This window comes from Nonomuraea sp. NPDC023979 (assembly GCF_040639085.1).
GTDB classification, from domain to species: Bacteria; Actinomycetota; Actinomycetes; order Streptosporangiales; family Streptosporangiaceae; genus Nonomuraea; species Nonomuraea ceibae.
The window spans coordinates 113,797-168,308 of the sequence record NZ_JBEZZG010000018.1 but is presented as its reverse complement, the minus strand read 5'-3'; the positions used below and the strand labels follow the sequence as shown (position 1 = coordinate 168,308).

59 protein-coding genes and 1 riboswitch (2 of these 60 only partly in view) are annotated in these 54,512 nt (G+C 72.4%); of the genes, 32 read left to right on the top strand and 27 right to left on the bottom strand.

The annotated features are described in order from the left end of the window. The 9 genes from hemG to AB0G11_RS28605 form a co-directional block, all read left to right on the top strand. Positions 1-535, top strand: partial view of a protoporphyrinogen oxidase gene (hemG, locus tag AB0G11_RS28645; RefSeq protein WP_219518727.1) — the end only. 869 nt of this gene lie to the left of the window's left edge; only the last 535 of its 1,404 coding nucleotides appear in the window; its start codon lies off the left edge, out of view; it ends in the stop codon at positions 533-535. Between the two features lie 5 nt (positions 536-540). Beyond that, positions 541-1,242, top strand: a complete 702-nt coding sequence (gene hemQ / locus AB0G11_RS28640; protein WP_219518729.1) for a hydrogen peroxide-dependent heme synthase — start codon at positions 541-543, stop codon at positions 1,240-1,242. Between the two features lie 103 nt (positions 1,243-1,345). Then, positions 1,346-1,726 carry a hypothetical protein gene (locus AB0G11_RS28635; protein WP_357589554.1) on the top strand — a complete coding sequence of 127 codons (381 nt, stop codon included), beginning with the start codon at positions 1,346-1,348 and terminating at the stop codon, positions 1,724-1,726. Beyond that, positions 1,677-2,105 carry a hypothetical protein gene (locus AB0G11_RS28630; protein WP_357589552.1) on the top strand — a complete coding sequence of 143 codons (429 nt, stop codon included), beginning with the start codon at positions 1,677-1,679 and terminating at the stop codon, positions 2,103-2,105. Before AB0G11_RS28635 ends, AB0G11_RS28630 begins: the two co-directional genes overlap by 50 nt. Before the next feature lie 309 nt (positions 2,106-2,414). Continuing rightward, positions 2,415-2,816: a peptide-methionine (R)-S-oxide reductase MsrB gene (gene msrB, locus AB0G11_RS28625; RefSeq protein ID WP_219518735.1), complete on the top strand. Its 402-nt coding sequence runs from the start codon at positions 2,415-2,417 to the stop codon at positions 2,814-2,816. A gap of 208 nt (positions 2,817-3,024) precedes the next feature. Further along, complete coding sequence (gene ligD / locus AB0G11_RS28620) at positions 3,025-4,020, top strand: non-homologous end-joining DNA ligase (RefSeq protein ID WP_219518737.1); 996 nt, start codon at positions 3,025-3,027, stop codon at positions 4,018-4,020. A gap of 210 nt (positions 4,021-4,230) precedes the next feature. Then, the gene (locus tag AB0G11_RS28615) at positions 4,231-4,590 is read left to right on the top strand and encodes an RNHCP domain-containing protein (RefSeq protein ID WP_219518740.1); all 360 of its coding nucleotides are present in this window, start codon (positions 4,231-4,233) and stop codon (positions 4,588-4,590) included. Between the two features lie 11 nt (positions 4,591-4,601). Further along, positions 4,602-5,003 carry an RNHCP domain-containing protein gene (locus tag AB0G11_RS28610; RefSeq protein ID WP_219518742.1) on the top strand — a complete coding sequence of 134 codons (402 nt, stop codon included), beginning with the start codon at positions 4,602-4,604 and terminating at the stop codon, positions 5,001-5,003. A gap of 148 nt (positions 5,004-5,151) precedes the next feature. Continuing rightward, complete coding sequence (locus AB0G11_RS28605) at positions 5,152-6,378, top strand: low temperature requirement protein A (RefSeq protein ID WP_357589550.1); 1,227 nt, start codon at positions 5,152-5,154, stop codon at positions 6,376-6,378. On the opposite strand, the gene AB0G11_RS28600 is transcribed toward AB0G11_RS28605, so the two are convergent. After that, positions 6,344-7,231, bottom strand: coding sequence for a tetratricopeptide repeat protein (locus AB0G11_RS28600; protein ID WP_357589548.1), 888 nt, complete (start codon positions 7,229-7,231; stop codon positions 6,344-6,346). The genes AB0G11_RS28605 and AB0G11_RS28600 overlap by 35 nt on opposite strands. 153 nt (positions 7,232-7,384) lie before the next feature. Here AB0G11_RS28600 and AB0G11_RS28595 point away from each other — a divergent pair, with 153 nt between their 5' ends. From AB0G11_RS28595 to AB0G11_RS28585, 3 genes are all read left to right on the top strand, one after another. Continuing rightward, entirely contained in the window at positions 7,385-7,972 is a 588-nt protein-coding gene (locus AB0G11_RS28595) for a GNAT family N-acetyltransferase (RefSeq protein WP_219518748.1), read from the top strand. 169 nt (positions 7,973-8,141) lie between these two features. Then, a complete protein-coding gene (gene pgeF, locus AB0G11_RS28590) occupies positions 8,142-8,846 on the top strand; it encodes a peptidoglycan editing factor PgeF (protein ID WP_357589546.1) in 705 nt (234 codons plus the stop codon). Between the two features lie 422 nt (positions 8,847-9,268). Further along, a complete protein-coding gene (locus tag AB0G11_RS28585; protein ID WP_357589544.1) occupies positions 9,269-10,489 on the top strand; it encodes a beta-ketoacyl-[acyl-carrier-protein] synthase family protein in 1,221 nt (406 codons plus the stop codon). Here the strand turns inward: AB0G11_RS28585 and AB0G11_RS28580 are convergent. Genes AB0G11_RS28580 through AB0G11_RS28565 form a run of 4 tightly spaced genes read right to left on the bottom strand, consistent with a single transcriptional unit; the run spans position 10,486 to position 14,975 of the window. After that, on the bottom strand, positions 10,486-11,649 hold the full coding sequence (locus AB0G11_RS28580) for an ATP-dependent DNA ligase (RefSeq protein WP_357589542.1): 1,164 nt from the start codon (positions 11,647-11,649) through the stop codon (positions 10,486-10,488). The genes AB0G11_RS28585 and AB0G11_RS28580 overlap by 4 nt on opposite strands. After that, positions 11,646-12,365, bottom strand: a complete 720-nt coding sequence (locus AB0G11_RS28575; RefSeq protein ID WP_219519338.1) for a pyrimidine reductase family protein — start codon at positions 12,363-12,365, stop codon at positions 11,646-11,648. Before AB0G11_RS28575 ends, AB0G11_RS28580 begins: the two co-directional genes overlap by 4 nt. Positions 12,366-12,395: 30 nt before the next feature. Further along, entirely contained in the window at positions 12,396-14,516 is a 2,121-nt protein-coding gene (glgX, locus tag AB0G11_RS28570) for a glycogen debranching protein GlgX (RefSeq protein WP_357589540.1), read from the bottom strand. Between the two features lie 33 nt (positions 14,517-14,549). After that, positions 14,550-14,975, bottom strand: a complete 426-nt coding sequence (locus AB0G11_RS28565) for an OsmC family protein (protein WP_219519331.1) — start codon at positions 14,973-14,975, stop codon at positions 14,550-14,552. Between the two features lie 169 nt (positions 14,976-15,144). Here AB0G11_RS28565 and AB0G11_RS28560 point away from each other — a divergent pair, with 169 nt between their 5' ends. Both AB0G11_RS28560 and AB0G11_RS28555 read left to right on the top strand, forming a co-directional pair. After that, positions 15,145-15,702, top strand: a complete 558-nt coding sequence (locus AB0G11_RS28560; RefSeq protein WP_219519328.1) for a sigma-70 family RNA polymerase sigma factor — start codon at positions 15,145-15,147, stop codon at positions 15,700-15,702. Next, complete coding sequence (locus tag AB0G11_RS28555) at positions 15,702-16,595, top strand: maleylpyruvate isomerase family mycothiol-dependent enzyme (protein ID WP_246647068.1); 894 nt, start codon at positions 15,702-15,704, stop codon at positions 16,593-16,595. Before AB0G11_RS28560 ends, AB0G11_RS28555 begins: the two co-directional genes overlap by 1 nt. A 40-nt stretch (positions 16,596-16,635) precedes the next feature. Here AB0G11_RS28555 and AB0G11_RS28550 read toward each other — a convergent pair whose 3' ends face one another. Next, positions 16,636-17,979, bottom strand: coding sequence for an ankyrin repeat domain-containing protein (locus AB0G11_RS28550; RefSeq protein ID WP_357589538.1), 1,344 nt, complete (start codon positions 17,977-17,979; stop codon positions 16,636-16,638). 154 nt (positions 17,980-18,133) lie between these two features. Between AB0G11_RS28550 and AB0G11_RS28545 the strand changes: the two genes are divergently transcribed. Continuing rightward, a complete protein-coding gene (locus AB0G11_RS28545) occupies positions 18,134-18,796 on the top strand; it encodes a DUF1707 domain-containing protein (protein WP_357589536.1) in 663 nt (220 codons plus the stop codon). Between the two features lie 85 nt (positions 18,797-18,881). On the opposite strand, the gene AB0G11_RS28540 is transcribed toward AB0G11_RS28545, so the two are convergent. From AB0G11_RS28540 to AB0G11_RS28520, 5 genes are all read right to left on the bottom strand, one after another. Then, a complete protein-coding gene (locus AB0G11_RS28540) occupies positions 18,882-19,769 on the bottom strand; it encodes a CbiX/SirB N-terminal domain-containing protein (RefSeq protein WP_357589534.1) in 888 nt (295 codons plus the stop codon). A 23-nt stretch (positions 19,770-19,792) separates the two neighbouring features. After that, complete coding sequence (locus AB0G11_RS28535; protein ID WP_219519602.1) at positions 19,793-20,521, bottom strand: phosphoadenylyl-sulfate reductase; 729 nt, start codon at positions 20,519-20,521, stop codon at positions 19,793-19,795. Continuing rightward, complete coding sequence (locus AB0G11_RS28530; protein WP_219519600.1) at positions 20,518-20,661, bottom strand: Insertion element protein; 144 nt, start codon at positions 20,659-20,661, stop codon at positions 20,518-20,520. The genes AB0G11_RS28535 and AB0G11_RS28530 overlap by 4 nt, the downstream gene beginning before the upstream one ends. Beyond that, positions 20,658-22,331, bottom strand: a complete 1,674-nt coding sequence (locus AB0G11_RS28525) for a nitrite/sulfite reductase (protein WP_219519598.1) — start codon at positions 22,329-22,331, stop codon at positions 20,658-20,660. The genes AB0G11_RS28530 and AB0G11_RS28525 overlap by 4 nt, the downstream gene beginning before the upstream one ends. A 103-nt stretch (positions 22,332-22,434) precedes the next feature. Continuing rightward, positions 22,435-22,518, bottom strand: coding sequence for a putative leader peptide (locus AB0G11_RS28520; RefSeq protein WP_311132608.1), 84 nt, complete (start codon positions 22,516-22,518; stop codon positions 22,435-22,437). Positions 22,519-22,594: 76 nt separating this feature from the next. On the opposite strand from AB0G11_RS28520, the gene AB0G11_RS28515 reads away from it, so the two are divergent. Beyond that, entirely contained in the window at positions 22,595-22,948 is a 354-nt protein-coding gene (locus tag AB0G11_RS28515; protein WP_246647105.1) for a glutaredoxin domain-containing protein, read from the top strand. On the opposite strand, the gene AB0G11_RS28510 is transcribed toward AB0G11_RS28515, so the two are convergent. Continuing rightward, positions 22,945-23,073: a hypothetical protein gene (locus AB0G11_RS28510; RefSeq protein WP_281427552.1), complete on the bottom strand. Its 129-nt coding sequence runs from the start codon at positions 23,071-23,073 to the stop codon at positions 22,945-22,947. The genes AB0G11_RS28515 and AB0G11_RS28510 overlap by 4 nt on opposite strands. A gap of 61 nt (positions 23,074-23,134) precedes the next feature. Here AB0G11_RS28510 and AB0G11_RS28505 point away from each other — a divergent pair, with 61 nt between their 5' ends. The 4 genes from AB0G11_RS28505 to glyA all read left to right on the top strand — a co-directional run bounded on the left by AB0G11_RS28505 (position 23,135) and on the right by glyA (position 27,415). Further along, positions 23,135-23,509, top strand: coding sequence for a YccF domain-containing protein (locus tag AB0G11_RS28505; protein WP_219519595.1), 375 nt, complete (start codon positions 23,135-23,137; stop codon positions 23,507-23,509). Between the two features lie 60 nt (positions 23,510-23,569). Continuing rightward, positions 23,570-24,502: a YihY/virulence factor BrkB family protein gene (locus AB0G11_RS28500; RefSeq protein WP_219519592.1), complete on the top strand. Its 933-nt coding sequence runs from the start codon at positions 23,570-23,572 to the stop codon at positions 24,500-24,502. Positions 24,503-24,527: 25 nt separating this feature from the next. After that, on the top strand, positions 24,528-26,033 hold the full coding sequence (locus AB0G11_RS28495; RefSeq protein WP_357589532.1) for a serine/threonine-protein kinase: 1,506 nt from the start codon (positions 24,528-24,530) through the stop codon (positions 26,031-26,033). A 23-nt stretch (positions 26,034-26,056) separates the two neighbouring features. Continuing rightward, positions 26,057-26,139: riboswitch (ZMP/ZTP riboswitch) on the top strand. A gap of 25 nt (positions 26,140-26,164) precedes the next feature. Then, complete coding sequence (gene glyA / locus AB0G11_RS28490; RefSeq protein WP_219519586.1) at positions 26,165-27,415, top strand: serine hydroxymethyltransferase; 1,251 nt, start codon at positions 26,165-26,167, stop codon at positions 27,413-27,415. 273 nt (positions 27,416-27,688) lie between these two features. On the opposite strand, the gene AB0G11_RS28485 is transcribed toward glyA, so the two are convergent. Both AB0G11_RS28485 and AB0G11_RS28480 read right to left on the bottom strand, forming a co-directional pair. Next, positions 27,689-28,405 (bottom strand): zf-HC2 domain-containing protein, encoded by a 717-nt coding sequence (locus AB0G11_RS28485; RefSeq protein ID WP_357589530.1) that lies wholly within the window; start codon positions 28,403-28,405, stop codon positions 27,689-27,691. After that, entirely contained in the window at positions 28,402-28,941 is a 540-nt protein-coding gene (locus tag AB0G11_RS28480; protein ID WP_357589528.1) for a sigma-70 family RNA polymerase sigma factor, read from the bottom strand. Before AB0G11_RS28480 ends, AB0G11_RS28485 begins: the two co-directional genes overlap by 4 nt. A gap of 298 nt (positions 28,942-29,239) precedes the next feature. On the opposite strand from AB0G11_RS28480, the gene rsgA reads away from it, so the two are divergent. Both rsgA and AB0G11_RS28470 read left to right on the top strand, forming a co-directional pair. After that, positions 29,240-30,337, top strand: coding sequence for a ribosome small subunit-dependent GTPase A (gene rsgA / locus AB0G11_RS28475; protein WP_357589526.1), 1,098 nt, complete (start codon positions 29,240-29,242; stop codon positions 30,335-30,337). Between the two features lie 351 nt (positions 30,338-30,688). Then, positions 30,689-31,309 carry a phosphoribosyltransferase family protein gene (locus AB0G11_RS28470; protein WP_246645136.1) on the top strand — a complete coding sequence of 207 codons (621 nt, stop codon included), beginning with the start codon at positions 30,689-30,691 and terminating at the stop codon, positions 31,307-31,309. 8 nt (positions 31,310-31,317) lie between these two features. On the opposite strand, the gene AB0G11_RS28465 is transcribed toward AB0G11_RS28470, so the two are convergent. Then, on the bottom strand, positions 31,318-31,791 hold the full coding sequence (locus AB0G11_RS28465; RefSeq protein ID WP_219506741.1) for an ATP-binding protein: 474 nt from the start codon (positions 31,789-31,791) through the stop codon (positions 31,318-31,320). 208 nt (positions 31,792-31,999) lie between these two features. Here AB0G11_RS28465 and AB0G11_RS28460 point away from each other — a divergent pair, with 208 nt between their 5' ends. Together AB0G11_RS28460 and AB0G11_RS28455 are read left to right on the top strand one after the other, a co-directional pair. Next, on the top strand, positions 32,000-32,830 hold the full coding sequence (locus AB0G11_RS28460; RefSeq protein ID WP_357589524.1) for a helix-turn-helix transcriptional regulator: 831 nt from the start codon (positions 32,000-32,002) through the stop codon (positions 32,828-32,830). A gap of 125 nt (positions 32,831-32,955) precedes the next feature. Further along, positions 32,956-33,189, top strand: a complete 234-nt coding sequence (locus AB0G11_RS28455) for a DUF397 domain-containing protein (protein ID WP_219506737.1) — start codon at positions 32,956-32,958, stop codon at positions 33,187-33,189. A gap of 195 nt (positions 33,190-33,384) precedes the next feature. Here the strand turns inward: AB0G11_RS28455 and AB0G11_RS28450 are convergent, their stop codons facing one another. The 4 genes from AB0G11_RS28450 to AB0G11_RS28435 form a co-directional block, all read right to left on the bottom strand. After that, positions 33,385-33,696: a WhiB family transcriptional regulator gene (locus AB0G11_RS28450; protein WP_125634885.1), complete on the bottom strand. Its 312-nt coding sequence runs from the start codon at positions 33,694-33,696 to the stop codon at positions 33,385-33,387. Between the two features lie 101 nt (positions 33,697-33,797). Next, positions 33,798-34,712 carry a sucrase ferredoxin gene (locus tag AB0G11_RS28445; RefSeq protein WP_219506735.1) on the bottom strand — a complete coding sequence of 305 codons (915 nt, stop codon included), beginning with the start codon at positions 34,710-34,712 and terminating at the stop codon, positions 33,798-33,800. Between the two features lie 53 nt (positions 34,713-34,765). Next, complete coding sequence (locus tag AB0G11_RS28440) at positions 34,766-36,295, bottom strand: glycerol-3-phosphate dehydrogenase/oxidase (RefSeq protein ID WP_357589522.1); 1,530 nt, start codon at positions 36,293-36,295, stop codon at positions 34,766-34,768. After that, complete coding sequence (locus tag AB0G11_RS28435; protein ID WP_357589520.1) at positions 36,288-36,797, bottom strand: helix-turn-helix domain-containing protein; 510 nt, start codon at positions 36,795-36,797, stop codon at positions 36,288-36,290. Before AB0G11_RS28435 ends, AB0G11_RS28440 begins: the two co-directional genes overlap by 8 nt. 31 nt (positions 36,798-36,828) lie before the next feature. On the opposite strand from AB0G11_RS28435, the gene AB0G11_RS28430 reads away from it, so the two are divergent. Continuing rightward, on the top strand, positions 36,829-38,403 hold the full coding sequence (locus AB0G11_RS28430) for an FAD-binding oxidoreductase (protein WP_357589566.1): 1,575 nt from the start codon (positions 36,829-36,831) through the stop codon (positions 38,401-38,403). On the opposite strand, the gene AB0G11_RS28425 is transcribed toward AB0G11_RS28430, so the two are convergent. Then, a complete protein-coding gene (locus AB0G11_RS28425; RefSeq protein WP_357589518.1) occupies positions 38,400-38,807 on the bottom strand; it encodes a hypothetical protein in 408 nt (135 codons plus the stop codon). The genes AB0G11_RS28430 and AB0G11_RS28425 overlap by 4 nt on opposite strands. A 132-nt stretch (positions 38,808-38,939) precedes the next feature. Here AB0G11_RS28425 and AB0G11_RS28420 point away from each other — a divergent pair, with 132 nt between their 5' ends. Further along, complete coding sequence (locus tag AB0G11_RS28420; RefSeq protein WP_357589516.1) at positions 38,940-40,424, top strand: metallophosphoesterase; 1,485 nt, start codon at positions 38,940-38,942, stop codon at positions 40,422-40,424. Positions 40,425-40,454: 30 nt separating this feature from the next. Next, positions 40,455-42,008, top strand: a complete 1,554-nt coding sequence (locus AB0G11_RS28415) for a bifunctional 3'-5' exonuclease/DNA polymerase (RefSeq protein WP_357589564.1) — start codon at positions 40,455-40,457, stop codon at positions 42,006-42,008. A gap of 18 nt (positions 42,009-42,026) precedes the next feature. On the opposite strand, the gene AB0G11_RS28410 is transcribed toward AB0G11_RS28415, so the two are convergent. The 3 genes from AB0G11_RS28410 to AB0G11_RS28400 form a co-directional block, all read right to left on the bottom strand. Continuing rightward, positions 42,027-42,233 carry a transposase gene (locus AB0G11_RS28410; RefSeq protein WP_357589562.1) on the bottom strand — a complete coding sequence of 69 codons (207 nt, stop codon included), beginning with the start codon at positions 42,231-42,233 and terminating at the stop codon, positions 42,027-42,029. 197 nt (positions 42,234-42,430) lie between these two features. Continuing rightward, positions 42,431-43,036 carry a hypothetical protein gene (locus AB0G11_RS28405; RefSeq protein WP_357589514.1) on the bottom strand — a complete coding sequence of 202 codons (606 nt, stop codon included), beginning with the start codon at positions 43,034-43,036 and terminating at the stop codon, positions 42,431-42,433. An 832-nt stretch (positions 43,037-43,868) separates the two neighbouring features. Then, positions 43,869-44,828, bottom strand: coding sequence for a hypothetical protein (locus AB0G11_RS28400; RefSeq protein ID WP_357589512.1), 960 nt, complete (start codon positions 44,826-44,828; stop codon positions 43,869-43,871). 458 nt (positions 44,829-45,286) lie between these two features. On the opposite strand from AB0G11_RS28400, the gene AB0G11_RS28395 reads away from it, so the two are divergent. From AB0G11_RS28395 to AB0G11_RS28375, 5 genes are all read left to right on the top strand, one after another. Beyond that, the gene (locus AB0G11_RS28395; RefSeq protein ID WP_357589510.1) at positions 45,287-46,858 is read left to right on the top strand and encodes an FAD-dependent monooxygenase; all 1,572 of its coding nucleotides are present in this window, start codon (positions 45,287-45,289) and stop codon (positions 46,856-46,858) included. A 529-nt stretch (positions 46,859-47,387) separates the two neighbouring features. Then, positions 47,388-48,812 (top strand): hypothetical protein, encoded by a 1,425-nt coding sequence (locus AB0G11_RS28390; RefSeq protein ID WP_357589508.1) that lies wholly within the window; start codon positions 47,388-47,390, stop codon positions 48,810-48,812. A gap of 231 nt (positions 48,813-49,043) precedes the next feature. After that, on the top strand, positions 49,044-49,379 hold the full coding sequence (locus tag AB0G11_RS28385; RefSeq protein WP_357589506.1) for a hypothetical protein: 336 nt from the start codon (positions 49,044-49,046) through the stop codon (positions 49,377-49,379). Continuing rightward, on the top strand, positions 49,349-49,846 hold the full coding sequence (locus tag AB0G11_RS28380; protein WP_357589504.1) for a hypothetical protein: 498 nt from the start codon (positions 49,349-49,351) through the stop codon (positions 49,844-49,846). The genes AB0G11_RS28385 and AB0G11_RS28380 overlap by 31 nt, the downstream gene beginning before the upstream one ends. A 493-nt stretch (positions 49,847-50,339) precedes the next feature. After that, complete coding sequence (locus tag AB0G11_RS28375) at positions 50,340-50,648, top strand: hypothetical protein (RefSeq protein ID WP_357589502.1); 309 nt, start codon at positions 50,340-50,342, stop codon at positions 50,646-50,648. On the opposite strand, the gene AB0G11_RS28370 is transcribed toward AB0G11_RS28375, so the two are convergent. From AB0G11_RS28370 to AB0G11_RS28355, 4 genes are all read right to left on the bottom strand, one after another. After that, a complete protein-coding gene (locus AB0G11_RS28370; protein WP_357589500.1) occupies positions 50,645-51,559 on the bottom strand; it encodes an IS5 family transposase in 915 nt (304 codons plus the stop codon). The two genes, AB0G11_RS28375 and AB0G11_RS28370, sit on opposite strands and share 4 nt — an antisense overlap. Positions 51,560-51,665: 106 nt before the next feature. Next, a complete protein-coding gene (locus AB0G11_RS28365) occupies positions 51,666-52,949 on the bottom strand; it encodes an MFS transporter (protein ID WP_357589498.1) in 1,284 nt (427 codons plus the stop codon). A gap of 63 nt (positions 52,950-53,012) precedes the next feature. Continuing rightward, positions 53,013-53,825: an MOSC N-terminal beta barrel domain-containing protein gene (locus AB0G11_RS28360; protein ID WP_357589496.1), complete on the bottom strand. Its 813-nt coding sequence runs from the start codon at positions 53,823-53,825 to the stop codon at positions 53,013-53,015. A gap of 23 nt (positions 53,826-53,848) precedes the next feature. Next, a protein-coding gene (locus AB0G11_RS28355) for a serine/threonine-protein kinase (RefSeq protein WP_357589494.1) crosses the window boundary here: on the bottom strand, positions 53,849-54,512 show its end. Its footprint extends 1,562 nt past the window's final position; only the last 664 of its 2,226 coding nucleotides appear in the window; its start codon lies beyond the right edge, outside the window; the stop codon is at positions 53,849-53,851.

The window sequence follows — 54,512 nt, the reverse complement described above, 5'->3', positions numbered from 1 at the left end:
CGAGGTGCCCAAGGCGGCGAGCGAGCTGGCCAGGATCGAGTACGCCAGCATGGCCGTAGTCACCCTCGCCTACCCGGTGTCCGCCTTCCCCGAGCCGCCCTCGACCAGCGGCTACCTCGTCCCGCCCGTCGACGGCCGGGCCGTCAAGGCCGTCACGTTCAGCTCCGTCAAGTGGCCGCACCTCGCCCGCGACCTGGTGATCCTGCGCTGCTCCATCGGCCGCGTCGGCGAGGAGCACCTGCTCCAGCGCGACGACGAAGACCTGGTCGCGCTCGCCCGCGCGGAGATGGCCGAGGTCATGGGCGTCCGCCAGGAGCCCGCCGACACCCGCGTCACCCGCTGGGGCGGCGGCCTGCCGCAGTACAACGTCGGCCACCTCGACCGGGTCGCCCGCGTCCACGCGGCCGTGGCCGGGCAGCCCTCGCTGGCCGTCTGCGGCGCCGCCTACGACGGGCTCGGCATCCCCGCCTGCGTCGCGACCGCCCGCACGGCGGCCTCCCGGATTCTGGACCACCTGGGCCGAGGAGGAGAATGACAGGCATGACAGAGGGCACGACGCGGCTCAAGGCCCGCGATCTCAATCAGGTGATCCGTTACACGATGTGGTCGGTGTTCAAGGCCGCCGAGCCGGTCCCCGGCAGCCGGGAGAACATCGCCGACGAGGTCGAGGAGCTCCTGGAGCAGGCGGCCGGCAAGGACGTGGTCACCCGCGGCCTCTACGACGTGGCCGGGTTCCGCGCCGACGCCGACTACATGTTCTGGTGGCACGCCCCCACGGCCGAGGACCTCCAGGACGTCTACTCCCGCTTCCGCCGCACCGGCCTGGGCCGCCACAGCACGCCCGTCTGGTCGGCGATGGCGCTGCACCGGCCCGCCGAGTTCAACAAGTCGCACATCCCGGCGTTCCTCGCCGAGGAGGAGCCGCGGGCGTTCGTCAGCGTCTACCCGTTCGTCCGCTCCCTGGAGTGGTATCTGCTGGACGACGCCGAGCGCCGCGCCATGCTCGCCGAGCACGGCCAGATGGCCCGCGGCTACCCCGACGTGCGGGCCAACACGGTGGCGTGCTTCGCGCTCAACGACTACGAGTGGATGCTCGCCTTCGAGGCCGACGAGCTGCACCGCATCGTCGACCTGATGCGTGAGCTGCGCGCCGCCCAGGCCCGCCGCCACACCCGGCTGGAGATCCCCTTCTACACCGGCGTGCGCAAGCCCGTCCAGGAGCTCGTCAACGCCCTTCCCTAGCGAGCCGTCCCGGGCTCCCGGGTTGGCCTGATCGGCTGACGGGACCGCACCCTGTTTGTCACAATCAGGGCAGTTGCCGGGTCCGGCCCCAGGGAGCGCCCACGTGAAGGAGCGCACAGGTCACCACCGCGCCACCGCCGCGCGGCCGTCCCTCTTCGGCCGGACCGGGGCCGCGACGCCACGCGCCCGCCGAGGCCGCCGCCGGCGCCCCTCGCGCAGGCCGTGGAGCCTTGCGGTGGCGGCGCTCGCCGTGCTCACCAGCGTCCTGCTCACCGGCGCCGTGCTCACCGCCCACGGGCCCCTGTCAACGACCGCCCCGGACGACGCGTACGCCCAGCCGCCCGCTCCATCGGAGACGTACCTCCGAGGAGGGACGGGCGCGGAGGGGCCGGGGACCGGCACGGACGGCGGGGACGGGCGCGGGGGGCCAGGCCGTGGCGACCGGCTCCGGCGAGCCCGCAGGTCACCCCGGCGCTCCTGGTGAGGCCGTCCCCGGTGAGGGAGCGGGCGGGACCGTCCACGAGCCGGATGGTGCGGAGGGGGATCCGTCCAGGCACACCGATCATGACGCGGTCACGTACTTCCGGAGCCGGTGGGACGACAGGGCGGCGGGCCACGTGAAGGACATCCGCACCATCGGCGGATATCTCCGCATCTACACCACCCTGCCGGAAACGGCGGGCAACTCCCGGCAGGCCCTCACCCTGTGCGAGCGCGGCCTGAGCTACCTCCAGGACGTGGGCACCGCTGCCCCGGTGGTCTTCGTGCACGCCAGGTTCGGCGAGAACGGCAACCCGGTGCTCGCCAACATCCTCGGCCCCGGCGACACCACCTGCCGCGTCACCCACCCCGCCCCCGGCTGACGGAGGCGAGGGGCAGATGGGGGCCCGTCCCGGAGCCGCCTCGGTGGCGGGACCGGGGGCTCGACGGGACGGGCTTCACGAGATCACCCGCGGGCCGTTCCGGGCGCTGGCGCGCCACCCGGCCGGCCGGGCCGATCGCCGGCGGCGCCAGCACGGGCGTGGGCTGTGCCGCTCGGGCGATCCTGCGTGTGATCTCACCCCATGGAGGAGGCGATGACACCCCCTTGTCGTCAAAGACGCATTTTCGCCCCAGATTGGATGCTTCCCCCTGCGGAGATCTCCTTTTGCCGTATCTCGTACCCTGGACGTATGGACAAGGTGGTCAAGAGCGAGGCCGAGTGGCGGGTCCAGCTCTCTCCCGAGGAGTTCCGCGTGCTCAGGCAGGCGGGCACCGAGGCGCCGTACACCGGCGAGTACGTCGACACGAAGACCGAGGGCGTCTACACGTGCCGCGCCTGCGGGGCCGAGCTGTTCACCTCCGGCACGAAGTTCGAGTCGCACTGCGGCTGGCCCAGCTTCTACGAGCCGTCGGAGAACGACGCCGTCACGCTGATCGAGGACCGCAGCCACGGCATGGTCCGCACGGAGGTGCGCTGCGCCCGCTGCGACTCGCACCTGGGGCACGTGTTCCGCGGCGAGGGCTATCCGACGCCGACCGACGAGCGCTACTGCATCAACTCGGTGTCGCTCCGGCTCGACCCCTCGGAGTGATCGTCCTGCGACTCCGCGTATCGATCGCCGGGCCAGGGTAAACATTTCCCGTGCGTCCTGTGCACTTTCGTCACCGCTGGGTGACGATCGAGACGATCGGCCGTGTCGTCACCCAGCGGTGCGACGTGTGTGCGAAGACCCGGGTGCGGGTGCGGTGAGCCGGCGTCCTTCCGGGGTTCTGTCGGGGGCGCCGGGTAGGTTGTGACGCATGGCATCGCCGTACATCGAGCTTGAGGTGGGGGAGCGGACCGTCAAGGTTACCAACCCCGACAAGGTCTACTTTCCGGAGATCGGCGCGACCAAGCGTGAGCTGGTCGAATACTACGTGAGCGTGGGCGACGGGGTGCTGCGCGCGCTGCGCGACCGGCCGACCAACCTCAAGCGCCACCCCGACGGCGTGCAGAACGACGCCATCTACCAGAAGCGGATGCCGCCCAAGCATCCCGACTGGCTGCGGACGGTCACCGTGACCTTCCCCAGCGGGCGCACCGCCGACTCGCTGCGGGTGACCGAGGTGGCCTCGATCGCCTACTGCGCCAACCTCGGCACCATCGACTTCCACCCGTGGCAGGTGCGCGCGGCCGACGTCGAGCATCCCGACGAGCTGCGCGTCGACCTCGACCCGCAGCCGGGGCTGGAGTTCGGCGCGGTCCGCCGGGCCGCCGCGCTGACCCGCGAGGTGCTCGACGAGCTCGGCATGACCGGGTTCGTCAAGACGTCCGGCAACCGGGGCGCGCACATCGCGGTCCGCATCGAGCCGCGCTGGGACTTCGTCCAGGTGCGCCATGCCGGCATCGCGCTCGCCAGGGCCGTCGAGGCGCGCGATCCGGGCCTGGTGACCACCGCCTGGTGGAAGGAGGAGCGCGGCGACCGCGTCTTCATCGACTTCAACCAGAACGCCCGTGACCGCACCGTCGTCAGCGCCTACTCGGTGCGCGCCCAGCCGCACGCCCCGGTCTCCACGCCGCTCACCTGGGACGAGCTGGCCGACGCCGACCCGCGCGACTTCGACATCCGCACGGTCCCGGCCCGCTTCGCCGAGCTCGGCGACGTGCACGCCGCGATCGACGACCGCGCCCACTCGATCGAGCCGCTGCTGGAGCTCTACGCCAAGGACGAGCGGGGCGACATGCCCTATCCGCCCAACTATCCGAAGATGCCCGGCGAGCCCAAGCGCGTCCAGCCCAGCAAGGCCCGCGAATAATGAATGGCGATCCTCGCATCCCGGGCATTACGCTCGCGGCTGTGTCGAACGACGTCCATACTCCGGCCCTGGGAAGGTGAGTTGATGTTCCGCCCTGCGCCATGCGCGCCTCGTCACTTCGTCATCCGCATCTGCCCCTGACCCGGGGCGAGGCCCGCACGGCGCTTCCTTGCTGCTCGACAAGCACCATTCCGGCAAGGAGAACCCAGGGTGTCCACCAACAAGATCCGTACCGTCACCGACACGTTCGCGTGCGTGCGCTGTGGGCTGACCGTGGCCGCAGCCGGTCCCGACGGGACCCGGCGCAACCACTGTCCGAGCTGCCTGCACTCGCTGCACGTCCTCGACCGTGCCGAGGGCGGCCCGTCCGAGTGCCGGTCGCGCATGACCCCGATCTCGATCGCGGTGCTGCGCAGCGGCGACTGGATGATCATCCACCGCTGCACCCGGTGCGGTGAGCTGACGTCCAACCCGATCTCCGGGGACGACAACCAGCTCATCCTCATGCGCATGGCCGTACGCCCGCTCGCTCAGCCGCCGTTTCCGCTGGAAACGTTCGGCGACCTGTGACGGGAGCGGACATGCCACGCAGGAAACCGGACCCGCGCAGGCCGCAGCGGCGCAAGGACGTCCGTCACGGCGAGCCGGGCGACGCGTTCCGATGCGTCGGCTGCCGCCTCGACGTGCCCGTCCTCGCGCCGGGCACCGCGCACCGCAACCACTGCCCGCACTGTCTGACGAGCCTGCACGTCGACCACCGCGTCCCCGGTGACCGGCGGGCGGGCTGCCGCGGGCGGATGGCGGCGCTGAGCGTGTCCGTGCGGCACGACGGGGAGTGGCTGATCATCCACCACTGCCAGTCGTGCGGCGGGCTCAGCGCCAACCGCATCGCGGGCGACGACAACGCGCTCGCGCTGCTCCGCATCGCGATGCGCCCGCTGTCGGACCGGCGCCTGCCGGTCAACGCGCTGCTCACGCTGTAGCGCGCCGCAGGAAGGCACGGGACCCGTGACGAAGGGTTTCGTGCCTTCCGCCTTTCACGGGCCGCTTCCCCGGGGAGGGAACCTTTCATCGGCCGCTTCACCCGGGAGGGAACCTTTCACCGGCCGCTTCTCCGGGGAGGGAAGGGGCATGAAGGCACGGGAGATCCGCGTCAGGATGCGCCCCCGGGCGGTCGACGAGCCGCACCGCGCGGCGAGCGAGCTGGAGTTGCTGTTCGACCTCACGTTCGTGGTGGCGATCGCGGCCGCCACCGCGCAGTTCGCCCACGCCGTGGCCGACGGCCACGCGCTGCCCGGGCTGGTCCTGTTCCTCCAGGTGTTCTTCGCGATCTGGTGGGCGTGGATGAACTTCACCTGGTTCGCCTCGGCCTACGACACCGACGACGTGCCCTACCGGCTGCTCACGATGGTGCAGATGGGCGGCGTGCTCGTGCTCGCCGCCGGGGTGCCGGCCGCCGCCGACCACGCCGACTTCGGCGCGGTCACGCTCGGCTACTTCATCATGCGCATCGCGCTGGTCGCCCAGTGGGTGCGCGCCGCCGTCGAGGACCCGGCGGGCCGCCGCACCGCGCTGCGCTACGCGGCGGGCATCACGGTCGTGCAGGCGGGGTGGGTGCTGCGTCTCGTCCTCGTGGAGGCGGGCGCGGTGCCGGAGGGGGCGCGGCTGCCGCTGTTCGTCGCGCTGGCCGCCGCCGAGCTGGCCGTGCCGGTCTGGGCCGAACGCGCCGGCCGGACCCACTGGCATCCGCACCACATCGCCGAACGCTACGGGCTGTTCACGATCATCCTGCTCGGTGAGAGCGTCCTGGCCGCGACCCGGGGCGTCGCGGGCGCGCTGGCGGCGGCCCGGACGAGCGCGCCCCTGGTCGTCATGGCCGTCTCGGGGCTCGTGCTGCTGTTCGCGCTGTGGTGGATCTACTTCCTCCTGCCCGCGGGCGAGGGGCTGGAGGAGCGCCCCCATCTGTCCTATCTGTGGGGGTACGGGCATTACGGCGTGTTCGCCGCGCTGGCCGCGCTCGGCGCCGGGCTGGAGGTGGCCGCCGAGCAGACCGGGCACGACGTCACCGCCACGCCCCCGGCCATCGGCTACGCCGTCGCGATCCCGGCCGCGGTGTTCCTCGTCCTGTTCCGGCTGATCCACGGGACCGTCGTGCGCGCCCGCGTCACCCATCCGGCCGTGGTGCTCGCGTACGCCCTGGTCATCCTGCTCCTGCCGCTCGCGGCGCCCCGGGCGGGGGTGTCGGCCGTGGTCGCGGGGATCGCGGCCGCCTGCGTGCTGCTGATCGTCACCGTCGTCGCGATCGGCCGCCGGCCCCCGGCGGTCAGTCGCCGAACTCCAGATGCAGGGCGCGGGTGAAGTCGGCGACGGCCTCCTCGTGCCGGTCGAGGTCCTGAAGGATCTCGCCGCGCACCCGGTAGGCCCAGATGTACTCCTCGTCCAGCTCGACGGCCCGGTTCAGGTCCTTCAGCGCCGCCTCGTTGTCGCCCAGCTCGCTCAGCACCGCGCCCCGGCTGCCCAGCGCCCGGTCGTTGTCGGGGTCGAGCTCGACGGCCCGGTTGAGGTCGGCCAGCGCCTCCTCGTAACGGTCGATCATGCGCAGCGCCTCGCCGCGCCTGCTCAGCGCCCGGACGTAGTCGGGGTCGGCCTCCAGGGCGCGGCCGTAGTCGGAGATGGCCTCGGCATACAGGCCCATCCGCTGGTAGAGGTCGCCGCGGGCCAGCCACGAGTAGGCCAGCTCCTCGTTCAGCGCGATGATCTTGGCGTGCTCGTCCAGCGCCTCGTCGAACCGGTCCAGGTCGGCCAGCGCGTCGGCCTTGGCCTCCAGGATCCACAGCGACTCGGGCGAGAGCGTCAGCGCGTGCTCGAAGTCGGCCATGGCCTCCTCCATCCGGCCCATCGACGCGTACGCCTGGCCTCGCGAGCCCAGCGCGTAGGAGCTGTCGGGCTCCAGCCGCAGCGCCTCGTCGAAGTCGGCCACCGCCGCCTCGAACCGCTCGACGATCCGGTGGCTCTCCCCGCGCAGCCGCCAGGCCCGCGCGTTGCCGGGCACGAGCGCGATCGACTCGGTCAGGTCCGCGATCGCCGCGTCGTGCCGCCCCAGCGCGATGTACGACTCGGCGCGGCTGCGCAGCACCGAGGCCCGCGACTGGGCCGCCGCCTCGGACAACCCCGTCAGCTCCGGCAGCTCCGGCATGATCCCCTCGCTCATGAGCGCAATCTATCGCGCGACATACGCATCACGATCGGCTTTTCGGGGCTGATCGCGTACGCCGGTGATCGCGCCGGTGGCGGGCCGAATCGACCGCCCGCACCCCGACCGTAAAGCCGATTACGGCGAAAAATCCCGACATAATGGCCAACTGTGCGCATTGACCTCACCTGGCCGGATTCCGCCGACGAAGAGCTCCAGTCCGCCGTCCACCGCGTGATGCACGCCGTCGCCGGGCTCGGCGGAGCCATCGGCTACCCGGAGCCCCCCGGCCGCGAGCAGACCGACCCCTGGCTGGAGGAGGTGCTCAAGGCCGTCAGGGACGGCGACGCCCGCCTCGCCCTGGCCCGCGTGGACGGCACGGTCCAGGCGATGGGTCTGTGGCGGCGCTCCCCGCACGCCGTGTTCACCCGCACCGCCGAGGTCGCCAAGATCATGGCCCACCCGTCGGCGCGCGGCCTGGGCCTCGGCAGGCTCGTCGTCTCCGCGCTCACGGCCGGCGCCCGCGCCGCCGGGCTGGAGACGCTCACGCTCAGCGTGCGCGGCAACAACCACGGCGCCATCGAGCTGTACGAGGAGCTCGGCTTCACCGAGTGGGGCCGCCTGCCGAACGTGGTCGAAGTGGGCCGCGAACGCTACGACGAGGTGCACATGTCGATCGCCCTGGGCCGGGCGCCCGACGTGATCCCGCGCGGCTCCGGCCCCGGCGGCCCCGGCTCGTCCCCCCGCCGCCGCCCCTAGCCCACAGCCCGGGCACACCGGGCCGCCGAGGCGGGCGCCGCCCGCACCGCCGGGCACCCGCGCCGGGCCATGAGCGCGTGCGGGTCGTCCAGGCCCGTCAGGCGCACTCCTCACGCCCGGGGAACCCGGCCTTCCGGGCGCGGGCCCGGCGGGTCATAGGATCGGGGGCATGGAGCTGGTCCCCGGCGTGCACGTCGCCGTCACCGACCGCCACGGCGGCGTCAGCGCCGGCCCGCACGGCACCCGCAACCTCGGCGGCGGCACCGGCGACGACCCCGCCGCCGTCCGCGCCAACCGCGCCGGCGTGGCCGCCGAGCTCGGCGTGCGCGCGATCGTGTTCATGCGCCAGGTGCACGGCGCCGAGATCGCGTACGTGAGCGAGCCGTTCGGCGACGACCCGCCACCCGTCGACGGCGTGTTCACCACCGAGCCCGGCCTCGCGCTCGCCTCGCTCGGCGCCGACTGCCCGGCCGTGCTCGTGGCCGACCCGGTCGCGCGCATGGTGGGCGCCGCCCACTCCGGCCGGCCCGGCACCGAGGCGGGCATCGCCGCCGCCCTGGTCGCCGCGATGGCCGGCAAGGGCGCCGTGCCCGCCCGGATGGCCGCGCTGATCGGGCCCGGAGCCTGCGGCCGCTGCTACGAGGTGCCCGCCGAGCTGCGCGACCGCGTCGCCGCCACCGTGCCGCAGACGCGCTCCACCACCTCCTGGGGCACCCCGGCGCTCGACCTGCGCGCCGGCATCGAGGCCCAGCTCCGCGAGGCCGGCCTCGCCGACGTCCGCCACGACGACCGCTGCACCATCGAGACCGCCGACCTCTACTCCCACCGCCGCCACGACCCCGGCCGCTTCGCCGGCCTCATCTGGCTCACCTGACCCCGCCGCTCTCCCACCCGTCCGGAGAGCACCGAGCCCCACCGGAACACCCTGCGGTTCCCAGCGAGAGCCTTGGGCGGCCGCCGGGCTTCTCCGAGCACCCGCCGCGTGTCCCCTGAGCGCCCGCCGCCGACCGCCGTGCGCCCGGGGGTTGCCGTCCCCGCACGCCCGGCGGCGGCCCTCCCAGAGTGCTCCGCGCGGTGTCCGCCCTGGGGGACCGGCGGCGTCCTCCCTGAGCGCTCGTCGGGTGTCCGGTGGTGGCCAGCCCTCGGCGGGTGCCGTCCCGGTGGCCGGGCCCCGCAGGGCCGTGGTGGGCGTCGGTCCGGGGCGACAAAGACGGCGGCGGTTTTTCGTCGATCTTCACGCCTCCCCGTACGGGCGCGTCCTGGCAGCGTGGACGGCAGGACGAAAGGGGACACCTCGTGCATGACACGTTGACCGCGGGCGCATCCGTCACCGGCCTGGGAGCGACCACCCCGCTGGGTGGTGACGTGGCCTCCACGTGGGCCGCGATGCTGGCGGGGCGCTCCGGCGCCGCGCTGGTCGAGGAGGAGTGGGCGGCCGGCCTGCCGGTGCGGATCGCCGCCCGGATGAGCGTCGACCCGGCCGAGGTGCTGGGCCGGGTGCCGGCCCGGCGGCTGGACCGCTGCCAGCAGGCGGCGCTGGTCGCGGCGCGGGAGGCGTGGGCGGACGCGGGCGCGCCGGAGGTGGAGCCGGAGCGGCTGGCCGTGGTGATCGGCACGGGCGTCGGCGGGGTGCTGACGTTGCTGGCGCAGGACGACCTGATGGAGGCGTCCGGCCCGCGCAAGGTGTCGCCGTACACGGTCCCGATGCTCATGCCCAACGCCGCAGCCGCCGTGGTGAGCATCGAGCTGGGCGGGCGGGCGGGCGCGTACACGCCGGTGAGCGCCTGCGCGTCCGGGGCGGAGGCGATCGCGATGGGCCTGGACCTGATCCGGCTGGGCCGCGCCGACGTGGTGGTCGCGGGCGGCGCGGAGGCGTGCGTGCATCCGCTCACGCTGGCGGGGTTCGCGCAGGCGAGGGCGTTGTCGCGGTTCGACGGCCCGCCGGAGGAGGCGTCGCGGCCGTTCGACGCGGCGCGGGACGGGTTCGTGCTCGGGGAGGGCGCGGCGGTGCTGGTGCTGGAGCGTGACGGGTTCGCGGCGGGGCGCGGCGCCCGTGCGCACGCCACGCTGGCGGGCGCGGGCACCAGCTCCGACGCCCATCACATCACGGCGGGCACGGCGGAGGGCCAGGTGCGCGCGATGCGGCTGGCGCTGGACTCGGCCGGGCTGAGCCCGCTGGACGTCGGTCACGTCAGCGCGCACGCGACCTCCACGCCGACGGGCGACCTGACGGAGAGCGCGTCGATCGCCGAGGCCGTGGGCGTCCACCCGGCCGTCACCGCGGTCAAGTCGATGACCGGTCACCTGTGCGGCGCCTCGGGTTCGCTGGCGGCGATCGCGGCGATCCTGTCGCTGCGCGAGGGGGTGATCCCCGCCGTGCGCAACCTGGCCGACCCGGACCCCGAGGTGAAGCTCGACCTGGTGGCGGGCGCCGCCCGCCGGGGCCGGTGGCGGGCGGCGATGGTCAACTCCTTCGGCTTCGGCGGGCACAACGCCAGCCTGGCCTTCACCGCCTAGCGGGCGAGGATGTCGTCCAGGTCGTAGGAGACGGGCCGGTCGAGCTGCTCGTACGTGCACGACTCGGGGGTGCGGTCGGGCCGCAGCCGCCGCCACTGGGCGGTGTGGCGGAACCGGTCGCCCTCCATCTGGTCGTAGGCCACCTCGATCACCAGCTCGGGCCGCAGCGGGATGAACGACAGGTCCTTCTTGGCGTTCCACCGCGAGATCGCGCCCGGCACCCGCTGCCCGCCGGTGGCCGGGGTGGCGGCGGGCTGGCCGATGCCGGCGGCGGCCTGCTCGGCCCAGTGGCCCCACGGGTGCTCCGACAGGTCGGCGATGTACGGTCGCAGCTCCTCGACGAGCTCGGCCCGCCGCGCCATGGGGAACGAGGCCGCCACGCCCACGTGGTGCAGGCGGCCGTCGTCGCCGTAGAGGCCGAGCAGGATGGAGCCGACGATCGGGCCGCTCTTGTGCTCGCGGTAGCCGGCGATGACCACGTCGGCGGTGCGCTCGTGCTTGACCTTGAACATGGTCCGCTTGTCGGGGATGTAGGGCTGGTCGCCGGGTTTGACGATGATGCCGTCGAGCCCGGCGCCCTCGAACATGTCGAACCACTCGGCGGCCTGGGCGTCGTCCGTCGTCACCGGAGTGAGCCGGACGGATCCGCCTTTCTCGGGAAATATCTCGACCAGCCGCCGCCGGCGCTCCGCGAACGGCGTCTCCATGAACGACTCGTCACCCAGGGCCAGCAGGTCGAAGGCGACGAACGAGGCGGGCGTCTGCTCCGACAGCATCTTGACCCGCGACGCCGCCGGATGGATGCGCTGCTGCAGCGCCTCGAAGTCGAGGTGCGACCCGCGCGGCAGCACGATCTCGCCGTCGACCACGCACCGGTCGGGCAGCTCCGCCTTGGCGGCCTCCACCAGCTCCGGGAAGTAGCGGGTGAACGGCCGCTCGTTGCGGCTGCCGAGATAGACCTCGTCGCCGTCGCGGAACACGATGCACCGGAACCCGTCCCACTTCGGCTCGTAGAACAGATTGCCGTCCTGCTTGGGCATCGCCTTGACCGGCTTGGCCAGCATCGGCGCGACCGGCGGGCGCACGGGCAGGTCGAGGTCCGGGATCGGCTCCGGCTCCTTGGCCGCCTTCTTCCCCCGTGGCGCGGTCGGCTCTGTCATGGGCCAGACTCCTTCGTGTAGCGGCAGAAGAGGACCCCCTCCTCTTCCAGCACCTGGCTGAGCTCAAGCTTGACGTGTGACGGCGCGCCGTTGAGGATGCGCGCCGCGTCGCCGCCGATCAGCGCCGGGCTGACGGTCAGGCACAGCTCGTCGACGAGCCCGGCGGCGGCGAGCTGGGCGTTGACCAGCGGCCCGCCCTCGCACAGCACCCGGGTCAGGCCGCGCTCGTGCAGCGCGGCCAGGGCGGCGGCCAGGTCGACGGACTCCTCGCCGGCCACGATGACGTCGGCGACCTCGGCGGCGGCCTTGCGCCGCTCGGCGGGCGCGCTCTCGCAGGTGACGACGATGGTCCGGCTGACGCCGCCGTCGAACAGCGGCCCGGCCAGGTCGAGGCCGAGGCCGCGGGTGATCACCGCGATGGGCGGCGCGGCGGGCCGGCCCGCCCGCATCTCGCGCCACGACTCGCGCGGCCGGACCGCGCCGTAGCCCTCGGCCCGGACGGTGGCGGCGCCCGCCACGATCACGTCGGCCAGCCCGCGCAGCACCCCGAAGACGCGCCGGTCGCCCTTGCTCGACAGCCCGCCGGACAGCCCCTCGACCCACGCGCCGCCGTCGGCGCTGGCCACCATGTTGAGGCGCAGCCACGGCCGGTCGGGATAGGCGTAGGCCCGCTCGATGTCGGGATTGTCTTCTATGTCGGGATGGATGCGACGCACCCCTCTACCTTGGCACACGCCTGTGACAAGTCATGGACGCCGGGGCTGGCGCAGCACCTGCAACGATCGGGAGGTGACCGCCACCAGGTCGCCGGGCCGCCACCCCTCGTCGACGAACACGCTCTCCAGCGTCTCGTGGCTGGTGTCGATCTCGGGGATCCAGGTGCCGCCGAACTCTTCGCCCGGCAGCGTGAACGTCATGTCCTCGTGATGGGCGTTGATCAGCAGCAGGAACGAGTCGTCGGTGATCTTCTCCCCGCGCGGCCCCGGCTCGGTGATCGCCTCGCCGTTGAGGTAGACCATGAGCGACTTGGCGTAGCCGATGTGCCAGTCGCCCGCCGTCATCTCCGCCCCGCCGGGCGTCAGCCACACCAGGTCGCGCAGGCCGTTGCCCGAATGCCGCCCGTGGAAGAAGCGCCGCCGCTGGAACACCGGGTGCTCCCGCCGCAGCTGCGACAGCCTGCGCACGAACTCCAGCAGGTCCGACTCGGTGTGCAGCATCGACCAGTCGACCCAGGCGATCTCGTTGTCCTGGCAGTAGGCGTTGTTGTTGCCCCGCTGGGTCCGGCCCAGCTCGTCGCCGTGGGAGAGCATCGGCACGCCCTGCGACAGGAACAGCGTGGCCAGGAAGTTGCGCCGCTGCCGGTGCCGCAGCCCGACGATGCGCGGATCCTCGACCGGCCCCTCGGCCCCGCAGTTCCACGACCGGTTGTCGTCGGTGCCGTCGCGGTTGTCCTCGCAGTTGGCCTCGTTGTGCTTGTGGTCGTACGAGACCAGGTCCGTCAGCGTGAAGCCGTCGTGGCAGGTGACGAAGTTGATCGAGGCCACCGGCCGCCGCCCGGACGTCTCGTACAGGTCCGCCGAGCCCGTCAGCCGCGAGGCGAACTCCGGCAGCGCCGAGTGCGTCCCCCGCCAGAAGTCGCGCACGGTGTCGCGGTACTTGCCGTTCCATTCGGTCCACAGCGGCGGGAAGTTGCCCACCTGGTAGCCGCCCGGCCCCACGTCCCACGGCTCGGCGATCAGCTTGACCTGCGAGATCACCGGGTCCTGCTGGATCAGGTCGAAGAACGCGCTCAGCCGGTCGACGTCGTGCAGCTCCCGCGCCAGCGCCGAGGCCAGGTCGAACCGGAACCCGTCGACGTGCATCTCCAGCACCCAGTAGCGCAGCGAGTCCATGATGAGCTGCAGCGCGTGCGGCGAGCGCACGTTGAGCGAGTTGCCGCACCCGGTGTAGTCCAGGTAGTAGCGCCGGTCGCCGTCGTGCAGCCGGTAGTAGGCGGCGTTGTCGATGCCGCGGAAGCCCAGCGTCGGCCCCATGTGGTCACCCTCGGCGGTGTGGTTGTAGACCACGTCGAGGATCACCTCGATGCCCGCCTCGTGCAGCGCCCGCACCATCGCCTTGAACTCCGGCACCTGCTCGCCCCGCGTGCCGGAGCTGGAGTAGCCGCCGTGCGGGGCCAGGTAGGCCATCGTGTTGTAGCCCCAGTAGTTCGTCAGCCCGCGCGCCACCAGGAAGTGCTCGGGCATGTAGTGGTGCACCGGCATCAGCTCGACCGCCGTCACCCCGAGCGACACCAGGTGGTCGATGATCGCCGGATGCCCCATCCCCGCGTACGTCCCGCGCAGGTCCTCGGGCACGCCGGGATGGCGCATCGTCAGCCCCCGCACGTGCGCCTCGTAGATCACGCTCTGGTGGTACGGGACCCGCGGCGAGCGGTCGTTGCCCCACTCGAAGAACGGGTTGATCACCACGTTCTTCGGCATGTACGGCGCGCTGTCGGCCGAGTTGGGCCGCGACGGATCGGTGAAGTGGTAGGGGAACAGCGCCTCGTTCCACGTCAGCTCGCCGTCGACGGCCTTGGCGTAGGGGTCGAGCAGCAGCTTGGCCGGGTTGCACCGGTAGCCCTGGGCCGGCTGGTAGGGCCCGTGCACCCGGTAGCCGTAGCGCTGCCCCGGCATGATCCCGGGCAGGTAGCCGTGCCAGACGAACCCGTCGACCTCGGGCAGGTCGATCCGCTCCTCGGAGCCGTCGTCGTGGAACAGGCACAGCTCGACCCGCTCGGCCACCTCGGAGAACACCGAGAAACCGGTGCCCACGCCGTCCCAGGTGCCACCGAGTGGATAAGGTTCGCCCGGCCAGACTTCGCGCATGTGACCCGATTGTCGCACGCGATCGCGGTCCCGCTACAGGAGTTCGGCGCGCAAGCTGATCGTGGTGCCCGCGAGCGCCTTGCTGACCGGGCAGTTCGCCTTGGCCGTCTCGGCCGCCTCCTGGAACTGCGCGGCGTCGATCCCCGGCACCCGGCCCTGCACGGTGAGCACGATGCCGGTGATGCCCTCGCCCGGCTGGAAGGTGACGTCGGCGCTGGTCCGCAGCGACTCCGGCGGCGTGCCGGCGCCCGCCAGGGCGTGCGAGAGCGCCATGGAGAAGCACGAGGAGTGCGCGGCGGCGATGAGCTCCTCCGGCGACGTCCGGCCGGCCGGCGCCTCGGCCCTGGACGGCCAGGACACTTCGAACGTGCCCACCCCGGACGTGTCGAGCGAGACGGTGCCGGACCCGTCGAGCAGGGCCCCCTTCCACTCGGTCGTGGCGGTGCGCGTGGTGGCCATGAATGTGCTCCCTCTGCTTCTGGACGTGCGACGACTCGTGGTGTCTTCTGACACTATCCCGGCCCGGCGGGCGCGCCGGGCTCCGACATCCGTCTGCCCTTTTCCGGCGAATAGTGACATGCTCGGGTCGCGGCACACCCGCCGCCTAGGTCCGGATCACGGGAGTGTGGTGCCAGTGGAGGCACCGTACGACGACCGCCTGCTGCACCAGCGGGTGGTCGGCGGCGACGAGGCCGCGCTCGGGGAGATCTACGATCGGCTCTCCTCGCTGATCTTCGGTCTCTCCCTGCGCGTCACGCGGGACCGGGTGATCGCCGAGGACATCACGCAGGAGGTGTTCCTCATCTTCTGGGAGCGCCCGCTGGCCTACGACCCGGGCCGGGGGACGCTGCGCGCCTGGCTCGCCACGATCGCCCACCGCCGCGCCGTCGACCACGTGCGCGCCGAGGAGCGCCGCCGCGTCTCCACGCTCGGCCCCCGCCTGTTCGAACGGGCGCCCGACCGGCTGGAGGACACGGTGCTCGCCGCCGACCAGGCCGAACGGGTGCGGCAGGCGGTCACGGCGTTACCCGACGCCCTGCGCGAGGCGGTCGAGCTCGCCTACTTCGGCGGCAGGACGTACCGGCAGGTGGGGGAGGAACTGGGCGTGCCCGAGGGGACGGCCAAGTCGCGCATCCGGCTGGCGCTGCGCCGCCTGGCCGGCGCGCTGGCAGAGGAAGAGGTGTGATGGAGCCGCTCGAGCGTCTGTACCTGGACGCGCTGCTCGAGGACCCGGTGGAGCCCACGGGCACGCTGCGTCCGCAACTGCTGGCCGGGGCCAGGGCGCGGCGCCGGCCCGCCGCCCCCACCGCGCCCTGGGCCGAGCCGTACGCCGGCCGCGTGGCCGCCCTGGACGCGCTGCTCGCCTCGGCCGTGGACGACGACTGGTCCCGCGTGATCGTCGAAGGCTGGACGCTCCAGGAACTCGTCGCGCACCTGGCCGCCAAGGACGGCCTGCTCGCCGCCTCCGTCGGCGCGCCCGTCCTGGGGCCCGAGCTCACCGCCGCCGACTCGGCCACCCGCACCGCGCACGTACAGGCGTACGAGCGCTCCCGCGACCCCGAGCAGACCCGCAGGGACTGGCGGGCGCAGGCCGACGCGCTCTGCCGCCACCTCGCCGGCCTGCCCGCCGGCACCCCCGCCACCCTCGACGGCCTGGAAGCGCCCGCCGCCGACCACGTGCTGGCCAGGATGCTGGAGACGTGGGTGCACACCGACGACGCCGCCCGCACCGCCCGCGTCAGCCTGCCGCACCCGCTGCCCGGCCACATCCACCCGGTCGCCGACCTGTGCGCCCGGCTGCTGCCGTGGACGATGCTGCTGTCGGGCCTGGACGCGTCCGGGCGCGGCGTGCGCGTCACCCTCACCGGGCCCGGCGGCGGCGAGTGGAACGTCGCCCTCGGCGTCGAGGACCCCGCCCCGCCCGCCGAGCCCGACGCGGGCATCACGGCGGACGTGGTCGCGTTCTGCTTCCTGCTGGGCGGACGCGGCGACCCGGCGAGCTTCCCCGCCGAGCTGACCGGCGACCGGGCGCTGGCCCGCGACGTCCTCGCCACCGCACCCGCCCTGTCAGGCCCCTGAGGGGCGCTGAGAGCTCCTGAGAGGCTTTACAGGGCCCGGCTCAGGCCTCGGTGACCAGCTCCACGGCGTACGGGTCGTCGGACTCCTCCAGCACCCGCTTGGCGCCCTGCTGCGCCCGCTCGTCGCCGCGCGCCCGCAGCCCCCGCGTCGCCTCGGCCACCGTGCGCAGGTCGGCGTCGTCGAGCCGGGCCGCCAGCGCGTCGCGGATCTGCGGCGTGTCGGCGTCCAGCCCGGCCAGCCCCGCCGTGGCCCAGTCACGCACCTCGGTCTCGTCGTCGCGCGTCATGTCGATGAGCAGCGCCAGCCCCTCGGCGTGATCCGGCGGCAGCACGTCGGCCAGCGCGATCGCGTCGGTCATCGTGCGCTTGTGACCCGGACGGCCGATGACGTCGAGCACCTGCGGCAGCGCCCTCGGATCGCCCGTGTGGCCCAGCGCGGCCAGCACCGAGCGCAGCACCTGAGAGTTGCCCTCGGTGGTCGTCATCTTCTGCAGCAGCGGCAGCGTGCGCTCCAGATAGGGCTTGTCCTCGCTCGTCACGCCGAACTGGGCGATCGCGTCGACGCCGAACTCACGCTCCCTGGCGTCCTCGCTCACGCACAGCTTCGCCAGCGCCTCGTACGTCTCGTCGTCGGCCCGCTTGCCCAGCGTGTCGGCCACCACCCACCACGTCTCGGCGTCCTCGTCCACGTCGCGGTGCGCCAGCGCGCGCGCCACCAGCCGGTCGATCGGCGTGAAGACGCCCGCCGCGTCCTCCAGCAGCGTCGCGATCGCCGCGTGGCCGCGCTGCGCCTGCACCTGCTCGCTCTGCGACCCGTCGGCCGAGCGGCCCGCCACCGTCACCAGCTCGGTGCCGTCCTTGGCGAACTGCCGCGCCACCACGTACTCCCAGTCATCCTGCCCGATCTGGTCGAGCAGCGCGCTCTCCAGGTGCACGCCCAGCCAGTCGGCCGCGATGTCCAGCGGCGTGTCGCCGTCGCCGTCGTACTTCTCCGGGTCGGCGCCCGCCGCCAGCAGCTCACGCACCACGCCCAGCGCGCCGCGCCGGGCCGCCAGCGACAGCGGCGTGTCGCCGGACTCGTTGACGGCGTCGACGTCGGCGCCCGCCTCGATCAGCACCCGCGCCGTGTCGGCGCTGCCGTTGGCGGCGGCCCACATCAGCGCCGTCCAGCCGCCGCTCTCCCGGCCGTCGGCCTCCGCGCCGGCCGCCAGCAGCGCCCCGGCGGTCTCCACCCGGTCCCAGGCGGCCGCCGCGCACAGCGGCAGCCCGCCCTCCTCGTCCGCGCCCTCGCTGGCCACGTTGGGATCGGCCCCCTGGGCGAGCAGCTCGCCCACCGCCTCGGTCTCGCCGTTCAACGCCGCCCGGTAGAGCTGTTCCTCATGCATGACAGGGACCCTAGCCTGGCCCGGCCGCGCCGCGGGACCAAGCCGGGGCCCGTGTCACCAACTGATACGCACAGGAGGGGGTGAGCGGTTCGGGGGATGCCGATTCCTTCTTCGGGAGGATCGCAAACCCCCGCAAACGCGATATGTTGCGAGTATGACTGACCCTGGGGAGGTACGGGCCTCCGACGCCGAGCGGGAAGCCGTGGTGGAGATGCTGCGGGAGGCCTCCGTCGAAGGACGGCTCACGCTCGCCGAGCTGACCGACCGCACCGAGGCCGCCTACACCGCCACCACGCACGCCGAGCTGGCCCTGCTCACCCAGGACCTGCCCGCGGCCCCGGCCGTCCCCGGTCAGGTCCAGCCGCGCGAGGGCAGGAAGCGGCGCTGGTTCGTGGGCATCATGGGCGACACCAAGCGGCGCGGCACCTGGCGCATCGACCAGGAGCTCGGCGCCGTCGCGGTGATGGGCGACGTGCTGCTCGACCTGCGCGAGGCCGAGGTGCGCACCGATCTGGTGGAGATCACCGCCGTGTCCGTGATGGGCGACGTGAAGATCATCGTGCCTGACGGGGTCAACGTGGACCTCGACGGCGTGGCCATCATGGGCGACAAGCGCGTCGACGTGCAGGAGGCCGCACCCGGCACCAGCGCGCCCGTCGTGCGCGTGCACGCCTACGCGGTGATGGGCGACGTCAAGGTGCTCGGCGACTCGCGGGCCAAGCCGCTCAAGCGGCGCTGGTCGGCCTGGCGCGAGCACTGGCGGGAGCTGCACGGCGACGACTGGAACGAGCGCCGCTCCCTCGACCGGGGCTACTGAGACCCGGGCTGCTGAGACCCGGGCTGCTGAGACCGGGGCTGCTGACGGGCCCGCCGCCCGTTCACGCCGGGCGGCGGGGATCAGCTCATGAGGCCGCCGCGTCCACGGGGGCGCGCAGCGCGGCCTCGTAGCGCCGCAGCACCACCTGGGCCAGCTCCGGGGCAGGGCCGAGCACGTCGGCGACCACGTCGGCGCCGGCGGCCAGCGTGTCGCGCCGCACCTTGTCGGCGAAGTAGCCGGGGGCCAGCAGGTAGGGCGCCACCGCCACGCGGGGCGCGCCCGCCCGCCTGAGCAGCGCGACCGCCTCCGCGGGCGTCGGCCCGGCGGCCGACGCGTACGCCGCCGTCACCGCCCACCAGCCGCCGCCACCGCTGGCAGGGCCCGTTGCGCGGCCGCCCAAAGGGCCGCCCAAAGGGCCGCTCAAAGGGCCGCTCGTGGGGTCGCTCAATGGGCCGCTCGCACGGCCGGGGGAGGGGCGCCAGGTGCGGGCCAGGTCCGCGACGACCGCGTTGGCGCGCGCGTCGCTGGAGCCCGCCGAGACGAGCACCACCGCCGTGCCGGGATCGCCCGGCGTCACGCCCGCCTCCTCCAGCCGGCGCTCCAGGACGGACACCAGCAGCGGGTGGGGGCCGAGCGTGTCGCCGTAGTGGACGCGCAGCAGCGGATCGCGGGCACGCGCCTCGTTGAGCGCCGCCGGCAGGTCGACACGGCTGTGGTAGGCCGCCGTCAGCAGCAGCGGCAGCACCACGGCCTCCGCGTGCCCGTGCAGCGCCTGCGCCAGCGTCGGCGCCGAGTGGTCCAGGTACGCGCCGCGCACCGGCAGTCCGGGCCGCGCCCGCCGCACCTCCTCCAGCAGCGCCTCGACCGTCGCGGCGGCCCTCGGGTCGCGCGACCCGTGAGCCACGGCGACCAGCGGCACCCCGCCGCCGGGCGGAGAGCCGAGCGGCCCGCCTTGGCCCGCCCCGTCTGCCAACGGGGCGGGCCGGCGGCCGGGAGTTACAGGTGAATGCCGCATTCGACCTTCCCCAGCCCCGCCCAGCGGCCGCTGCGCGGATCCTCCCCCTCGGCGACCTGGCGCGTGCACGGCGCGCAGCCGATCGAGGGGTAGTTGTCGTAGTGCAACGGGTTGATCAGCACCCCGTTGTCGGCCATGTAGTTGTCGACGTCGTCCTGGGTCCAGGAGGCGATCGGGTTGACCTTGACCATCTGCCGCTTGGCGTCCCATTCGACGACCTTGGTGCCGGTCCGGGTGGCGGACTCGTCGCGGCGGATGCCGGAGATCCACGCCAGGTAGGGCTCCAGGGCACGGTTGAGCGGCTCGACCTTGCGCAGGTAGCAGCACAGGTCGGGGTTGCGGCCGAACAGGCGCGGCCCGAGGTCGCGGTCCTGCTCCTGGACGGTGCGCGACGGCTTGACGTTGATCACGTTCACGTCGTAGACCTGCTGGACCGCGTCGCGGGTGCCCACGGTCTCGGCGAAGTGGTAGCCGGTGTCGATGAAGAGCACGTCCACGCCGGGCTTGACGCGGCTCACCAGGTCGATGAGCAGGGCGTCGCTCATGGAGGAGGTCAGGCAGAGCCGGTCGCCGAACGTCGCCGCCGCCCAGCGGATGATCTCGCGGGCGGGCGCGTCCTCCAGGAAGACGGCGGCCGACTCGACGATGTCCTGCAGGTCCAGCGTGCCGCGTTGCTGCGTCAGCCCGGCCTCGATGTCGACGAGCGTCACAGGTTCACCCCGATTCCGAGAAACTTCAGCTTGAAGGCGCGCGAGCAGGCGCGGCAGTACCAGCCGCCGTCGCCTTCGTACGGTTCGAGGTCCTCGTCTCCGCAGTAGGGGCAGTGGAAGGGCACGGCGCGTGCGGTCATTTGAGGTCCGCCTCGTCGGCGCGCTGCACCCAGTCGGCGAACGTCTCGCCTTCCTTCTTCTGCTCGTCGTAGTGCGTCACGACGCGCTCCACGTAATCGGGCAGGCCCTCGACGGTGGTCTTGAGGCCGCGCACCTTGCGCCCGAAGCCGGAGTTGACGCCCAGCGAGCCGCCCAGGTGGATCTGGTAGCCGCCGACCTGGTTGCCGTTCTCGTCCATGACGAGCTGGCCCTTGAGCCCGATGTCGGCGGTCTGGATGCGGGCGCAGGAGTTGGGGCAGCCGTTGACGTTGATGGTCAGCGGCTCGTCGAACGTCGGCAGCCGCCGCTCCAGCTCGTCGATCAGCCGGGAGGCGCTGGCCTTGGTCTCGACGATCGCCAGCTTGCAGAACTCGATGCCGGTGCAGGCCATCGTCTGGCGGCGGAACGTCGAGGGGTTGACCTTGAGGTCGTTGGCCTCCAGCTCGGCGACGATGGAGTCGACCTGGTCGGGGGCGACGTCGAGGATGACCATCTTCTGCTCGACGGTGGTGCGCACCCGGTCGGAGCCGTGGCGCTCGGCGATGTCGGCGATCAGGCGCAGCTTGTCGCCGTCGAGGCGGCCCACGCGGGGCGCGAAGCCGACGTAGAAGTTGCCGTCGTGCTGCGGGTGGACGCCGACGTGGTCACGCCGGTTGGCGCGGGGCAGCGCGGGCGCGGGGCCGTCGGGCAGCTTCTCCTTGACGTACTCCGTCTCCAGGACCTCGCGGAACTTCTCCACGCCCCAGTCGTTGACCAGGAACTTCAGCCGCGCCCGGTGCCGCAGCCGCCGGTAGCCGTAGTCGCGGAAGATGCCGATCACGCCCGCGTAGACGTCGGCCGCCCGCTCGGGGGCGATGAACACGCCGAGCCGCTTGGCCAGCATCGGGTTGGTCGACAGGCCGCCGCCGACCCACAGGTCGAAGCCCCGCTCGCCCTGCTCGTTGACGACGCCGACGAACGCCACGTCGTTGATCTCGTGCACGGTGCAGTGGGCCGAGCAGCCGCTGAGCGCCGTCTTGAACTTGCGCGGCAGGTTGGAGTAGGCGGGGTTGCCGATGAACTTCTCGTTCAGCTCGCGGATCTGGGCGCTGGCGTCGATCACCTCTTCGGCGTCGATCCCGGCCACCGGGCACCCGATGATCACGCGCGGGGTGTCGCCGCACGCCTCGGTCGTGCTCAGGCCGACGGCCTCCAGCCGCTCCCAGATGTCGGGCACCGACTCGATCTCCACCCAGTGGAGCTGCACGTTCTGCCGGTCGGTGATGTCGGCGGTGCCGCGCGCGTACTCGTTGGACAGGTCGGCGATGACGCGGAGCTGGCGGATGTCGAGCTGGCCGCCGTCGATGCGCACCCGCAGCATGAAGTAGCGGTCGTCGAGCTCCTCCGGGTCGAGGATCGCCGTCTTGCCGCCGTCGATGCCGGGCTTGCGCTGGGTGTAGAGGCCGTACCAGCGGAAGCGGCCGCGCAGGTCGGCGGGGTCGATCGAGTCGAAGCCGCCCTTGGAGTAGATGTCGATGATCCGCTGGCGGACGTTGAGCCCGTCGTCGGCCTTCTTGCTCTCTTCGTTCTTGTTCAGCGGCTCTCGGTAACCGAGGGCCCACTGGCCTTCGCCGCGCGGGCGCTTGTGGTGCCGGCTGGCAGGGGTGCTCATTGCGCGTCCTTTTGGGTTTATGGGCGCGCGCAGCGTTCCTCCTGCCTCGTCATCGAGTGCAGGGGAGAGGAGGTGCGACGCGCTCAGCGGAAGAAATCTGCGGTTACCGGGCGTCGCAACAGATGGCACTGCGGACACGCTGAAGGTCGACGTGGCGTCGGCCGACGAGCATGGGGTCCGCTGGCATGCCTCGAAGATACCCCGGCGGCGATCGATGTCCAAGACCGGGTCCAGACTCTGGACTCGCCCGGTACGTTCGCGGTATGTCTCCCCTGATGACGGCCCTGCTCATCGTCGCGGCCCTCTACGTCGCCTGGACGGTGCTCGCCAATCTGCCGCGCCGGGGGCGCTCGGCCTCCCACAGCGGGGCGGACCGCGCGGGCGTCGTCGTCTACTGGCGGCCGGGCTGCCGCTACTGCATGCGGCTGCGCACCGGGCTGCGGTTCACGCCGCTCGCCTACGCCGAGGTGAACATCTGGCGCGACCCCGAGGCGGCGGCGTTCGTCCGGTCGGTCAACGGCGGCGACGAGACGGTGCCCACCGTCACCGTGGGCGGCCGGGTGCTGGTCAACCCGTCGAGGCGGCAGCTCCTGGAGGCCGCCGGTCAGGCCGGCTAGCCCTGGCGCAGCCAGTTGACGACGGGCTCGTCCGGCTCCGGCTCGGGCTCCTGGTGCTGGCAGTCGCACCACGACCCGCCCCGGCACTCGTCGTGACGTCGTTCCTTGCAGCGTTCGCAGATCACCCCTGCATTATCAGGGTGATCCCCGATGTGGGCCGGGTACGCACGGTGACATGCTGTGACCATGCGCACCATCCTCAACGTCATCTGGCTCGTGTTCGCCGGCATCTGGCTCGCCATCGGCTACGCGCTCGCCGGGATCGTCTGCTGCGTCCTCATCATCACGATCCCGTTCGGCATCGCCTCGTTCCGGATCGCCGCCTACGCGCTGTGGCCGTTCGGCAGGACCGTGGTGCGCGACCCCGAGGCCGGGGCGCTCACGCTGATCGGCAACGTGATCTGGTTCCTGGTCGCGGGCATCTGGCTGGCGATCGGGCACGTGCTCACGTCCATCCCGCTGTTCGTGTCCGTCATCGGCATCCCGCTGGGCGTGGCCAACATCAAGATGATCCCCGTCTCACTTCTCCCGCTGGGCGCACGCATCGTCGACAACGCCTAGGGCAGGACGAGGGGGACGTAAGCTGTCCCCGAGAGTCACTGCGAAATAGCGTTGGGTGCCATGACGTCCACGGATGCGCCTGGCCGGTCCAAGAGGCGGCTCGCCGCCCAAGCCCGGGCGAGGCTGAGCTGGGTGCGCGACACGAGGTCGTGGGCGACCGCCCGCGCCGCGACCAACGCCGGCGTCAACTACCGGGTCACCGGCCTGGCGGGCGAGGCCGCGTTCTTCGCCCTGCTGTCGCTGCCCCCGTTCGTCCTGGGACTCATCGGCGTGCTGGCCAAGCTCGGCACCTGGCTCGGCAGGCAGCGCGTGCGCGACATCGAGGCGTGGGTGATCGACCAGGCCGGGCTGCTGTTCACCGACGACGCCGTCACCGGCGTCGTCCGCCCCTTGCTGGCCGACGTGCTGCGCGACGACGCGAGCAAGGTGTCGATCATCTCGCTGGGCTTCCTGCTGTCGCTGTGGTCGGGCTCGCGCGCCCTGTACGTGTACGTGGACCTCATCTCCGTCGCCTACGGCCTGGGCGAGGAGCGCGGCATCATCCGCACCCGCCTCATGTCGTTCGGCCTGTACGTGGTCGGGCTGGTCATCGGCATCATCGTGATGCCGATCCTGGTCATCGGGCCGACGCTGCTGCGGGGCGTGCTGCCGGGCCAGTACGGCGTGCTCATCGACGTGCTCTACTGGCCGGTGGTGATCGTCGGCTCGGTGCTCTTCCTGACCGTGCTCTACCACGTGAGCGTCCCCGTGCGCACGAAGTGGTACCGCGAGCTGCCCGGCGCGATCCTCGCGCTCATCCTGTGGATCGTCTGCGCCGCCGTGCTGCGCGGCGTGCTGGCCGCCTGGTTCACGCCCGTCTCGGTGTACGGGTCGCTCGCGGCGCCCATCGCGGTGCTGCTCTGGCTCTACATCACCGCGCTGGCCGTGCTCATCGGGGCCATCCTGAACGCCGAGGTCGACCGGCTCTGGCCCGGCCTCGGCCGTGCGAAATGACCGTCGTTCCGCCATAATCGCCCCGATGGAGGCGCAGCAGAGGGTCGGTCCGTACGTCCTGCTCCGCAAGCTCGGCGAGGGCGGGATGGGCTTCGTCCACCTGGCCCGCGACGGGTCCGGCAGGCAGGTCGCGCTGAAGATGATGCGGCCCGAGCTCGCGGCCCGCGAGGAGTTCCGGCGCAGGTTCGGCAAGGAGGCGGAGGCGGCCCGGCGGGTCGCCCGGTTCTGCACCGCGCCCGTGCTCGACGCCGGGTTCGACGGCGGCACGGCCTACCTCGTCACCGAGTTCGTCGAGGGCCCCGACCTGGCCGGGGTGATCCGGCGGCACGGGCCCATGACGGGCTCCAACCTGGAGGCGCTGGCCGTGGGCGTGGCCACCGCGCTGGCCGCCATCCACCAGGCCGGCGTCGTGCACCGCGACCTCAAGCCGTCGAACGTGCTGCTGAGCCCCGTGGGGCCGCGCGTGATCGACTTCGGCATCGCGCAGCTCGCCGACACCGCCGACCTGCCCTTCACGGTCGCGCAGAGCATGGGCACGCCCGCGTACATGTCGCCCGAGCAGGCCAGGGGCGAGCCCGTCACCCCCGCCGGCGACGTCTTCGCGTGGGGCGCGCTGATGGCGTACGCGGGCACCGGCAGGCCGCCGTTCGGCACCGGGGGCGTCGCCGAGGTCGTCTACCGGGTGGTCAACCACGCGCCCGTGCTCGACGGGCTGGACGAGCGCATCCGCTCGCTGGTGGAGCGCGCCCTGGACAAGGACCCCGCCCGGCGGCCCACCGCCCAGCAGCTCCTCGACCGGCTGCTGGGTCGTACGGAGGTCCGGGTGGACGCCGCCACGCGGGTGGTGTCGGAGACGTGGACCCCCGTCCTGGCGCCGGCCGCCGGCGCGCCCGCGGCGCCCTACCCCGCGAGCTCCTTCCCCGCGAGCTCCTTCCCGGCGGGCCCCGGCGGCGGGAACGGCGGCGGGAACGGCGACGGCCGGCCGGGACCAGGACCGGCCGGGCGGCGCGGTGGGGCGGCCGGGCGCGGGCGGCGGTGGGTGCCCGTGGTGACCGCGCTGCTGGCCGCCGCCGTCGGCGCCGGCGTCACCGTGGCCGTCCTGCGCCCCTGGGAACAAGCCGCCGGCGAGCCCGGCACCCCCGCCGCCGCCAGCACGATCGACGCGCTCGGCAGCAGGCTGAGCGTCCAGGTCGACTCCCTCGTCCGGCAGGGCCGCACCGTCCGCCTGCAGTGGACCGTCAAGAACGTCGGCGAGGAGAACGCGCCCCTCGCGGGCAAGCTCGGCCGAGGCGCCCTCGACTCCACCGCCTCGCGGGTCAGCCTGGTCCCGCCCGGCGTCGGCTCGCCGATCTACCCGGCGAGCAAGGACGGCGGCTGCGACTGCACCGACCTGCCCGTCGCCCCCTTCCAGGGCGGCGACCAGGTCCAGCTCTACGCCATCTACGCGAACGTGCCCGAGGACGTCGCCCGCGTCGACGTCGACATGGGCCCGCTCGGCGTCATCAGGAACGTGGCCATCACCCCGAGCTGACAGCCCCCGCGCTTCCGATATCGTCAAGGCGTCGCGACTGGCGCAATCGGTGGGATCGACCACCAGGGAGCGGAAGGAGCGGAGGCCGTGCGCCTGGGTCTTCGCAGGATGTCAATGATGACAGGAGACTCATGAGTTCTCTCGCTAGCGTCGACCCGCAGATCGCCGAGCTCATCAAGGCCGAGGAGCGCCGCCAGGCCGACACGGTCAAGCTCATCGCCTCGGAGAACTACGTGTCCAAGGCGGTGCTCGAGGCGACCGGCACCGTCCTGACCAACAAGTACTCCGAGGGCTACGCCGGCAAGCGCTACTACGAGGGCCAGCAGGTCATCGACCAGATCGAGACCGTGGCCGTCGACCGCGCCAAGGCGCTGTTCGGCGTCAACCACGCCAACGTCCAGCCCTACTCCGGCTCGCCCGCCAACCTGGCCATCTACATGGCGTTCCTGCAGCCGGGCGACACCGTGCTGGGCATGGGCCTGCCGTTCGGCGGCCACCTCACGCACGGCTGGTCGGTCTCGGCCACCGGCAAGTGGTTCAACCCGGTCCGCTACGGCGTCCGCCAGGACACCGGCCGCATCGACCTCGACCAGGTCCGCGAGCTGGCCCTGGAGCACCGGCCCAAGCTCATCTTCTGCGGCGGCACCGCCATCCCGCGCACGATCGACTTCGAGGGCTTCGCCGCGATCGCCCGCGAGGTGGGCGCCGTGCTGGCCGCCGACATCGCGCACATCGCCGGCCTCGTCGCCGGCGGCGCCCACCCGTCGCCGGTCGGCCACGCCGACGTGATCTCCACCACCACCCACAAGACGCTGCGCGGCCCCCGCGGCGCCATGCTCATGGCCACCGCCGACGAGCACGCCGCCGCGCTCAACAAGGCCGTCTTCCCCGGCCTGCAGGGCGGCCCGCACAACCACACCACCGCGGCCATCGCCGTCGCCCTGCGCGAGGCGTCCACCGACGACTTCAAGGCCTACGCCCACCAGGTCGTCGCCAACGCCAAGGCGCTGGCCGACGAGCTCGCCTCGCGCGGCTTCGACCTGGTCTCCGGCGGCACCGACAACCACCTGATCCTGCTCGACCTGACGCCCAAGGGCATCGGCGGCAAGCCGGCCGCCCAGGCGCTCGACCGGGCCGGGCTGGAGACCAACTACAACACGGTGCCGTTCGACACGCGCAAGCCGTTCGACCCGTCGGGCATCCGCATCGGCACCCCGTCCGTCACCTCGCGCGGCATGCGCGAGGCCGAGATGCGGCAGATCGGCGCCTGGATGGACGAGGTCGTCACCGCGCTGTCCAAGGGCGACGCCGAGGACGTGATCACCCGCGTGCACCGCGAGGTCAGCGAGCTGACCGCGCAGTTCCCCGCGCCGGGCCTGTAAGCGAGTCCCCCGGGCGACCGGGAACGCCCCGCCGCACGGGCTCTCTCGTGCGGCGGGGCGCCGTCGCTCCCGGGGCGGGCCGGATGCCCCGGAGCGAGGGCCGACCGGCGAGCGGGGAAGGCCGCCGTCGGCCGTGGGTGGTTCGTCCCGGAGGTGACCGGCGTGTCCCCTGATCACGCCGGTCACGTACTCGTCGTACGAAAGCAGTACGGACGGCGGGCGGCCCCGGGTTCAACGGACGACGGGAAATCCTCCGTACCGGGGCCGCCTCCGTCACACCTTCACGGTCAGCAGGGTGGCGCCCTCGGTGGTGACCACCTCGAAGTGGTCGATCCGGTCGAGCGGCAGCGCGCTCGCGCCGTGCACGTACAGCGGCCCGGGAGAGCCCGGCACGCCGTAGCCGGCGGGCGGGACGGCCCAGCCCATCATGATGCGGCGGTCGCCGTCGCGCGACACCGCGACCAGCGCGCACTCCAGCGGCCCCTTGACCCCCGCCAGCTTGAGCGCCGCGTGCGTGCCCCAGCCCTTCGACTCCAGCACCAGCCCGCCCGTCACGCCGCCGCTGCCGACGCCCTCGACCGGCGTGCCCGCGGCGTAGAACCGCTCGGCCGGGCCGATGCCGTCGTGCGGCGAGGCGACGGGCGCGGCCGGCGACCCGCCGCCGAACTGGGCGCCCGCCACCAGCCCGCCCGCCACCAGCGTCACCGCCGCCGCCACTCCCACCAGGAACGTGCCCCGGCGCGACCGCCGGTCGGCCGCCTGCTTGCGGCGCAGCAGGTCGATCACCTCGGCGGGCTCCTCACCCCGCGGCGGCTCGTCCTCCAGCGGACCCAGCCCGGTCAGCGCCTGCGCCACCCCGGACAGCTCCGACAACTCCGTCACACACGGCCGGCAGTGCGCCAGATGCTCCTCGAACGCCCGCCTGTCGTCGTCCTCCAGCAGGCCCAGGGCGTAGGCGCCGACATCGGTGTGCTCCACACGCGCGGTCATGCCGTCACCCCCCTCTCCTCCAGCGCCACCCGCAGCGCCCGGACCGCGTAGTAGACCCGGGACTTCACGGTGCCCACGGGGATGCCGAGCGCCTCGGCGGCGTCGTTGACCGACCGGTCCCGCAGGATCGTCTCGTTGAGGATCTCGCGATGGGCCGGCGACAGCGCCCGCAGCGCCTCGGACACGACCACCTGGTGCAGCAGCTTCTCCATCTCGTCGGGCACGGGCAGGCTCTCCAGCGGCCCGTCGCCCAGCTCCGCCGGGCGCGACTCCCGCCGCCGCCGGTCATCGATCACGATACGTCTGGCGACGGTCGCGAACCAGGGCATGAGCGAGGCCGCGTCAGGATCCAGCCGCTCGGCGCTGCGCCAGGCCCGGATCATGGTCTCCTGGACCACGTCCTCCGCCCACTGCCGGTCACCCGCCGTCAGCCGGACCACGAACGCCAGCAGCGGCCGGTGATACTGCCGGTAGAGCGCGGACACGACCACCTCCGGGTCGGGCCGCGCCCGCCTCATCCAGTGCCGTAACCGCATGGGGGCTGCCCCCTCTGCCGAGGGTGGGGGATACGTGCTCAGTCGCATCTTTCCCCTTTCTCGCGTCCGTCGGCAGGGGGTACGGCCCGCGTCCCCGCCCGGGTTCAACCGGGCCGGCCGGGCGGCGTCCGAAAACCGGATTGCGTCCCTCCCGGCGGGTGCCGTAAAGTCGCCTCGCGAAACGGATCGAGAAGGAGGTGAGGACCCATGCGGATTGTCCTGTGCTGCGTGCCGTCCGACATCCTCCGGGGACTCCTCTAGTCACCCGGCATTCCTTCTCCGCCAAAGGTGTAATCCGTTGCTTCACGATCTTTCCCTGCTCGGCTGGACCGCGTCCCGCGCCGCCGAGCTGCCCGACGGCGCCGTACCCGGCCGCGTCTCGCGGGTCGACCGCGGCGCCGCCGAGGTCATCGCCGCCGACGGCCAGCACAACGCCCGCTACGGCGCCCGCGTGCGCCGGGCCGCCGCCCAGGACCCCGTCGCGCTGCCGTGCGTCGGCGACTGGGTGGCGCTGCGCGCGCTGCCCGAAGGCCGCTACGAGCTCGACGAGGTGCTGCCCAGGACGACCGCGTTCGTCCGGGGCGGCGTCAGCCGCGACTCGCGCGGCGGCCTGTCCGGCGACGGCCAAGGCCAGGTGCTCGCCGCCAACGTCGACATCGTCTTCGTCGCCGAACCGTCCATGCACTCCACCGACTACGCCGACCTCGGCCGCATCGAACGCCTCGTGGCGCTCGCCTGGGAGTCCGGCGGCACGCCCGTCGTGCTCGTCACCAAGGCCGACCTGTTCGAGCAGGGGCTCGACGAGCTCCTGACCGACGTGCGCGCCGCCGCCCCCGGCGTCGACGTGCACGCCGTCTCCTCGCTGCGCGGCGAGGGCGTCGAGCTCGTACGCGGCTACCTCGACGGCTCCCGCACCGCCGTCATCCTCGGCCCGTCCGGCGCGGGCAAGTCCACGCTCGTCAACGCCCTCGCCGGCGACGGCGTCATGGACACCCAGCAGGTACGCGCCGCCGACGGACGCGGCCGGCACACCACCGTGCACCGGGAGCTCATCCCGCTGCCCGGCGGCGGCCTCGTCATCGACACGCCCGGCATCCGGCGGGTCGGCCTGTACGAGATGAGCGAGGGCGTGGACCTCGTCTTCGCCGACCTGGAGGAGCTCGCGTCCCGCTGCCGCTTCCAGGACTGCGGGCACGACAGCGAGCCCGGATGCGCCGTGCTGGCCGCCGTCGACTCCGGCGAGCTGCCCGAACGGCGCCTGCAGAGCTGGCGCAAGCTCCAGCGGGAGGCCGCCTGGATGGCCGCCCGCACCGACGCCCGCCTCCGCAAGGACCTGCAGAACCGGTGGAAGGTCATCCACAAGGAAATGCGCCGCTCCGGCCGCAACCGCCCCTGACCCCACCCGGCAAGGTACACACCCGCGGAGGGGCCGACCGCCCCCGGGCCGGTCGCCCCTGGGAGGTTCGCCCCCCGGGACGGCTGCCCCGGGAGGGCCACGCCCCCAAGGCGGGGCCGTTCTCCGGGAGGCGCTGCTTTCAGGGGGTGCGCTCCCGTCGGAAAGGGGTGATTCCGCCGGGGGCTATCCGACAGAACGGCTCCTTCCGGCAAGGGGTGCTTTCTCCGTCTCTGAGGGAGTGGGTCCTCCGTGAGAGGGGCTTTCGGTGGGCACGGCCCGAAAGGGCAGGCGTCCAAAAGGTGGGATCGTGGGAAGTGGGGTGTTGCCGGGTACGGGGGACGTATGGAGCGGATGTTCGCCGATCGGGCCGAAGCCGGGAGGTTGCTGGCCGAGCGGCTGGAGGTGCCCGAGCCGGTGGTGCTGGCGCTGCCGCGCGGCGGGGTGACGGTGGCCGAGCCGATCGTGCGGCGGCTGGGCGGGACGCTGGACGTGCTCGTCACCCGTAAGATCGGCTACCCGCCGCAGCCGGAGCTGGGGGTGGGGGCGATCGCCGAGGGCGGTGAGCCGGTGTTCGACGGCGCGCTGCTGGCCCGGCTGGGGCTGACGCCGGGGGCGCTGGCCGAGGTGGTGGAGGCGGAGCGGCGTGAGCTGGCCCGCCGGGTGGCGGCGTACCGGGGGGATCGGCCGCTGCCGGAGCTGGCGGGGCGCGAGGTGGTGGTGGCCGACGACGGGCTGGCGACGGGGGCGACGGCGCGGGCGGCGCTGCGGGCGGTGGCGGCGGCGCGCCCGGCGCGGGTGACGCTGGCGGTGCCGGTGGGGGCGCCGGAGACGGTCGAGGCGATGCGCCGGGAGGCGGACGAGGTGGTGGTGCTCATCGAGCCGCCCGACTTCCGGGCGGTGGGCCAGTGGTACGCGCACTTCGAGCAGTTGTCCGACGCCGACGTGCTGGACGTGCTGGACCGGAACCGGTGAGGGTGACGTCAGGCGGGCAGGACGGCCCACACGATCTTGCCGGGGCCGCCCGGGGCGACCCAGCCCCAGCCGGAGCAGAGCGCTTCGACGAGCCGCAGCCCGCGCCCGTACTCGGAGAAGATGTCGGCGCCCGCGGGCGACGGCGGCGTGGAGCTGTAGTCGGTGACGACGCACGCCACCTCGCCGCCGTGGCGCAGGAGGCGGAGCTGGATGGCGCCGCCTCCGTGGCGCATGGCGTTGGTCACCAGTTCGGACACGACCAGGGTGGCGTCGAAGGCCGCCCGCTCCGCCCCCCACGAGCCGAGCGTGCGGTCGACGAATCGCCTGGCCATGGCCACGCACCCGGGCTCGAACGAGCTGAGTTCGTGAAAGGGGAAGACCGCGTCGCCGTCGCCGGTGCGGCCGTCCAGCATCGCGGACGTCAGCCACGCCGGCGGCCGGGTGGCGCTGGAGGCTTGCGGCCGGGCGTCGAAAGTCGTCATCCTTGGCCCCCGAGGCGCGGTTTCTGGTGATCCATTCCCCATCTTTACGACCGTGCGGCACAGATGCAAGACTTTTCGATGTTTACCGATGCAGAATGCATCTGCACGTGCAGATGATCTGGGAGCGATGGACGTGAGCGCAGAGAGTGCCGAGAGTGCCGAGGGTCTCGGAAGCACGATCCTGAAGCATTCGACGGGGAGCCCGACGGTGCTGCGGATCCTGCTGGGGACGCAGCTGCGCCGGCTGCGCACCGAGCGCGGCATCTCGCGCGAGGACGCCGGCTATTCGATCCGCGCCTCCCACGCCAAGATCAGCAGGCTGGAGCTGGGCCAGGTCAGCTTCAAGGAGCGCGACGTGGCCGACCTGCTGACGCTGTACGGGGTCACCGACCCGGACGAGCGGGCGCCGCTGATCGCGCTGGCCAAGCAGGCCAACGCGCCGGGCTGGTGGCACAAGTACGGCGATCTGCTGCCGAGCTGGTTCGAGGTGTACATCGGCCTGGAGGGCGCCGCCTCGGCCATCCGCACGTTCGAGAACCAGTTCGTGCCCGGTCTGCTGCAGTCGCCGGCCTACGCCCGGGCGGTGATCGAGCTGGGCAACGAGCGGGCGGCCCCGGACGAGCTGGACCGGCGGGTGCAGTTGCGGGTGGCCCGCCAGCGGCGGCTGACTGGGGACGACCGGCTCAACCTGTGGGCCGTGATCGACGAGGCGGTGCTGCGTCGGGCGCCTGGCGGCCCGGAGGCCATGCGGGAGCAGATCGAGCATCTGCTGGCCATGACGGCGGAGCGCAACGTGACGGTGCAGGTCATGCCGTTCGACCGGGGCGGGCACGCGGCGGCGGGCGGCTCGTTCAGCATCCTGCGCTTCCCGGAGCGCGAGCTGCCGGACGTGGTCTACATGGAGCAGCTCACCAGCGCCCTCTATCTGGACAAGGCGGCCGAGTCCGAACATTACGTCAAGGTGATGGACCGGTTGAGCGTGCAGGCTCAGGAGCCGAAGGAGAGCAGGCGGTTCCTCGAGAGCCTGCTTGACCGGTGAAAACGCGTGTGATCCACGGCATAGCGGATTTTTGGTCATCCCGTATATGGCGATGGGCTCGTCACCGTATTGTCTGCTCGTAAGCACGGATGCACGTGCATCCGTATGGCCGAGGAGCTGCCCCCATGCTTGAGTTCCGCAACGGAACGCCCGCGCGTCGTCTTCCCGTCGTCTGGCGCAAGAGCGCGCGCAGCAATCCCAACGGCAACTGCGTCGAGGTGGCGCCCCTGCCCACGGGCGAGGTGGCGATGCGCAATTCACGCTTCCCGGACGGGCCGGCGCTGGTCTACACCAGGGCAGAGATCACCGCATTCGTCCTCGGGGCCAAGGACGGGGAGTTCGACGACCTGCTGGTCTGAGCCGGTCTGAACGAGGGCATGCGAAAGCCGCCGTCCGGGATTGGACGGCGGCTTCGTCGTGCGCGGGGTGAGCTGCCTGATCAGGCAGTTGTCCCGACCGGGTTCGCCGGAGCCTGAGCGCGGTGTGCCAGGCTCCGGTTCATCGGGACAACTGCGTGATCACGCGATGATCTGCGCGGGGAATGCTGCCGGGTGTCAGGCGGCGGAGATGCCGGCGCTGGCGGCGCGGCGCATGCGACGGCGACGCTCGGAGGCGCGCTCGTCCTCGTTCAGGCCACCCCACGTGCCGTACTTCTCCGGACGGGACAGCGCGTAGTCCAGGCACTCGTTGCGGACCGGGCACCCGGCGCAGATCGCCTTGGCCTTCCGCTCACGTACGTCACGCTCGGGCTGCCGCTCTCCGTCAGGGCCGAAGAAGAGCACGAGGTCCTCACCCCGGCACGCGGCATCATCCTGCCAACCCCAGCTGGGGCGCGGGCGGGCGAGCTGCCGACGTACCTGAGACATGAGAAAACCACCTTCTTGAGAGGTATTTCGGTAATTGAGCCGCATTGGACGCTTTCGGCGTCACTGTTCCAACGCAAAGCGAGACCGTGATGTTCCCTTGGTCAGGTGAGGGCTGGCGTGGCGTACCGCACAGGCGTGAGCCTGTCCAGCGAAACCAGCCGGTAGGTGGTGATCGTCTCGGCGCAACCCGTGCCACACGGCGCTTGGCACGCCGATGGCTTGACCACAACCTGGAACCGGACGTCTCCGCAGCGCACGATGGCTTCGGTGACGTCGCCGTCCGACCTTGAGGATTCCACGGCCACCGCGCCGACGGAGCGCTCTCCCGTATGGGCTCGGGCGAAGTGCTCCACGGCTTGCAATGGCTCAGGGATGCCTGCGCGTCCCCGGAGACGGTCGAGAATGACCTCGCCCGACCGGTACGCGTCTGCCGCTGCGATCGCAGCAGCCTGAGACATGCTGCCGTAGAAAATTCCGTGTGGCAAGCACACAAGGTTGGCGGCGTAGCGATCGCCGCCAACGTGTGACGTTTCCCACACTCTGTCCGGCAGAAAATCCGCCAGCGACCGAGCGAGGGGCAATCCAATGCGGGCGCAGCACGCGTTGCGCTTGGCGTGCGTGCACACCAGAAATACCGGCTCGTCTTCAAGTATGCAGGACTCGGGGACCACTCCGGCCACCAGCGCGTCCAGGTCAAGATCGTCAGGACCTGCGACGACACCGCTGGCCAGCCAGGGCGCGTCTCCGACCCCGTACGCCAATAGCACACGGATGTCCCGGTTCCGTGGGCGGGTGCGGCGTCCGGGACGGCGGATCAGCTGCGGCCTGATACCGCGTTCGAGGGCTCTGGTGACGAGTTTGGCGATGTTCTCAGGAAGTTCTGAGCTTTCCAGGCGGGCCGGCCACGGGCCCTCGTGCTCGACGAGCAGCCACAGCCTGGCCCCCACCGTCGCACTGGCCAGGGTGGGTATGCCACCGGTGTGGCACCCCTCCGCGTGTTCACAGCCCTTCGCCACACCGTCCCCCTTCCGCGAATTAGGTAAGACTAACCTAACGGGATGGCGAGGTGTCAGGCGATCGCCGATTCCGCCGCTCCGGCCGCCGCCTGCCGGTCCTCCGGCACCAGCCCGAGCCGGGTCCGCCGGTCGAGCAGGTCGGCGGCGTCGAGCGCGCCCTCGTGCCGCGCCGACCACAGCAGGTCGCCCGCGCTCAACCCGAGCCCGACCGGCTCCGGGTGGTCGCGCACGAGCGGCCACACCGCCGCGGCCTCGGCCCCGTAGCGCTCGGTCAGCCGCCGCCACGTGCCCGCCGCCCCCTCCGGCACCGACGACGGCCGCCGCGCCGGCCCGGCGCCCACCAGGGGGAGCGAGGCCGTGCGGCACCGGCCCGCGCGCAGCCCCGCCAGCTCCGCGGCGCGGTCCACCGCGTCCTCGGCCATCCGCCGGTACGTCGTCAGCTTGCCGCCGACCACCGTGACCACGCCGTCGCCCGCGAGCACCGCGTGCCGCCGCGACAGGTCGGCCGTCCGTCCGTCGGCCGCCAGGAGCGGCCTCAGGCCCGCGTACGCGCCCGCCACCGCCTCCCGTGTCACCTCAGCCCCGACAACCCCGTTCAGCACCTCCAGGAGCGTCCTGACGTCCTCTTCGGGCGCCTCGGGCACGTCGGGCACCGGCCCGTCCACCGCCACGTCCGTCAGCCCCACGTGCACCCGGCCGTCGGGCTGCGGCAGCACCAGCGTGAACCGGTTGCGCTCGCCCGGGATCGGCACGTGCATCCCGGCGTACATGCCCGGCAGCGTGCCCGGCCGCAGCACCAGGTGCGTCCCGCGCGAGGGCCGCAGCCGCACCGACGGGTCCAGGCCGCCCGCCCACACGCCCGTCGCGTTGATCACCACCCGGGCCCTGATCGCGAACTCGCGCCCGGTCAATTCGTCCCGCACCCGCGCGCCCGTGCCGGTCAGCTCCAGCGCCCGGCACCGGGTCAGCACCCGCGCGCCCTGCCCGGCCGCCGTCCTGGCCACGGCCACGACCAGCCGGGCGTCGTCCAGCAGCCGCCCGTCCCACGACAGCAGCCCGCCGCGCAGGCCCTCGCCGTCCAGCGCCGGGACCAGCCGCCGCGTGCGCTCCGCCGTCAGCCGCGACGGGCCGGGCAGCAGCCGCCGCGGCGTGCGGGCCGCCGCGCGCAACCCGTCGCCCAGCCGGTAGCCGGCCATCACCAGCGCCTGCTGCCGCCGCGACACCTCCCGCGTCAGCGGCAGCACGTACGGATGCGCCCGGACCAGGTGCGGGGCCGTGCGCCTGAGCAGGAAGCCGCGCTCGACCGCGCTCTCGTACGCCACCCCGACCTGGCCCTTGGCGAGATAGCGCAGGCCGCCGTGGATCATCTTGGAGCTCCATCTGGACGTGCCGAACGCCAGGTCGTGGGCGTCGATCGCCGCTACGCTGAGCCCCCGGGACGCCGCGTCCAGCGCCGCCCCCGCGCCCGTCGCGCCCAGCCCCACGACGAGCACGTCGACCCGCTCCTCCGCCACGAGCTCCAGTTCGCGGCTCCTCCTGCCGGCGTTCAGCGAGGTGTCCGGCGAGGTGTCTCGCTTAGTCAACGTAACCCTCCAGCAGTGTGCGCAGTTCGGCGTCCAGCTCGTCGAGCGTCACCGGGTCCAGCATCGTCGGCGCCGACAGCAGCCACGCCTGCGCCACCAGCAACACCGCCCGCGCCTTGCGGGCGTCGCCCAGCGCGGGCTCCAGCGCCGCCAGGGCCGCCTCGTGGCTGGCGCCCCGCCGGTGCAGCAGGTAGGGGAGCAGCAGCTCCGGGTCCGCCTCGACGATCTTGCGCCACAGCGGGTGCTCGCGCAGCCGCCGCACCCCGGTCACCACGGCCGTCACCGGGTCCGACAGGTCCAGCCCGGCGATCGCCGCCACCCACTCGCGCGTCATCAGGTCCGCGACCAGCGAGCGCACGTCCGGCCAGTGGCGGTAGATCGTCATCCGCGACACCCCGGCCCGGCGCGCCACGTCGGTCAGCGTCGTGCGCCGCACCCCGTAGGCCAGCACGCAGTCCCGGGCCGCGTCCAGGACGCCCTCATTGTGACGAATCGACGGCATGTGTCACAGTGTATGCGTGCCAACCGAACCCATGCTCTGGTCAGGGTGGGGCGACCCCGCCAAGGCCCGCGACCTGCCCGAGGAGATCACCCGGCTGCTGGGCGACCTGCTCGGCGTGCGCGCCCCGGCCGAGCCCGCCGCCACCCTGGAGTCCGTACGCCTGCCGCCCGTCTCGCTCGCCCCACGGCTGCTCACGGCGCTGGCCGGCCTGGTGGGCGCCGCGAACGTCGACACCTCCCGCGAGGCCCGCGTCCGGCACACGCGCGGCAAGTCCACCCCGGACCTGCTGCGCCTGCGCGCCGGCGACGGCGCGGACGCCCCCGACGCGGTCGTGCGGCCGGGCGGCCATGACGAGGTGACGGAGGTGCTGCGGCTCTGCTCGGCCGAGCGCGTCGCGGTCATCCCGTTCGGCGGCGGCACCTCGGTCGTCGGCGGCCTGGCGTCCCCGGGCCCCGGGTTCGCCGGCGTGATCAGCCTGGACCTGGGCCGGATGGACCGGCTCACCGGCGTCGACGCCGAGTCGATGATCGCCACGTTCGAGCCGGGCGTGCGCGCGCCCGAGGCCGAGCGGCTGCTGGCCGCGCACGGGCTCACGCTGGGCCACTTCCCCCAGTCCTACGAGTACGCGACGCTCGGCGGGTTCGCGGCGGCGCGCTCCAGCGGACAGGCGTCGGCGGGCTACGGCCGCTTCGACGACATGGTCGCCGGGCTCACCCTCGCCACCCCGGCGGGCACGCTGGAACTGGGCCGCGCCCCCAAGTCGGCCGCCGGGCCCGACCTGCGCCAGCTCGTCCTCGGCTCGGAGGGCGCGTTCGGCGTCATCACCTCGCTGCGCCTGCGCGTGCGCCGCCTGCCCGCCGCCCGCGGCTTCGAGGGCTGGCGGCTGCCGGACTTCGGCACCGGCGCCGCCGCCCTGCGCGCGCTCGCCCAGGGCGGCGCGCTCCCGGCGGTCCTGCGGCTGTCGGACGAGACCGAGACGATGATCGGCCTGGCCCGCCCCGACGCCATCGGCGGCGGCGACACCGGCTGCCTGCTGATCGCCGGCCACGAGACGCCCGCCGGCGGCTCCGCCGCGCTCGCCGAGGCCCGCCGCGCCGAGGTCGCCGCCGTGCTGGCCGGCCTCGGCGGCGTGCCGCTGGGGGAGGAGCCCGGCGAGTCGTGGGCGCGCGGCCGCTTCGAGGCGCCGTACCTGCGCGACTCGCTGCTCGCCGCCGGGGCCACCGTCGAGACGCTGGAGACGGCCGGCTTCTGGTCCGGCCTGCCCCGGCTGTACGACGCGGTCCGGCTGGCGCTGCTCGGCGCGCTCGGCACGCCGCTGGTCATGTGCCACATCTCCCACGTGTACGAGACCGGCGCGTCGCTCTACTTCACCGTCGTCATCGCCCAGGACGGCGACCCGGTGGCGCAGTGGGAGCGGGCCAAGCGGGCGGCGAACGAGGCCATCGTGACGGCCGGCGGGACGATCTCCCACCACCACGGTGTGGGCCGCGACCACCGTGACGCGCACGCCGCCGAGGTGGGCCCGCTCGGCTCGGCGATCCTGCGCGCGGTGAAGGCCCAGGTGGACCCGGCGGGCGTGCTCAACCCCGGGGCGCTGATCGCCTAGGCGGGCGGCGTGTGGCCGTCGGCCTCCGACAGGGCCGCGGCGGCGTCGCCGTAACGCTGGAGCGACTCGTACACCTCGGCCAGGCACGCCAGCGACAGCACCAGCGCGGGGCCGCCCGCCTGGCGGGCCAGCTCGACCGACTCCGCGGCCAGCGGCAGCGCGTCGGCCGGGCGGCGGTGGCCGAGGTGCAGGCGGGCGGCCGTGCGCAGCGCGCGGGCCAGCAGCGGCGTGTGGGCGGGGTTCTCGGCCACGAGGGCGCGGCTCAGCGCGACGGCCCGGTCGGCGCTGCGCAGCCCGCCCCCGCCCCACCTGCGCCGAGTCGTCGCGTAGGCGAGCAGGCCCTCGACGGCCTCGACCCCCGTGGTGCCCCGCCGGAGCGCGTCATCGGAACCGTTCCGGGCCATGGGAGCCCTCCTTGGCGACGACAACCGCTTGCTTGGGGCGATTGAGGTTACACCATGGCGCACCTTCTGTGGCGGGTACGGCACGCTCCGTTTCAGGATGCGCTTCCCGGGCGGCACGGCAAAGATGTGGTCATGGTGGAAATCGCGGCAGAACGGGGGAAGCAGGCGTCCTCCCGGGTGTCCGAAGAGGGCGCCGGTTGGGCCTGCCAGGAGATCGGCACGTACGCCGGACTGCGGCCCGACCGGCAGGGCTTCAGCTGGCTCGACTTACGCACGCTGTGGAGGTCAAGGAACGAGATCCTCGCCGGCCTGTTCGGCGACCCGTCCGGCGAGGTGCGCCGCCGGTGGGTCGCGGCGCAGCGCGAAAGCGGCGCCGGCGACAGGTTCGCGATCACGCCGGGGCTCGGCGACAGCTTCAGCTTCCTGCTGCTGGGCGACACCGGCGAGGGCGACGCCTCCCAGTACGCGGTCGTCCCCGGGATGCTCAACATCGGCGCAGGCACCGCCTTCGCGGTGATCGCCAGCGACGTCGTCTACCCCGCCGGGTCCGGCAACGAGTACCGCGACAAGTTCTTCCGCCCCTACAAGGACTACGACGCGCCGATCTACGCCATCCCCGGCAACCACGACTGGTACGACGGGCTCGGCGGCTTCATGCGGGTCTTCTGCGACGCGCCCCCGCTCAAGCCCAGGCCCGACCGGGGGCTGCGCGGGCTGCTGTGGCGCAAGCCCGAGACCGTCGACGAGAGCGCCCTGGCCGAGGCCCGCGCCCTGCGCGGCAAGCCCGCCCAGCAGGCCACCCAGCCCGGCCCGTACTGGGTCATCGAGAGCCCGTCGCTGCTCGTCGTCGGCGTCGACACCGGCATCAGGGGCGCGATCGACGCCGAGCAGGCCGACTGGCTGCGCCGCGTCTCCCTCGATCCGCGCCCCAAGATCCTCGTCACCGGCAAGCCGATCTACACGCGCAACGACTACAAGCCCTCGCCCCTGGAGGGCGGCGGCACGATCGACGACATCGTCCGCGACCCGGCCCACCGCTACGTGGCGGCCATCGGCGGCGACGTGCACAACTACCAGCGCTACCCGGTCAAGGTCGGCGACCGGGTCATCCAGTACATCGTCTCCGGCGGCAGCGGCGCCTTCATGCACGCCACCCACACCATCCGGCGGGTCGACGCCGGCGGCGTGCACGAGGACGACTTCCGCTGCTACCCGCTGCGCGGCGACTCGCTGTCGTTCTACAGCCAGCTCTACGCCAGGCGGCTGCGGATGAAGTGGATCTACCTGACGCCGGACGAGGCCGCCTGCATCATGTCCGAGCAGATCAAGAACACCCCCGTGCGCCCGCTCGGCCAGGTCACGGTGACGCGGCGGATGCGGTGGGCCGCGCGGCTGCTCGGCTCCTGGCCGTGGCCGTTCCGGCTGCCGGTGGGCCAGGTCTTCCACCGCTACCTGTCGGAGTTCTCCGACTGGGACACCCCGCCGTTCTTCAAGCAGTTCCTGCACCTCTCGGTCACCCCGGACCGGGTGACCATCCGCTGCTTCGCCGCCACCGGATGCCGCAAGCAGGAGGAGGACCCGCCGCTGGAGGACGAGGTGAGCATCGCTTTGTCGTAGCCGCCTGGCACTCTGGGGGGCGTGTACGCGGTGGTGGCGGGAGAGACGGTCCTGCGGATCGGCGAGGCGCCCCTGCCGGGCCCGCCGGCCCGGGCCGTGCGCGAGCTGGAGCGGGAGCGGCCGCGCTGGGTGTGGGCCGACACGCGCGAGTCCTACCCGCCGCTGCTCACGGCCGGGGTGCGGGTCTCGCGCTGCCACGACCTCGCCCTCACCGAGGGCCTGCTGCTCGCGTACGAGGGCCGCTACGGCGAGCCCAGGTCGGCCAGGGCCGCCCACGCCAGGCTGCGCGGGCTGCCCGTGCCCGACGACCAGCCGAGCGTGCCCGGCACCCTGTTCGAGCCCGAGCCGCTGCCCGCCGAGGCGGTCGCCGAGGTGCTCGGCGACCAGCTCCGCCGGATCGAGGCGCTGCCCGACCCCGGGCGGTTCCGGCTGCTGGTGGCCGCCGAGTCCGCCGGGGCGCTGATCGCCGCCGAGATGGGCCACGACGGCATGCCGTGGCGGCGCGACGTGCACGACGCCCTGCTCACCGAGCTGCTCGGGCCGCGCCCGGTCCACGGCATGCGCCCGGCCCGGCTGCAGGCGCTGGCCGACGAGGTGGCGGCGGCGTTCGGCCACCCGGTCAACCCCGACTCGGTGCAGCAGCTCGTCAAGGCGTTCAAGGGCGCGGGCGTGGCGCTCAAGACGACCCGCTCGTGGGAGCTCAAGAAGATCGACCACCCGGCCGTCGCGCCGCTGCTGGCCTACAAGGAGCTGGCCCGGCTGTTCAGCTTCCACGGCTGGGCGTGGGCCGACCAGTGGGTGCGCGGCGGGCGCTTCCGGCCCGAGTACGTGGTGGGCGGCGTCGTGTCGGGCCGCTGGGCGACCAGCGGCGGCGGCGCCCTGCAGATCCCCAAGGTGATGCGGCGCGTGGTGATGGCCGACGACGGCTGGACCCTCGTCGTCGCCGACGCCGCCCAGCTCGAGCCCCGGGTGCTGGCCGCGATGGCGGGTGACGCCGGGCTGGCCAGGGCGGCCGGGGAGATCGACCTCTACGCGGCCCTCGCCCAGGCGTTCGGCGGCGAGCGCGACCACGCCAAGATCGCGATGCTGTCGGCCATGTACGGCGGCACCAGCGGCGACGCCGCCAAGCTGCTGGCTGTGATGCGCCAGCGCTTCCCCCGGGCCTACCAGTTCGTCGAGGACGCGGCCAAGGCGGGCGAGGACGGGCGGGTGGTGCGGTCCTGGCTCGGGCGCACCAGCCCGCCGCCGTCCGGTCGCTGGCGGGAGCTGGTGTCCGGGCCCGAGGGCGGCCGGGCGGCCCGCGACCGGGGCCGCTTCACCCGCAACTTCGTCGTGCAGGCCACGGCCGCCGAGTGGGCGCTGGCCCTCATGGCGGTGCTGCGCGGGATGCTGCCCGACCCGGCCAGGCTGGTGTTCTTCCAGCACGACGAGGTCATCGTGCACTGCCCGCTCGACCGGGCCGGCGAGGTCATGGCCGCGGTGTCGGCCGCCGCGGCGGAGGCGAGCAGGCTGCTGTTCGGGCCGACCCCGGTCCGCTTCCCGATGGAGACCGTCGCGGTGAGCTGCTACGCCGACGCGAAGTAGCCGGTCCTAGGCCGTGTCTCAAAGGATCGTGAGCCAGTCGTTGATGGCAGCGATGTGGACGGCGGCTTCGTAACGGACGGCGAGTTTGTCGTACCGGGTGGCGATGCCGCGATGGCGTTTGAGCCGATTGATGCCGCACTCGACAGCTGAGCGGGCGCGGCAGTCGGCCGCATCGAAGGACGGAGGACGCCCACCGCGGCTGCCGCGCCGCTGTCGGGCGGCGATGCGGTCGGCCGGCTCGGGAATGGTGCACCGGATCTTGCGAGCGCGCGCGACCCACTGACCCCTGAACGGTCATGTCCCGTCTCATTCGGGTTGAGGCATGACGTCTCTCTTACCTGCGGTGCCTCATGATCAATGAGACAACTCCGCAGTTGGCTGTCTCGCTGATCCTGAGGCAAATCGATGGAACTGAGCTGAGATCACTCACACATGGTCAGGAGGCGGCTGATGCTCTCCGCAGGCTCTTCTCCCTCGGTGTAGAGGACTGTCGTCGCAAGAACGCGGTTTCCCGGATCGTGCACCCACTGGAAGAGGAAGTCGTGCCCGTCTCCGCTGATCCAGTCGGTGCCCTTCGAAGCGAGGCTGCGCCGGCGCAGAACCTGAACGGATCGTTCATGGTCAGGGGAGGGCAGCACAAGCACCACATGGCCGACAGGGCGAAGCGCGGCGAGAACGCGCTGGAACAACTCGGACTGCGTGTAGTGGCTGTGGCCGGCCCCCAGGGAAATGATCGCGCCTGGGTAGTCGGCCACGATGCGTTCCACGGCATGAGCGCGCGCGGGTTCCCACTCCTGCTCGGCTGCGACTCTGCCCACGGCCTGGATTCGAGTACGCAGCTTGTCCATGCTCCATCCCACCTCGGCGTAATAGCTCTCACCGAGTGCGTCCACGTCGACAAAGCTTCTTCCTGTTGCTAAGGCCAGTCCGTTGCCCAGGGTGCTCTTGCCTGCCGCGGCCGGACCAATGAGGATCATCCACGGGGTTGTGTGCATCCGTACATTCTCATCCTGCGGGTCGATCCGCACACTTTCGTGATCATGTCTCGGATGCGTGAGACGAACGGCTGGATGCCTCAGTTCATTGAGGCTGCCTCACCCTCAACGAGACAGGACAGGTCAGCGCCCGGGTTGTGTACGCGGGAAACGATCATTTTCTGCTTGGGAAGCGATCTTCTCAAACCCTCTTGCACCCCAGGCCAGCCGTGTTCGTGAACACCCCTTGAGGAAGGCCTCGTGTAGTCAGCGCGGCCCTTCCCGCGGTTGCGCAGGCGTCGGAAGACGAGCAGCAGAGCGAAGGTCTGTTCGACGACCTCAGCGGCGACCCAGCGATGGGGTACCCGGCGTCACTCTTCCTGCTGCCGGGATTGAGTTCGTCACCCGGGACCCTGACAGCGCCGGAGTGCTACATCACGGTCACGCCGATCCGGCTCAGCGATCCTGAGCACGCCGCCCGCGGCTGGGCCCTGGTCGTCGCGATTCAGGCACCCTCCACCGACCGCTCCTGATCGTTCCTGGAGACAGCGCGCCCCCACTCCCTCACCTCTACGCTAGCCGCGTCAACGCAGGGCCGTGCCCTCAGATGGCATCGACACGTGCCTGACTCGCCCGAGCACAGACCCGCCGCTGCGACCCCCATCAGGTCCACTGGCTGGAGCAGGCCCCCCTCACCGGGTGGCGGGCACGGCAGCCGATGGACTTCGGTCAGGAGTCGGCCGAGCAGGCGCAGCGTGTCGCGGCGCGGGACGTGGCCGTCCTCGGCCAGGTCGTGCAGGGTCGGCGCGAGATCACGCATGATCAGCGCTGTGGCGTCCGCTTCGGGAACGGGGCCGCCGGCCAGCGCGTCCCCGGAGCGGTTCAGTCACGGACTCCATGTCATGGTGGCGTACACCCGATCGAAGCGTCCCGCCTCCAGGTCCTGCCGAGCGATCGACCAAGAATATTCGGCCCATTCCATGCCGCGGATGTAATGCCACCACTGGGCGAGGCACACCCAGTCCTCGGGGCCTATGCCCGTCTCGGATTGCGGCAGCTCGCCTGGCGCCTTCGCCTGCGTTGCCTCCCGTCCCGCCTTTACGGCGGGGTCCTCGTCGTGGTACTCGTCCCTGGCGTATCCACCCAGCTGAAGCCCCGGATGGAAGACGTCGTTCGCCTCCAGCCAGACGTCAACCAGTTCGGCGGCACAGGGATGCCCCGGGATCCGCTTGCGAGCGTGAGCAGACCCTGGGTCGTGGACCTCCGAGTGGCAGGGAAGGGAGATGTCGCTGCTCAAGCGCAGCTGACCCGACGGGTACTCCGCCACGCCGTGGTACTCGTAGACCGGATCCCAGCGGATGTGCACCTGGCGTTCCTCGACGGGCGTACCGGCAGGGACGTAGAGCGCACTGCCCAGCGTCTCCTCGCCCATCATGTCAGGGTCGGGGCAGGCGAACAGCAGCAGGTGGCCGTCGGGCGGCAGCGGAAGGTCTGTCGCCTCCTCAGGCAGCGCGGCGAGATCGACGGTGGCGGCGAGTTTGCACCAAGGATCGGGGACATCGGCGGGGAGCAACAGGGCACCGCCGAGCCGGCCCACCACCGGCCCGTCACCTCCCACCGATCTCAGTGTCGCGCACGGTCGCGCGGTGCCCGTCCACCGTTCGACATCGTCCAGAGGGATGCCCTTCGCCAAGGCTCTTTCACGGAACCGGCCGAGCTTGTCCAGCATCTCAGGGGTCATGCGAATCTCCATGAGGTCAAGGCCCGGCTGCGCGGCGTGCTTCGTGTCGGTCGAGCGTACTGGGTAGTTAGGTCCCATCAGCTCCGACGTGACGTCACCCTCCATGCCTGGAGATCGATCAGCACGGGTTCGAAGGTTCCTGACACCACCACCAGGCGCGGGCCGATGCATTGCTCGAGCTGATCGACGCGCTGTTGTGCGCCGAGGCCGGTGTGCTCACCGGTCGATCTGACCTTGTCGCCGGAGTACCGGCGTGGGCACGGCGCCTTGTATGGCGGGCTCAACCACGGCCGTCTGGACGTGAACCGGCTGCGCGAGGTGCTGGCCGGGCTGTTGCCGCCTGGCCGGACGGGCGCATCGTCCTGGCGGTAGATGTGTCGCCGTAGCTGTGTTCGGACGCCGCCTGCTCGGCCGAGCGGTTGTTCTGCCACGTCCACGGCCGGCCCCAGAGCGACGCTCTTCTGCGGCCGGGCCGGGTGGTGACGCGGTTGACGAGTGGGCGCTTGCCCACTATGAATGGGCAAGCGGTCACTTCAGCGCCGCCATGAAGGGAGAGCCTGTCCATGGACACTTCGGAAATGATGGATGTCGTCATCGTCGGCGCGGGGCCGGTAGGACTCACGCTGGCCTGCGAACTTGCCCGTCGCGACGTGCGTGTGCGGATCATCGATCGTGCCGACACCTACCCGGCCGGAACGCGGGCCCGCGGCGTCCGGGCCCGTACACAGGAGGTGTTCGAGGACATCGGCGTGCTCGGCCGCCTGATCGAACGGGCCGAGCCGCCTCGCCCCACCCGCTTCTACGACGCGCAGGGCGCCGTGGTGCGCGAGGCGGTGATGTACGACGCGCCCGCGGTGCCCGGCGCGCCCTACCCGGGCAGCCTCATGGTGGGGCAGCAGTTCACCGAAGCGGCCCTGCGCGAGCTGCTGGCGTCGCTCGGCGCCCGGGTGGAGCTCGGCGGCGAACTGGTCGGGCTCGCACAGGATCGCGACCACGTCACGGCATCGGTCCGGTTCGACGGGCAGCGCCATCACATCCGGTCGCGCTACCTCGTCGGATGCGACGGAGGCGGCAGCACCGTACGCAAGCAGGCCGGGATCGACTTCCTCGGGGAGACGTTGGAGCGGCAGCGGATGCTGTTCGGCAATCTCAGCGTCGACGGACTGGACGACTCGGTCGCGCACATGTGGGCCACCGGCCCGGGCGGCATGCTGACCCTGGCCCCGATGCCCCGCAGCGGGACCTGGTTCTTCACCGCGCCGCTGCCGCCGGACGGCCAGGAGCCGTCCTCGGTCTCGCTGGAGACCTTCGCCGACATCTTCGCGCAGCGGGTCGGGCTGCCCGGCGTGCGCTTCCGCGACGCGGTCTACCTCTCGGTGTACCAGGTCAACATCCGCATGGTGGACCGGTATCGGGAGGGCCGCGTCTTCCTGGCGGGAGACGCTGCCCACGTGCACACACCCGCCGGCGGCCAGGGCATGAACACCGGCGTTCAGGACGCCTACAACCTCGGCTGGAAGCTCGCGCACGTCCTGCGCGGAGCTCCCGAACCGCTGCTCGACACCTACGAGGAGGAGCGTCTGCCGATCGCCGCGCACGTCCTGGCCTCGACCACCGCCCGGGGCAGGTTCTGGGCCGGCGGCGACGCCGGACGCGTGTCGGAGCGCATCGTTGGCGCGTTCCAGGGCCAGGACCCGTTCAGCGACGTCAGCCAGCTGAGCATCACCTACCGGGGCGGCAGCCTGGCACGTGACCTGGACGAGGCGATCGGCATCCGCGCCGGCGATCGCGCCCCGGACGCCCACTGCGCCGAGCCCGCGACCGGCGAGCGGGTGAGGCTGTTCGACCTGTTCCGCGGCAAGCACTTCACGCTGCTCGTCTTCGGCCCCAAGCCCGCCCCCCGGGTGGGACGCGCCGATGTGCACACGTATCGCATCGTCCGCCCGGGCCTCCCTCACGGCGACGGCGAACGCGTGCTCCTCGACCCAGAGGGACAGGCCCACGACCTCTACGGGGTCGACGGCGACGGCCTCGTGCTGATCCGCCCTGACGGCTATGTCACCCTCGCAGGAGGCGACTGGGACGGCCGATCAGTGTCCGGCCACCTCGAACGCACGATGGCGTCTCCGGCCTGATCACGCAGGTCAGCAGGGTTGCCGCGACGGGGAACGCGGTCGCGTGGAAGGCATGGGCATACCGTCATGGATGTCGAGCCGGCAGCTCGCTCCCGCGGCCGACGCGGCCCGTGCGAGTAGCTGCGCGTCGTCGAGGACGATCTCGATCCCCGAGGTGCCCCCGGTCACGAACGCCCGCCGCCCCGCGAACTCCCCGCTCATGTACGCCGCTCCTCAGGTCGTGCCATCAACGTCGATCCGCTCCAGTCCGCGCGGCAGCGCCTCACATCCGTCGCCTACGACGCGCTCCGGCGGGACGGTGGAGGGCCCGGCGGAGGCTTTCGTCGTTTCGATTGCCGGAAGTGAATCTAGGAGGGGGCGGCGGCGTCTTTCCCCCGGGGAGACCGGGTTGCTTGCATTCCGGACGCCAGGGCTACCGGGCTCTGCGACCCTGGTCGCAGAGCGGTCGCGAGGGTCATACCGAGGTCGCGCACGGCTCTCCGCATTGCGGCCGTTGCCCGGCTGGGATCGCTCCGAAACGATGATCAACATGACCGTGTTCTTCGGCCTGTCCTTTGCGGAGCTCTCGGCCTTGGCGGCCGCCGTCGTGCTGGTGCTGGCCCGCTGGCTGCCGCCCGGCGCGCGCCGGGCCTCGGCGTGGGCCGGCGCGGCGGCGTTCGCGGCGGCCGCGATCGTGCTGGCCGTGCTCGGGATCCGCTGGCAGCTCGTACCCGTCCTCGCGGGCGGGGGCACCGCGCTGACGTTCGCCGCCTTCTCCGTGCTGAGGCGGCGTGCCGGGCGGCCCGTACGGCGGGCCCGGTGGTGGCTGGCCCTGCCGGGGACGGCGGCGTGCCTGGCTCTGATTCTCGCCGGCGCGGTGGCGGCGTGGGCGCTCCCCCGGCCCCTCTTCCCCGAGCCGTCGGGCGCACATGCCGTCGGCACCACCGTCGTGCAGTGGACCGACCCCGATCGAACGGAAACCGCCACGTCCCGAACCGAGGACCAGCGAACGGTCGTCGTCCAGCTCTGGTATCCCGCGCAGCACGATCCTGCTGCCCGGCGGGCATGGTACCTGGGCCGTACGCCGCAGGAGGCGCAGCTCGTCGCCCAAGGCCAGGCCGGCTACCTCGGCCTTCCAGGCTTCATTCTCGACGAGGCGGCACGCGCCCACACGCGCTCGGCGCCCAATGCCCCGGTGGCCGCCGGGGGCGGCCGGTTCCCCGTGGTGCTGTTCTCGCCCGGGCTCGGCGGCGTCCGCACCCAGAGCACCGCCTGGGCCGAGGAACTGGCCAGCCGCGGCTACGTCGTGGCCGCCCTCGACCACCCCTACGACTCAGCGGTCGTCACCCTCACCGACGGCCGTACAATCCGCACCAGGGTCGCGGCCACCGGCGACCAGACGGAGGACAACAGGCGCGCGGCCGGGTGGACAGCGGTCAGGGCCGCCGACCTCAGCTTCGTCCTCACCCAGCTCGGCCGCCTGGACCACGGGGAGATACCGGGCCTCCTGACCGGGCGGCTCGACATCCGCCGGGCCGCGGCGACCGGCCACTCCCTCGGAGGCGCCGCCGCCCTGCAAGCCGCCCGCCAGGACCCCCGGTTCGCAGCCGTCATCGACATGGACGGGTTCCCACGAGACCCCACGCCGCAACCGTTCGACCAGCCCGTGCTCGCGCTCACCCACGACGTGAAGCCGGGCGAGGAGCCAGGCTACCTCCCCCGCCTAACGCAGATACTCCAGCTCAGCACGGCGACAAGCTACCGGCTCACCGTCCCCGGTTCGGCGCACCTCACCTTCACCGACGCTCCGCTCTTCTTACCGCCGTTGCCCGCGCTCGTCGGCTCCCTCGGCCGGACCGCCGGGCTGCGCATCACCGCGGCGGCCACCGCCGCCTTCCTCGACGCGGCACTGCGCGGCAAGCCCGGCGACCTGGCCGCGACCCTGTCCGGGTACGGCCACCTGACCGTTCTTTAGGCATCGTGGTCATGCAGCCCATGGCCTTCGCGGCCGTGGCGGCGCTTGGGCCTTTGGGAGCCGTACGCTCCGCTGCACTGACAGGTTCGCCGGTGCCAGCGGCGTTCCTATAAGCGATGCGTCAAGCCTGGTGAGGGACATCGCCGCGGCGATGAGAAGGTGCCGGAGGTGGTCTTGGCGGTCCCGCGAGGGGCGTGGAGCACGCCGGGACGGGGGACATCGATCCGGCCCGTGTCACCGTCTTCACCGCGATCCCGCGCTCCGGGCCTGGCACAGGAGCTGGACGACCTGATCCAGGCCATCGAGCGCGCGGAGCGGGATCCGGACCCGGTGCCCCCACCCGCCGCCCGGGATCCCCGGCCCGCGCCCGTGGGAGCAGGCCACGAGGCTCTGAGCGAGTTGCGCGCCCAGCTCGACCGGCAGCGGGACGACCTGATGGCCCGCATCCGCCGGCAGCGCGGGCTCCAGGACTTCCTCCTTCCGCCACCGACGCCCGGCTGCGGCGGCAGGCGGCCGAGGGGCCGATCGCCTGCGTCGTGGCGCACCCCGGACATGGCAGCGCGCTGATCGTCGCCGACGGCCAGGACGCGCCGCTGATCGCCGTGGACCTGCCCCTGCCCACCCAGCAGGCGGTGGACGAACGCGTCGAGGCCCTGAGGGAAGCTCGGCTCGCCGCGATCATGCCGGGCTTGGTCCGCGTGCGGCAGCAGGCCCAGCAGGACATGTTCGGCATCCTCGCCTCGCTGTGGGAGGCCGTAGCCGCACCGGTCCTCGACGCCGCCTGGGCAGACGTCGCGCGGGAGAGCTCGTCAGCCGCCACCACCAGCGGATCGGTGGCGAGTGGCGAGTGCATCCTGATGTACCCGCCCGGGATTCCACCGGGCGCGGCGCCGGCTTCTGCCCGTCCGTGGAGATCATCACCGCAGCCGGACACGAGGTGGACATCGTGGCGTGGCGGGCGGCACGCCGCCGCACGATGGCGCGGAGCCGGGCCGATCCGGCGCAGGGCCGCTTCCTCAGCACGCTCGGTGTGACACCTCCAGCGGCCGGCGCGGACGCCTCCGCCTACGACGCGAGCTTCTTCGCCGCCCGATCGCCTTGCGCTGTCGGCGGATCACTCGGGCGAACGCACTTCAGCGTTGAACGCCACGCCTTGACGGCAGGATCATCTGACCACAACGCGGAGACGGCTGGCCGACGCAGCGACGGCCGGCCGGGACCGCGGAGTTGTACGCGCAGGTGGGGATGGCGGAGGGGGCGGGGCACGCGGCCGGTCACGTCGTCATCGTGGACGACATTAGGTGCGTTCCACCACCGGGTCGGTGACGGTCCTGCCCGGCTCCTACTTGGAGGTGGCTCCCGCGTAGCGTTGCGGGGTGCCGGGCGTGGTCCGGAGTCGGGAGTCTCCTGTCACGGGGCTGCGACTCAAACCCATGACTTGGTAGCTCTCGGTCACGTAACTGTAACTCTATGTAGTCATCTGTGGCATGCTGGTGAACGATCAACCAAACACAGGAAGGAACCCCCATGAAGCGCCTGCCACAGATCGCGATCGCCGCCACCGCCGCCGCCATCGCACTGGCAACCGCAGTACCCGCCCAAGCCGCCACCGGCCAAGTCGTGGTCTTCAGCCACGAGTTCCAGCCGCTGGCCGTCTTCACCGACCCCTCCGGCTGCCACAAGCTGCCCATCGGCGCCCACCAGGTCAACAACCAGACCGACGGGGACATCCGCATCTACGCGGACCCGCTGTGCCTCATTCCCCAGGAGCCCTTCTCCACCATCAGGCCCGGCTACGGCGCCCACGTGGCCAACGTCGGCTCCTTCAGCTCCTAGGGCCTGTCTCCAAGGATCGTGAGCCAGCCGTGGATTGCGGCGATGTGGACGGTGGCTTCATGGCGGACGGCGAGTTTGTCGTACCGGGTGGCGATGCCGCGATGGCGTTTGAGCCGGTTGATGCCGCACTCGACAGCTGAGCGGGCGCGGTAGTCGGCCGTGTCGAAGGACGGTGGGCGGCCACCGTGGCTGCCGCGCCGTTGGCGGGCGACGATGCGGTCGGCGGGTTCGGGGATGGTGCATCGGATCTTGCGAGTGCGCAAGTGCTGCCGGATGGCGCGGGAGGAGTACGCCTTGTCGGTGCGGACGATCTCGGGTCGGGTGCGTGGGCGGCCGGGCCCGAGCCGGGGCGCCTTGATGGCGGCCAGGACCGCAGGGAACTGGGGCGCGTCGCCGCGCTGCCCGGCCGTCATCACCAGGGCGAGCAGGCGCTGGCCCTGCTCGCAGGCCAGGTGCAGTTTGGTCGACAGGCCGCCCCGGGAGCGTCCGAGTGCGTGATCGGCGGGTTCCGATCGCAGTCCGCCGGGAGGTTCGTTCTGGCGCTCGCCGTATCGGGCTGCACCGGCCGCGTGCTGATGGGCTCGGCAGACGGTGGAGTCCACCCAGACCTGCCAGCCGATCAGACCTCTGTCGTCAGCCAGGGACTGCAGCCGGGTCAGGATCTGCTGCCAGACACCGGTACGTTGCCGCCGGCGGAAGAGGCTGTAGACCGCCTGCCAGGAGCCGTAACACTCGGGTACGTCCCGCCACGGCGCGCCCACTCGTACCCGCCAGCGGATGCCGTCGATCAGCTGGCGCTTGCTCCACCGCGATGGCCGACCTGGTCTTTTGGGCACCGGCAGCAGCGGTTCCAGCCGCGCCCACTGTGCATCGGTAAGGTCGAATCGCCGCGTCACCGCCAAGGTGGCCACGAGGTCTCCGGGGTATGAGGTTCTTCTTGGTCGTTGAACCCTTTACCGGAGGCCTCCCTGCGTATCTGGCTACGACACGCCGTTGATCAACACTTCGAGACAGGTCCTAGGCGGGCGCCGCGTCTTCGGCGCGCCGCCGGACGACCACCAGCCAGAGCCCGGCCGCGGTCACCATCACCCCGACCACGAGCCCGAGCACCCCGTATGACAGGCCGCCCACGATCGCCCCGGCGATGATCGTGCCGGTGGCGCCGCACACGTTCATGAGCAGGTCCGACAGGCCCTGCACGGCGGGCCGGGCCTCCAGCGCGACCGACTCGCTGACCAGCGCCGACCCCGCCACCAGCCCGCACGACCAGCCCAGCCCGAGCAGGAACAGCGCCAGCGTCACCTGCCACACCCGGTGCCCGGCCGTGCCCGCCAGCGCCGCCGAGGCCAGCAGCAGCCCCATGCCGAGCATCAGCACCGGCACCCGGCCCGCCTTGTCGGCCAGCCAGCCGACCACCGGCGACATCATGTACATGCCGGCGATGTGCAGGCTGATCACGATGCCGATCACGTCCAGGGACGAGCCGTCGTGGTGTAGCTTCACCGGCGTCATCGACATGATCGAGACCATCGCCGTGTGGCTGACCGCGATCATCACCAGCGCGTTGCGGGCCATCGGCGTCGTGCGCAGCGTGCGCCAGGCGGTGCGGACGGTCCGCTTGCCGCCCTGGCCCGTCGGCTGCGTGCCGTCGAGCTCGCGGGCCAGCCTGAGCGGGTCGGGGCGCAGGCCCGCCAGGATGATCACCAGCGCGACCGCGAACGCCAGCGCCGCGAACGCGAACGGCCCGGCCTTCTCCACCAGCCCCAGGCTCTCCATGCCGATCCGGTCGGCGGGCTCGGCCAGGTTCGGGCCCGCCACCGAGCCGAACGTGGCCGCCCAGACGACCAGCGACAGATGCCTGGCCGCGTGGCCGGGCGGCGACAGGTCCGTGGCCGAGTAGCGGGCCGCCAGGTTCCCGGCGCTGCCGCCGCCCACCAGCACCAGGCCGGCCAGCAGCAGCGGCCAGTTGCCGATGCTGATGGCCGCCACCGAGATCACGCAACCGAGCAGTGCCGCCAGGTAGGCCAGCGCCAGCCCGGCCCGGCGTCCGCTGCGGCCCGCGGCCTTGGCGGTGGGCAGGGCCAGCAGCGCCGCGCCGAGCACGGTGGCGGTCCCGGCGAAGCCGCTGATCACCGTCGAGCCGGACAGGTCGTCGACGACCACCGAGCTGAGGGCCAGCCCGACGGCGACGCCCACCCCGCCCACGATCTGCGCCGCCGACAGCACGACGAGGACGCGGCGCTGGATGCCACGGATCCGGCCAGGGGACGAAATTTCAGCATTCGGGGGGGCGCTGGTCACCCGTGAAGTCTCGCATAACCCCAGAGATGGCCCCAAACAGGACAGTCGGCCGTCCCGATGCGCTCAGAGCACCGTCACCCGGTCGCCCTGGCGGATCGTGCCCGTGCCGTCGGGGATGAGGTTGAGCCCGAACCAGGTTTTGCCGTCCCACCGGCGGTGCCGGGCCAGCGTGCGGATCGGCTCCTTGCCCTTGGTCCACGTGTCGGGGTCGACCGTCGTCAGCACGCACCGGTCGCACAGCTTGACGCCCCTGAACTCCACCTCGCCGATCCGGACCCGCTTCCACGCGTCCTCGGCGAACGGCTCGGACCCGGAGACCACCACGCTCGGCCGGAACCGGCGCATCGACAGCGGCCGCGGCACCGGCTCGCCCAGCTCGGCGGCCGTGGCCGCCACCCAGGTGTTGAGCTGTTCCAGCGACGCCGTCGTGGTCAGCAGCAGCGGGTAGGCGTCGGCCAGGCTCACCCGGTCGTCCGCGCGGCCGTAGGCGGGGTCCACCGGACGCCGGGTCGGGTCGTCCAGCCAGGCCAGCCGCGCCGGCCGGCCGATCAGCGCCGTCAGCCAGGCCGCCGCGTCGTCGCCGCAGTCGGTCACCTCCACCGGCGGCCCCCACACGCTCACCATGACCCGCGCCGCCGTGGGCGTGACCCGCAACGGGGCGGCGCCCGGGGCCGTCAGCGTGATCGTGCCGCCGTCCGGCCGCGCCACGCACGACAGCATCACCGGGAACTCGCGCGCCGTCAGCGGCTTGCCGGCCTCGTCCACGACCAGGTAGCGCCGGTCACCGGCCAGCCCCCACGGCTCCACCTCGGCACTGCGCAGCTCATGACCGGTGGTGGACTTGACCGGATAGAAGTAGATGTTCGCCAGCTCCATGCCGCGACCGTAACAGGGGGCGATCAGGTGGTCTCGCGGAAGGTGTCCAGGAAGACCTTGCGGGTGTCCGCCTCGTCGTCCCACCGCAGCTCGGGCATCGTGAACGCGATCGTGTACGCGGTCCGCTCGTCGATCGTGACGTGCCTGGTCAGGGCGTGCATGGGGACGCCGTTGCCGGTGGTGTAGGTGTACTCCCAGTCGGCCGCCTTCCAGCCGCGGTACTTCACCGCCTGGAGCTGGACCTGGATGTAGGCGTCGACGCCGCCGTCGGCCTCGCGCCGGGTCAGCTCCGACAGGCCGCCGTCGGCCTGCGGCGTCGCCTGCTCCACCTCGATCGTCAGGCCCGAGTCCTTCGGGCCGGTGAACGTGGCCTCGTCGCCCGATGACGTCAGCTTCCAGCTGTCCGGCAGCGCCACCGTGAACCCGGGCGGCGTGTGCTCCCGGTAGCCGTCGGGGACCGGAGAGGGGGCGGCGTCGGCGGCGCTCGCCGTCGGGGACGCGCTCGCCGCCGGCTCCGTTGTGCCGCCGGTGGAGAGCAGCACCAGCGCCGCCACGACGGCGACCACGGCGGCCACGGCCGTGAGGAGCAGCAGCGGCGTCGGCCTGCCGCCGCGCACCCAGGCGTTGCCCGAGTCGTCCGGCCTGCGCCTGCTCCTGGTCTGGCGGTGCGCCACGCCCGGCAGCGTG

Excerpts from the sequence above, each read along its gene's own strand:
- hemQ (WP_219518729.1), top strand. The coding sequence starts at position 541 with ATGACAGAGGGCACGACGCGGCTCAAGGCCCGCGATCTCAATCAGGTG.
- msrB (WP_219518735.1), top strand. The coding sequence starts at position 2,415 with ATGGACAAGGTGGTCAAGAGCGAGGCCGAGTGGCGGGTCCAGCTCTCT.
- ligD (WP_219518737.1), top strand. The coding sequence starts at position 3,025 with ATGGCATCGCCGTACATCGAGCTTGAGGTGGGGGAGCGGACCGTCAAG.
- AB0G11_RS28610 (WP_219518742.1), top strand. The coding sequence starts at position 4,602 with ATGCCACGCAGGAAACCGGACCCGCGCAGGCCGCAGCGGCGCAAGGAC.
- AB0G11_RS28605 (WP_357589550.1), top strand. The coding sequence starts at position 5,152 with ATGAAGGCACGGGAGATCCGCGTCAGGATGCGCCCCCGGGCGGTCGAC.
- AB0G11_RS28600 (WP_357589548.1), bottom strand. The coding sequence starts at position 7,231 with ATGAGCGAGGGGATCATGCCGGAGCTGCCGGAGCTGACGGGGTTGTCC.
- pgeF (WP_357589546.1), top strand. The coding sequence starts at position 8,142 with ATGGAGCTGGTCCCCGGCGTGCACGTCGCCGTCACCGACCGCCACGGC.
- AB0G11_RS28580 (WP_357589542.1), bottom strand. The coding sequence starts at position 11,649 with ATGACAGAGCCGACCGCGCCACGGGGGAAGAAGGCGGCCAAGGAGCCG.
- glgX (WP_357589540.1), bottom strand. The coding sequence starts at position 14,516 with ATGCGCGAAGTCTGGCCGGGCGAACCTTATCCACTCGGTGGCACCTGG.
- AB0G11_RS28565 (WP_219519331.1), bottom strand. The coding sequence starts at position 14,975 with ATGGCCACCACGCGCACCGCCACGACCGAGTGGAAGGGGGCCCTGCTC.
- AB0G11_RS28555 (WP_246647068.1), top strand. The coding sequence starts at position 15,702 with ATGGAGCCGCTCGAGCGTCTGTACCTGGACGCGCTGCTCGAGGACCCG.
- AB0G11_RS28550 (WP_357589538.1), bottom strand. The coding sequence starts at position 17,979 with ATGCATGAGGAACAGCTCTACCGGGCGGCGTTGAACGGCGAGACCGAG.
- AB0G11_RS28545 (WP_357589536.1), top strand. The coding sequence starts at position 18,134 with ATGACTGACCCTGGGGAGGTACGGGCCTCCGACGCCGAGCGGGAAGCC.
- AB0G11_RS28530 (WP_219519600.1), bottom strand. The coding sequence starts at position 20,661 with ATGACCGCACGCGCCGTGCCCTTCCACTGCCCCTACTGCGGAGACGAG.
- AB0G11_RS28525 (WP_219519598.1), bottom strand. The coding sequence starts at position 22,331 with ATGAGCACCCCTGCCAGCCGGCACCACAAGCGCCCGCGCGGCGAAGGC.
- AB0G11_RS28520 (WP_311132608.1), bottom strand. The coding sequence starts at position 22,518 with ATGCCAGCGGACCCCATGCTCGTCGGCCGACGCCACGTCGACCTTCAG.
- AB0G11_RS28515 (WP_246647105.1), top strand. The coding sequence starts at position 22,595 with ATGTCTCCCCTGATGACGGCCCTGCTCATCGTCGCGGCCCTCTACGTC.
- AB0G11_RS28505 (WP_219519595.1), top strand. The coding sequence starts at position 23,135 with ATGCGCACCATCCTCAACGTCATCTGGCTCGTGTTCGCCGGCATCTGG.
- AB0G11_RS28500 (WP_219519592.1), top strand. The coding sequence starts at position 23,570 with ATGACGTCCACGGATGCGCCTGGCCGGTCCAAGAGGCGGCTCGCCGCC.
- AB0G11_RS28495 (WP_357589532.1), top strand. The coding sequence starts at position 24,528 with ATGGAGGCGCAGCAGAGGGTCGGTCCGTACGTCCTGCTCCGCAAGCTC.
- glyA (WP_219519586.1), top strand. The coding sequence starts at position 26,165 with ATGAGTTCTCTCGCTAGCGTCGACCCGCAGATCGCCGAGCTCATCAAG.
- AB0G11_RS28485 (WP_357589530.1), bottom strand. The coding sequence starts at position 28,405 with ATGACCGCGCGTGTGGAGCACACCGATGTCGGCGCCTACGCCCTGGGC.
- AB0G11_RS28480 (WP_357589528.1), bottom strand. The coding sequence starts at position 28,941 with ATGCGGTTACGGCACTGGATGAGGCGGGCGCGGCCCGACCCGGAGGTG.
- AB0G11_RS28470 (WP_246645136.1), top strand. The coding sequence starts at position 30,689 with ATGTTCGCCGATCGGGCCGAAGCCGGGAGGTTGCTGGCCGAGCGGCTG.
- AB0G11_RS28465 (WP_219506741.1), bottom strand. The coding sequence starts at position 31,791 with ATGACGACTTTCGACGCCCGGCCGCAAGCCTCCAGCGCCACCCGGCCG.
- AB0G11_RS28455 (WP_219506737.1), top strand. The coding sequence starts at position 32,956 with ATGCTTGAGTTCCGCAACGGAACGCCCGCGCGTCGTCTTCCCGTCGTC.
- AB0G11_RS28450 (WP_125634885.1), bottom strand. The coding sequence starts at position 33,696 with ATGTCTCAGGTACGTCGGCAGCTCGCCCGCCCGCGCCCCAGCTGGGGT.
- AB0G11_RS28435 (WP_357589520.1), bottom strand. The coding sequence starts at position 36,797 with ATGCCGTCGATTCGTCACAATGAGGGCGTCCTGGACGCGGCCCGGGAC.
- AB0G11_RS28430 (WP_357589566.1), top strand. The coding sequence starts at position 36,829 with ATGCTCTGGTCAGGGTGGGGCGACCCCGCCAAGGCCCGCGACCTGCCC.
- AB0G11_RS28425 (WP_357589518.1), bottom strand. The coding sequence starts at position 38,807 with ATGGCCCGGAACGGTTCCGATGACGCGCTCCGGCGGGGCACCACGGGG.
- AB0G11_RS28420 (WP_357589516.1), top strand. The coding sequence starts at position 38,940 with ATGGTGGAAATCGCGGCAGAACGGGGGAAGCAGGCGTCCTCCCGGGTG.
- AB0G11_RS28400 (WP_357589512.1), bottom strand. The coding sequence starts at position 44,828 with ATGGAGGGTGACGTCACGTCGGAGCTGATGGGACCTAACTACCCAGTA.
- AB0G11_RS28395 (WP_357589510.1), top strand. The coding sequence starts at position 45,287 with ATGGACACTTCGGAAATGATGGATGTCGTCATCGTCGGCGCGGGGCCG.
- AB0G11_RS28390 (WP_357589508.1), top strand. The coding sequence starts at position 47,388 with ATGACCGTGTTCTTCGGCCTGTCCTTTGCGGAGCTCTCGGCCTTGGCG.
- AB0G11_RS28375 (WP_357589502.1), top strand. The coding sequence starts at position 50,340 with ATGAAGCGCCTGCCACAGATCGCGATCGCCGCCACCGCCGCCGCCATC.
- AB0G11_RS28360 (WP_357589496.1), bottom strand. The coding sequence starts at position 53,825 with ATGGAGCTGGCGAACATCTACTTCTATCCGGTCAAGTCCACCACCGGT.